Origin of the sequence: Pseudomonas asuensis (assembly GCF_014646755.1) — a bacterium.
GTDB classification, from domain to species: domain Bacteria; phylum Pseudomonadota; class Gammaproteobacteria; order Pseudomonadales; family Pseudomonadaceae; genus Chryseomonas; species Chryseomonas asuensis.
In genome coordinates this window covers 620,725-678,395 of the sequence record NZ_BMNW01000001.1, presented here as the reverse complement: position 1 = coordinate 678,395, position 57,671 = coordinate 620,725, and the positions used below count along the sequence as shown (strand labels likewise).

General features: G+C 53.5%; 40 protein-coding genes (2 of these 40 only partly in view). 29 read left to right on the top strand and 11 right to left on the bottom strand.

Annotation, left to right across the window (positions count from 1 at the left end; all coding sequences use genetic code 11):
- Positions 1–2,180: the 5' portion of a penicillin-binding protein 1A gene (locus tag IEX86_RS03065; RefSeq protein WP_188864576.1), read on the bottom strand. 244 nt of this gene lie to the left of the window's left edge; 2,180 of the gene's 2,424 nt are visible here — the first part of the coding sequence; it begins with the start codon at positions 2,178–2,180; the stop codon falls past the left edge of the window.
- A gap of 181 nt (positions 2,181–2,361) precedes the next feature.
- Here IEX86_RS03065 and IEX86_RS03060 point away from each other — a divergent pair, with 181 nt between their 5' ends.
- The 11 genes from IEX86_RS03060 to hemE all read left to right on the top strand — a co-directional run bounded on the left by IEX86_RS03060 (position 2,362) and on the right by hemE (position 17,956).
- Positions 2,362–3,426 (top strand): pilus assembly protein PilM, encoded by a 1,065-nt coding sequence (locus IEX86_RS03060; RefSeq protein ID WP_188864782.1) that lies wholly within the window; start codon positions 2,362–2,364, stop codon positions 3,424–3,426.
- Positions 3,426–4,013: a PilN domain-containing protein gene (locus tag IEX86_RS03055; RefSeq protein WP_188864575.1), complete on the top strand. Its 588-nt coding sequence runs from the start codon at positions 3,426–3,428 to the stop codon at positions 4,011–4,013. Before IEX86_RS03060 ends, IEX86_RS03055 begins: the two co-directional genes overlap by 1 nt.
- A complete protein-coding gene (pilO, locus tag IEX86_RS03050; protein ID WP_188864574.1) occupies positions 4,010–4,633 on the top strand; it encodes a type 4a pilus biogenesis protein PilO in 624 nt (207 codons plus the stop codon). The genes IEX86_RS03055 and pilO overlap by 4 nt, the downstream gene beginning before the upstream one ends.
- Positions 4,630–5,154: a type 4a pilus biogenesis lipoprotein PilP gene (gene pilP, locus IEX86_RS03045; protein ID WP_188864573.1), complete on the top strand. Its 525-nt coding sequence runs from the start codon at positions 4,630–4,632 to the stop codon at positions 5,152–5,154. Before pilO ends, pilP begins: the two co-directional genes overlap by 4 nt.
- 9 nt (positions 5,155–5,163) lie before the next feature.
- Complete coding sequence (locus IEX86_RS03040) at positions 5,164–7,290, top strand: type IV pilus secretin PilQ (protein ID WP_373290382.1); 2,127 nt, start codon at positions 5,164–5,166, stop codon at positions 7,288–7,290.
- A gap of 5 nt (positions 7,291–7,295) precedes the next feature.
- Positions 7,296–7,814 (top strand): shikimate kinase AroK, encoded by a 519-nt coding sequence (gene aroK, locus IEX86_RS03035; protein ID WP_188864780.1) that lies wholly within the window; start codon positions 7,296–7,298, stop codon positions 7,812–7,814.
- 48 nt (positions 7,815–7,862) lie between these two features.
- A complete protein-coding gene (gene aroB / locus IEX86_RS03030) occupies positions 7,863–8,966 on the top strand; it encodes a 3-dehydroquinate synthase (protein WP_188864572.1) in 1,104 nt (367 codons plus the stop codon).
- Between the two features lie 10 nt (positions 8,967–8,976).
- A complete protein-coding gene (locus IEX86_RS03025; protein ID WP_188864571.1) occupies positions 8,977–10,569 on the top strand; it encodes an AAA family ATPase in 1,593 nt (530 codons plus the stop codon).
- Positions 10,570–10,782: 213 nt separating this feature from the next.
- Positions 10,783–15,231 (top strand): glutamate synthase large subunit, encoded by a 4,449-nt coding sequence (gltB, locus tag IEX86_RS03020; protein WP_188864570.1) that lies wholly within the window; start codon positions 10,783–10,785, stop codon positions 15,229–15,231.
- Positions 15,232–15,334: 103 nt separating this feature from the next.
- Positions 15,335–16,753 carry a glutamate synthase small subunit GltD family protein gene (locus tag IEX86_RS03015; RefSeq protein ID WP_188864569.1) on the top strand — a complete coding sequence of 473 codons (1,419 nt, stop codon included), beginning with the start codon at positions 15,335–15,337 and terminating at the stop codon, positions 16,751–16,753.
- Positions 16,754–16,888: 135 nt separating this feature from the next.
- Positions 16,889–17,956, top strand: coding sequence for a uroporphyrinogen decarboxylase (gene hemE / locus IEX86_RS03010; RefSeq protein ID WP_188864568.1), 1,068 nt, complete (start codon positions 16,889–16,891; stop codon positions 17,954–17,956).
- 40 nt (positions 17,957–17,996) lie between these two features.
- Here the strand turns inward: hemE and IEX86_RS03005 are convergent, their stop codons facing one another.
- Both IEX86_RS03005 and IEX86_RS03000 read right to left on the bottom strand, forming a co-directional pair.
- On the bottom strand, positions 17,997–18,233 hold the full coding sequence (locus IEX86_RS03005) for a hypothetical protein (RefSeq protein ID WP_188864567.1): 237 nt from the start codon (positions 18,231–18,233) through the stop codon (positions 17,997–17,999).
- A 108-nt stretch (positions 18,234–18,341) separates the two neighbouring features.
- Entirely contained in the window at positions 18,342–19,661 is a 1,320-nt protein-coding gene (locus tag IEX86_RS03000; RefSeq protein WP_188864566.1) for an MFS transporter, read from the bottom strand.
- Positions 19,662–19,821: 160 nt separating this feature from the next.
- Here IEX86_RS03000 and IEX86_RS02995 point away from each other — a divergent pair, with 160 nt between their 5' ends.
- Positions 19,822–20,727, top strand: a complete 906-nt coding sequence (locus IEX86_RS02995; protein WP_188864565.1) for a LysR family transcriptional regulator — start codon at positions 19,822–19,824, stop codon at positions 20,725–20,727.
- Here IEX86_RS02995 and selO read toward each other — a convergent pair.
- The 3 genes from selO to IEX86_RS02980 form a co-directional block, all read right to left on the bottom strand.
- Entirely contained in the window at positions 20,711–22,171 is a 1,461-nt protein-coding gene (selO, locus tag IEX86_RS02990; protein WP_188864564.1) for a protein adenylyltransferase SelO, read from the bottom strand. The two genes, IEX86_RS02995 and selO, sit on opposite strands and share 17 nt — an antisense overlap.
- 54 nt (positions 22,172–22,225) lie before the next feature.
- Positions 22,226–25,549: a mechanosensitive channel MscK gene (gene mscK / locus IEX86_RS02985; RefSeq protein WP_188864563.1), complete on the bottom strand. Its 3,324-nt coding sequence runs from the start codon at positions 25,547–25,549 to the stop codon at positions 22,226–22,228.
- Positions 25,550–25,642: 93 nt separating this feature from the next.
- The gene (locus IEX86_RS02980; RefSeq protein WP_188864562.1) at positions 25,643–27,379 is read right to left on the bottom strand and encodes a potassium/proton antiporter; all 1,737 of its coding nucleotides are present in this window, start codon (positions 27,377–27,379) and stop codon (positions 25,643–25,645) included.
- 154 nt (positions 27,380–27,533) lie between these two features.
- Between IEX86_RS02980 and IEX86_RS02975 the strand changes: the two genes are divergently transcribed.
- Positions 27,534–28,379, top strand: a complete 846-nt coding sequence (locus IEX86_RS02975) for a 23S rRNA (adenine(2030)-N(6))-methyltransferase RlmJ (protein WP_188864561.1) — start codon at positions 27,534–27,536, stop codon at positions 28,377–28,379.
- A 67-nt stretch (positions 28,380–28,446) separates the two neighbouring features.
- Here the strand turns inward: IEX86_RS02975 and IEX86_RS02970 are convergent, their stop codons facing one another.
- The 3 genes from IEX86_RS02970 to aceE form a co-directional block, all read right to left on the bottom strand.
- Positions 28,447–31,137 (bottom strand): putative bifunctional diguanylate cyclase/phosphodiesterase, encoded by a 2,691-nt coding sequence (locus IEX86_RS02970; protein WP_188864560.1) that lies wholly within the window; start codon positions 31,135–31,137, stop codon positions 28,447–28,449.
- Between the two features lie 350 nt (positions 31,138–31,487).
- Positions 31,488–33,479, bottom strand: a complete 1,992-nt coding sequence (gene aceF / locus IEX86_RS02965; protein WP_188864559.1) for a dihydrolipoyllysine-residue acetyltransferase — start codon at positions 33,477–33,479, stop codon at positions 31,488–31,490.
- Positions 33,480–33,506: 27 nt separating this feature from the next.
- Positions 33,507–36,152 carry a pyruvate dehydrogenase (acetyl-transferring), homodimeric type gene (aceE, locus tag IEX86_RS02960; protein WP_188864558.1) on the bottom strand — a complete coding sequence of 882 codons (2,646 nt, stop codon included), beginning with the start codon at positions 36,150–36,152 and terminating at the stop codon, positions 33,507–33,509.
- A gap of 232 nt (positions 36,153–36,384) precedes the next feature.
- Here aceE and glnE point away from each other — a divergent pair, with 232 nt between their 5' ends.
- The 14 genes from glnE (at position 36,385) to IEX86_RS02890 (ending at position 53,375) form a co-directional block, all read left to right on the top strand.
- On the top strand, positions 36,385–39,357 hold the full coding sequence (gene glnE, locus IEX86_RS02955) for a bifunctional [glutamate--ammonia ligase]-adenylyl-L-tyrosine phosphorylase/[glutamate--ammonia-ligase] adenylyltransferase (RefSeq protein WP_188864557.1): 2,973 nt from the start codon (positions 36,385–36,387) through the stop codon (positions 39,355–39,357).
- A gap of 13 nt (positions 39,358–39,370) precedes the next feature.
- Positions 39,371–40,294: a branched-chain amino acid transaminase gene (locus IEX86_RS02950; RefSeq protein WP_188864556.1), complete on the top strand. Its 924-nt coding sequence runs from the start codon at positions 39,371–39,373 to the stop codon at positions 40,292–40,294.
- Positions 40,295–40,353: 59 nt separating this feature from the next.
- On the top strand, positions 40,354–41,388 hold the full coding sequence (waaF, locus tag IEX86_RS02945; protein WP_188864555.1) for a lipopolysaccharide heptosyltransferase II: 1,035 nt from the start codon (positions 40,354–40,356) through the stop codon (positions 41,386–41,388).
- Positions 41,389–42,456, top strand: coding sequence for a lipopolysaccharide heptosyltransferase I (waaC, locus tag IEX86_RS02940; protein ID WP_188864554.1), 1,068 nt, complete (start codon positions 41,389–41,391; stop codon positions 42,454–42,456).
- Between the two features lie 73 nt (positions 42,457–42,529).
- Entirely contained in the window at positions 42,530–43,651 is a 1,122-nt protein-coding gene (locus IEX86_RS02935; protein ID WP_188864553.1) for a glycosyltransferase family 4 protein, read from the top strand.
- Positions 43,648–44,454 carry a lipopolysaccharide core heptose(I) kinase RfaP gene (rfaP, locus tag IEX86_RS02930; protein WP_188864552.1) on the top strand — a complete coding sequence of 269 codons (807 nt, stop codon included), beginning with the start codon at positions 43,648–43,650 and terminating at the stop codon, positions 44,452–44,454. Before IEX86_RS02935 ends, rfaP begins: the two co-directional genes overlap by 4 nt.
- Entirely contained in the window at positions 44,454–45,185 is a 732-nt protein-coding gene (locus IEX86_RS02925; protein WP_188864551.1) for a lipopolysaccharide kinase InaA family protein, read from the top strand. Before rfaP ends, IEX86_RS02925 begins: the two co-directional genes overlap by 1 nt.
- Positions 45,182–45,937 (top strand): lipopolysaccharide kinase InaA family protein, encoded by a 756-nt coding sequence (locus IEX86_RS02920; RefSeq protein WP_188864550.1) that lies wholly within the window; start codon positions 45,182–45,184, stop codon positions 45,935–45,937. The genes IEX86_RS02925 and IEX86_RS02920 overlap by 4 nt, the downstream gene beginning before the upstream one ends.
- On the top strand, positions 45,934–47,385 hold the full coding sequence (locus IEX86_RS02915; RefSeq protein ID WP_188864549.1) for a lipopolysaccharide kinase InaA family protein: 1,452 nt from the start codon (positions 45,934–45,936) through the stop codon (positions 47,383–47,385). Before IEX86_RS02920 ends, IEX86_RS02915 begins: the two co-directional genes overlap by 4 nt.
- Before the next feature lie 4 nt (positions 47,386–47,389).
- A complete protein-coding gene (locus tag IEX86_RS02910) occupies positions 47,390–49,147 on the top strand; it encodes a carbamoyltransferase family protein (RefSeq protein ID WP_188864779.1) in 1,758 nt (585 codons plus the stop codon).
- Positions 49,131–50,282, top strand: a complete 1,152-nt coding sequence (locus IEX86_RS02905) for a glycosyltransferase (RefSeq protein ID WP_188864548.1) — start codon at positions 49,131–49,133, stop codon at positions 50,280–50,282. Before IEX86_RS02910 ends, IEX86_RS02905 begins: the two co-directional genes overlap by 17 nt.
- Positions 50,283–50,327: 45 nt before the next feature.
- On the top strand, positions 50,328–51,284 hold the full coding sequence (locus IEX86_RS02900; RefSeq protein WP_188864547.1) for a glycosyltransferase family protein: 957 nt from the start codon (positions 50,328–50,330) through the stop codon (positions 51,282–51,284).
- A 48-nt stretch (positions 51,285–51,332) separates the two neighbouring features.
- Positions 51,333–52,412, top strand: a complete 1,080-nt coding sequence (locus IEX86_RS02895) for a hypothetical protein (protein WP_188864546.1) — start codon at positions 51,333–51,335, stop codon at positions 52,410–52,412.
- Between the two features lie 66 nt (positions 52,413–52,478).
- Entirely contained in the window at positions 52,479–53,375 is an 897-nt protein-coding gene (locus IEX86_RS02890) for a glycosyltransferase family 2 protein (protein WP_188864545.1), read from the top strand.
- On the opposite strand, the gene IEX86_RS02885 is transcribed toward IEX86_RS02890, so the two are convergent.
- Both IEX86_RS02885 and IEX86_RS02880 read right to left on the bottom strand, forming a co-directional pair.
- Complete coding sequence (locus tag IEX86_RS02885) at positions 53,372–54,586, bottom strand: O-antigen ligase family protein (protein ID WP_188864544.1); 1,215 nt, start codon at positions 54,584–54,586, stop codon at positions 53,372–53,374. The genes IEX86_RS02890 and IEX86_RS02885 overlap by 4 nt on opposite strands.
- Positions 54,583–55,242, bottom strand: coding sequence for a BUD32 family EKC/KEOPS complex subunit (locus IEX86_RS02880; protein WP_188864543.1), 660 nt, complete (start codon positions 55,240–55,242; stop codon positions 54,583–54,585). The genes IEX86_RS02885 and IEX86_RS02880 overlap by 4 nt, the downstream gene beginning before the upstream one ends.
- A gap of 240 nt (positions 55,243–55,482) precedes the next feature.
- On the opposite strand from IEX86_RS02880, the gene msbA reads away from it, so the two are divergent.
- Together msbA and IEX86_RS02870 are read left to right on the top strand one after the other, a co-directional pair.
- A complete protein-coding gene (msbA, locus tag IEX86_RS02875; RefSeq protein WP_188864778.1) occupies positions 55,483–57,312 on the top strand; it encodes a lipid A export permease/ATP-binding protein MsbA in 1,830 nt (609 codons plus the stop codon).
- Positions 57,309–57,671, top strand: the 5' end (the start) of a protein-coding gene (locus tag IEX86_RS02870; RefSeq protein ID WP_188864542.1) for a GNAT family N-acetyltransferase. The gene runs 537 nt beyond the window's last position; the window shows 363 of its 900 coding nt (coding positions 1–363); its start codon is at positions 57,309–57,311; its stop codon lies off the right edge, out of view. The genes msbA and IEX86_RS02870 overlap by 4 nt, the downstream gene beginning before the upstream one ends.

Genomic DNA, 57,671 nt, shown 5'->3' with positions numbered 1-57,671 from the left:
CAGATAGGAAGCGCTACATTACCACCAAACTCATGGCGGCCTAAGGTGTCAGGTTGGTCAAATCCTACCCACACCGTTGTAACGTAATCCGCATTGTATCCAGAGAACCAAGTGTCCTTGGAGTCATTTGTCGTGCCCGTTTTGCCTGCCAAGTCTCCTCGTTTCAGCTCTAATGCTCGACGGCCAGTGCCGCGCTTGATCACATCTTGCAGCATGCTCGTCATGATATAGGCGTTACGCGGATCGATAATCTGCGGCGCAATGGCGGGTGTCTGGCTCAGGGTGCTATCAGGTGTGGTAACACTGGCAGGGGTTGTTTGAACATTTCCCTGCTCCGAAACGGTGCCTGGGTTTTGTGGAACGCGTGGCGGGTTGGCTTGATAAAGTAGCTGTCCGTCACGGCTCTCAACCTTCGAGATAATGTAGGAGTTTACTTTGTAGCCACCGTTGGCAAAGGCCGTCCAGCCATTGGCAACTTCCATTGGTGTCAGGCCAGGCGTGCCTAGGGCCAATGAAAGATTGCGAGGCAGAAGATCCTTTTCAAAGCCGAAGCGAGTTACATAGTTGATTGCATAATCGATCCCAATGGCCTGCAGCAGGCGAATGGATACCAAGTTTCGCGAACGATACAGCGCCTCACGTAGGCGAATAGGGCCTAGGAAGGTGTTCGTATCATTTTTAGGGCGCCAAGCCTCGTCCATGCTGCTGTCCATAAATACAATAGGCGCATCGTTAACGAGAGAGGCTGCCGTATAACCCTTATCCAGCGCAGCACTATAAATGAATGGCTTGAAGCTTGAGCCAGGCTGACGCCGAGCCTGTATTGCGCGGTTGTAATTGCTCTGCTCAAACGAAAACCCTCCGATCAGGGCCTGGATGGCTCCGTCCTGAGGGTCAAGCGAAACCAGCGCACTCTGGGCCTTGGGGACCTGAACAAAACGTAAGCTGCCATCTTCTTGACGCAGAATACGGATCAGGTCGCCTACTTTGACCACATCACTCGGCCCACTGGGCTTAGGACCCATGCTGTTGGCGCTAATATAAGGGCGAGCCCACTTCATGGTTTCCCACGCGACAGCTTCTTCCTTGTCACTGGTTGTCAGGACTAATATGCCGCTTTTTTCAGTCTGGGTAACGATTGCTGGCTCCAGGCCCCCGACAGCACGATGGGACTGTACTAGACTCAGCCACTCGCTACGCGTTTTGTTTGGATAGCGAGCCTCGACTCCGCGATAGCCATGACGCTGGTCATAGTCGATCAAGCCATTGCGAACAGCAGTATTGGCGACGTTCTGCAGGCGACTGTCGATAGTCGTCGTAACCTTATAGCCCTCTGTGTACGCATCGCTACCGTACCGTCCAACCATTTCGGCTCGAGCCATTTCGGCAACGTAGGGTGCCGCAAGCTCTGGTACGGCCACATGGTGATAGGCATCGATAGACTCAGCTACAGCCGTTTCGTAAGCCTTCTGGTCAATGTAGCCCAGCTTCAGCATACGCTCGAGAATCCAGTTGCGTCGTTCCTTGCTGCGTTCGGGGTTTACGATAGGGTTATAGCGTGACGGTGCCTTGGGCAGGCCAGCAATCATGGCCTTTTGAGCCAGAGTCAGCTCGTTGATAGGCTTACCGTAGTACACCTGCGCAGCTGCTTCGATCCCGTACGCCCGGTTACCCAGATAAATTTTGTTCACATAGAGCTGCAGAATTTCATCTTTTGTAAGCTGGCGCTCAATTTGCAAGGCCAGCAGTATCTCGGTGAATTTGCGTGAAAAGCTGCGTTCGCTAGTCAAGAAATAGTTCTTGGCTACCTGCATGGTAATGGTGCTGCCGCCGGTCTGAATGTGACCTGTTTTGACCAGTTGTGCCACGGCACGCATCAGGCTTTTAACGTCTACGCCGTAGTGGTTGGCAAAGTTGTCGTCCTCAGCTGAAAGCAGCGCGTGGATAAAATCCGGTGGAATTTCCGAAAAGCGTAGGGGCGAGCGCCGCATTTCTCCAAATTCGGCGATCAATTTGCCATCTGCACTGTAAATGCGAAGGGGGATCTGCAATTGCACGTTGCGCAGGGCATCTACCGAGGGCAGGCTCGGGCTAAGGTAGAGAAAGGCACCGCTAAGCCCAAGAAAGATGCTGCAGACGATGCCAAGGCAAGACCACCAGATAAATTTTAACAAACGCATTGGATATGGCTTTTTCAGCTATAAAGAAGTGAATCTGGCAACAAATTTGCGAGCCAAGAAGTAGGCGCATTATAGGCAGTTTTTGGGACAGATCGCTATTTGCGCTTATGTCAAGTCTGCCAGCTAATGCCGATGAATACGAATCGCCCAATGCGTGGCGAATACAGATAGGGAAACTGTTGTGCTAGGGCTATTCAAAAAGAAGACGAATACGCTACTGGGAATCGATATCAGCTCAACATCTGTCAAGTTGCTTGAGCTGAGTCGTGCTGGCGGACGGTATAGGGTTGAGGCCTATGCTGTTGAGCCATTGCCGCCGAATGCTGTGGTGGAAAAGAACATTGCTGAGCTTGAAGGGGTGGGGCAGGCCCTGGGTCGAGTGCTGACCAAGGCTCGGACTAATGCTCGAAATACAGCGGTGGCAGTAGCGGGTTCGGCTGTTATTGCAAAGACCATCGAAATGGATGCAGGTCTTTCAGATGATGAGCTCGAAAACCAGATCAAGCTTGAGGCAGATCAGTATATTCCATACCCCCTCGAGGAAGTGGCGATCGACTTTGAGGTTCAGGGACAGTCTACCCGCAACGCAGGCCGTGTTGAGGTGCTGTTGGCTGCATGCCGTAAGGAGAATGTTGAAGTCCGCGAAGCGGCTCTGGCATTAGCAGGACTTTCCGCTAAGGTCATTGATGTCGAAGCCTATGCGTTAGAGCGTGCCTATACGCTAATGGCCGGGCAGCTGGGTGGTAACGTCGATGAGTTGACGGTTGCGATTGTCGATATTGGCGCCACAATGACGACTCTTAGCGTGCTACATAATGGCCGTACCATCTATACACGTGAGCAGCTCTTTGGCGGCCGTCAGTTGACTGAAGAAATCCAGCGTCGTTATGGGTTATCCATGGAAGAGGCCGGTCTTGCTAAAAAGCAGGGTGGGCTTCCTGATGATTATCAGGCTGAGGTGCTGACGCCATTCCGGGATGCTGTCGTTCAGCAGGTAGCTCGCTCCCTGCAATTTTTCTTTGCAGCCGGACAGTACAACGATGTGGACTATATCTTGCTAGCAGGAGGAACTGCGTCAATTTCCGGCTTGGATCGCTTAATCCAGCAGAAAATTGGCACTCCGACTCTAGTAGCTAATCCGTTTGCTGATATGACGCTAAATAGCAAAGTCAATGCAAGTGCTCTGGCCAGTGACGCACCTGCGCTCATGATTGCCTGTGGTCTGGCTATGAGGAGCTTCGACTGATGGCCCATATCAACCTGTTACCTTGGCGTGAGCAGCTAAGGGAAGAACGTAAAAAACGCTTTCTGGTGGTAATCGGCGGGATGTTTGTTCTGTCGGCAGCAATCATCTTTCTAGGTGATAAGTATTTTACTGCTGCAATCGAAAACCAGGATTCACGCAACGCCTATATACAAGGTGAAATCGCTGTGCTGGATTCTCGGATCCAGGAAATTAGTGAACTGAAGACGCGCAGGCAGCAGCTCCTGGAGCGAATGAAAATCATTCAGGACCTCCAGGGCAACAGGCCGGTTATTGGCCATGTATTCGACCAGTTAGTGCGCACACTGCCAGATGGCGTTTATTTCACTGGTCTTAAAATGCAGGGTGATACGATTTCTATTGTTGGTGAGGCAGAGTCGAATAACCGTGTCTCCAATCTCATGCGTAATTTCGAAAACTCGGATTGGCTGGCTTCGCCGAACCTGACAGAAGTCAAGGCACTGACTTCGGGAGCGGTCGATCAGAACAATGCTTTCCAGATGACGGTAAAGCAGACAAAACCTGAAGTACCAGCGCCTGCGGTACCTGCACAAGGAGGTAAGTCATGAGTTTGGCCGATACTCTGGCAAGCCTTCGCAAGATCGATCTAAATGATCTTGATATGGATAACCTGGGTGCATGGCCCCCAGCAGCCAAGGTGATTACCTGCATCCTGATTGTCGCTGTGGTGCTGGCGCTAGGCTATAACTTCTATCTGAAAGACATGCAGACAGACTTGGAAAACAAGCAGGCTCAAGAGGAAACCCTCAAGCAGCAGTTTGCAACGAAAGCATTTCAGGCTGCCAACCTGGATGCTTACAAGGTTCAAATGACTGAAATGGAAGAGTCATTTGGTGCCATGTTGCGTCAGCTGCCTAGTGATACGGAAGTGCCTGCGCTACTCGAGGACATTACGCGCACCGGTCTGAAAAGCGGTCTTGAATTTGAGCAGATTCGTCTGCTTCCTGAAAACGTACAGCAGTTTTACGTTGAATTGCCTATTCAGATTACGGTGGTGGGGAGCTATCACGATCTAGCCACTTTTGTCAGCAGCGCTTCGAGCCTGCCGCGTATTGTGACCCTGCACGATTTCGATATCAGCCGTGTGTCGCCTGACAGCGGGGCGCAGCTGAGAATGAACATCCTGGCCAAGACGTATCGCTATAACGACAAGGGATTGCAACAATGAGAGCCCGAATTCTGATGTGTGGGCTTTTGCTTGCTGGGCTGTCGGGATGCGGTGGCGGAGATGATGTGTCCGACCTTCAAGGTTATATGGATGAAGTACGGACAAGGCCTAAAGGGAACATAGAGCCGCTGCCCCAGTTTCAGCCTTACGAGCCTTTTGCTTATGGTGCTGCTGATATGCGTAGCCCGTTCCAGCCACCTATTAAGGTTGATTTAACGGCTAAGCAAAGAGGATCAAAGAACATCAAGCCTGACGAAACGAGGCCAAAACAGTTCTTGGAAGGCTTCAATATCGAAACTTTTCAGATGGTGGGTACGCTTTCCAACGCTTCAGGTCGCTATGCCTTAATCAAAGGGGCTGGAGGGGTTCACCGGGTCAAGGTAGGTGACTACTTGGGCAGAAACGATGGGCGGATTATTTCCATCACTGAAAGTCAGATTGATGTGATTGAAATCGTTCCTGATGGAGAGGGCGGCTGGCTCGAAAGACCCCGTACTCTTTCGCTAATAGAGAGTTCTTAAGGACGGGGCATGATGTTGCATAAAACTATTTTACAAAGGGTCTCAGGGAAGAGTGCCCTCACGCTAGCCATACTCTTGAGCGGAATTTGTCCCTCTTTATTGTTAGCGGCGGATCTTAAGGCCATTAATGTGGCTTCTCTGCCAGGCGATAGAGTTGAGCTCAAGTTGTCGTTTGATCAACCGGTGACGGCCCCTAAGGGGTACACCATTGAACAGCCTGCGCGTATTGCTCTAGATCTGCCTGGTGTTAGCAATAAACTAGGCGTTCGCAACAAGGAACTGGGCTCTGGGAATGCCAGAAGCGTTACGGTTGTAGAAGCCGGTGACCGTACCCGTCTTATTGTGAATCTGACTGCACTGGCTCCTTACTCAACCCGAGTACAAGGCAATGATCTGTTTGTTGTGATTGGTGGAGACAAGGCCGCTCGTACCACCAGTGCGTCCGTCCCAGCACCATCGTTGCCGCGAGCAGGTGCAACGCAGGCTCCTGCTCCGGCGGCCAACGCCAGTAGTCGTGTATTTTCTAGCGTACCCATGGTTGCTGGAAAGGCTATTAGAAATATCGATTTCAAGCGAGGTGATGACGGAGAAGGTAACGTTATTATCGACCTCTCGGAGTCAGGTATCAGCCCCGATATACAAGAGCAAGGTGGAAAGATTCTCCTGAATTTCGGTAAGACGCAGCTTCCTGATGCCTTGCGTGTCCGGCTTGATGTCAAAGACTTTGCAACGCCTGTACAGTTTGTAAGTGCTTCAGGTCAGGCTGGCGATACCGTTATTACGATTGAGCCCACAGGCGTCTATGACTACTTGGCTTACCAGACGGATAACAAGCTGACCATTAGCGTCAAGCCGCTGACTGCCAAGGAAAAGGAGCAGCGTGTAGCTGACCGGTTTACGTATACCGGTGAAAAGTTGTCGTTGAATTTCCAGGATATCGACGTTCGTTCTGTCCTGCAGTTGATCGCTGACTTTACAGGCTTGAACTTGGTAGCCAGTGATACTGTTCAAGGCAATATTACGCTGCGCCTGCAAAACGTACCGTGGGATCAGGCGCTTGATCTTGTCCTGAAAACCAAAGGGCTGGATAAGCGTCAGATCGGGAATGTGCTTTTGATTGCGCCTGCTGATGAGATTGCCGCGCGTGAGCGTCAAGAGCTTGAGTCTCAAAAGCAAATTCAGGAACTGGCCCCGCTGCGTAGAGAGCTTATCCAGGTTAATTACGCCAAGGCCGCCGATATGGCCAAGCTGTTTCAGTCAGTTACTAAAGCTGACGCAGGGCAAAGTGAGCGGGGCTCGATTACTGTCGATGATCGGACCAATAGCATCATTGCTTATCAAACCCAGGATCGCCTGGATGAGTTAAGACGGATTGTCTCTCAGCTTGATATTCCGGTTCGACAAGTGATGATCGAGGCGAGAATCGTTGAGGCAAACGTTAACTACAACAAGCAACTGGGTGTTAGTTGGTCAGGATCTCGGTCAGGTAATGGCAACTTCACTATTAGTGGTGGTGCTACATCTACTAGTGGAACAACTTCACCTTTTGTAGATTTGGGTGTAAGTGGTACGTCCGGTATCGGGATTGGTTTCCTGACTGGCAGCACGACATTGGATCTTCAGTTGTCTGCCATGGAAGCTACTGGTAACGGTGAGATAGTTTCTCAGCCCAAAGTAGTAACGTCTGATAAAGAGACCGCAAAAATCTTGCGTGGTACCGAGATTCCTTATCAGGAAGCAAGTTCGAGTGGTGCGACCAGTACATCCTTCAAGGAAGCAGCGCTTTCGTTGGAGGTAACGCCTCAGATTACACCTGATAATCGAATTATCATGGAGGTTAAGGTGAACAAGGATGCACCTGACTATCAGAACCGCTTGGGTGACGATGGCCCTCCACCTATTTCCAAAAACGAAGTGAATGCCAAAGTACTAGTGGCTGATGGTGAAACTATCGTAATCGGGGGTGTTTTCTCGAATACTCAAAGCAAGTCGACGAGTAAAGTACCTTTACTCGGTGATGTTCCCTATGTCGGTCGCCTATTTAGACGTGACTCGGTCACTGATGAAAAAGTAGAGCTGCTTGTCTTCCTCACTCCGCGTATCATGAACAACCAAGCTATTGCCGTTGGTCGTTGATTGAAGTGCTGAATGTGTTTCTCGTGGGTCCGATGGGTGCTGGTAAAAGCACCATCGGACGCCTGCTCGCCAAAGAGCTCCATCTCCCGTTCAAAGACGCTGACAGAGAAATCGAGCAGCGGACCGGGGCTAATATTCCCTGGATTTTTGATGTTGAGGGGGAGCAGGGCTTTCGTGAGCGGGAACGTCTTGTTCTAGAGGATCTTTGCAACTCTTCAGGCTTGGTGCTGGCTACTGGTGGCGGCTCAGTGTTACGTGAAGACAACAGGCGTATCCTGAAGGCGAGTGGACACGTGATCTATCTGCATGCTTCTGTCGAGCAACAAATTGAAAGGACGTCTCGCGACCGAAACCGACCTCTTTTACAAACACCAGATCCCGCACAAGTCCTGCGTAATCTAATGATTATTCGCGACCCGCTCTATCGTGAGATAGCGACCACTATCATAGAAACAGACGAGCGGCCCCCTCGGTTGGTCGTCCAGCAAATACTTGATCGTTTAAAAGCACTCGCTCCTCATTAAAGGCGCTGGCGTTCTGCGTTATTCTAGCGTCCTTTCATTGGGGGATTTATGCGAACACTAAACGTCAATTTGGGCGAGCGTAGTTATCCCATCTTTATAGGTCAGGATGTGCTGTCTCAGCATGAATACATCCTGCCCTATATAAAAGGCCGAAAGGTCGCCGTCGTTACTAACGAGACGGTAGCGCCTCTTTATCTGGAAAAGCTCAAAGCCACACTGCAGGGTAAGGAAGTAACCGCTGTAGTGCTGCCTGATGGAGAGAGCTATAAGACATGGGAAGTTTTACAGAAAATCTTCGACGCGTTGCTTGAGGATAGGCATGACCGTGCTACAACCATCATTGCCCTGGGCGGGGGCGTGATAGGTGATATGGCAGGGTTTGCCGCAGCCTGTTATCAACGGGGTGTCGATTTTATTCAGGTTCCTACGACGCTGTTATCGCAAGTCGACTCCTCGGTAGGGGGGAAAACCGGGATCAATCATCCACTGGGCAAGAATATGGTCGGTGCGTTTTATCAACCCAAAGCGGTGGTAATCGATACGTCCAGTCTTGTTACGCTGCCTGAGCGCGAGTTGTCGGCTGGATTGGCCGAGGTCATCAAGTATGGATTGATCTGTGATGAGCCTTTCCTGTCATGGCTGGAAGAAAATATTGATCAGCTGCGCTTGTTGGATCAGGCCAGGCTGAGCGAGGCTATAGAGCGGTCCTGTGCGGCAAAAGCCGAGGTAGTAGGTGCCGATGAGCGTGAATCTGGCGTTCGGGCCACGCTGAATCTGGGGCATACCTTTGGACATGCAATTGAAGCTCATCAAGGGTATGGTTCATGGCTGCATGGTGAGGCTGTTGCTGCCGGTACGGCAATGGCATTGGAAATGTCTTGTCGCCTGGGCTGGTTAAGCCGCGATGATCAGGCCAGGGCGCTACGTTTGCTTAAGCGTGCAGGGCTTCCTGTTGTTCCTCCTGTTAGCATGTCGCCTGACGATTTCATGAAATACATGGCGGTTGATAAAAAGGTTCTGGATGGCCAGTTACGCCTTGTGCTGCTTAAGCGCCTGGGCGAGGCCGTGGTAACCAGTGATTTTCCTTATGACACCCTCAAGCAGACGCTAAGTGCTGATTATCAGGCATTAGCGGAACAGCTCGGAGATTGAAAGAAGTCTTATGTCCAGTCTGCATGCCGACGAGGCCTTCCTCGGCCATTACGAATTTAGCCACGATCCTTTTGCGCCGCGGGTGCCAGGATTCAAGTTCTACCCTGCCCAGCGCAAAACGGTACTCGGGCAGTTGCATCATCTTGCTCGCTATAGCCATCTCCTGCTGGCGGTAACAGGGCCTGCTGGAAGCGGGAAAACCTTGCTAAGACAAGCGCTTGTCGCCAGCACCAAAAAGGATGCTGTCCATAACGTTGTTGTGTCAGCACGCGAAGTGCAGGACAAGAACACACTGCTGCGCAAGTTAAGCCAGGGGTTGGGTACGCCTCAGGCAAGTATTGAGGCAGTATTGTCTCAGGTGGGGCAGGTGACATTGACCGGGCAGGAGGTTTACTTCCTGGTCGATGATGCTCATGAGCTTGATGATGATGCGCTGGAAACGCTGTTGGCGCTGGCTGAGGGGGATGAGAAGAATCGTCCCCACGTCTTCTTGTTTGGCGATACCGAACTGACAGGCAAGCTGGAAAGCCTTGCGCAAGGCGAAGAGCGCTATCATGCGATTGAGCTCTTGCCTTATACCGAAGAAGAAACTCAAGGCTATCTGGCGCAGCGCCTGGAAGGTGCAGGTCAAGGGATCGATATCTTTACACCAGAACAGATCGAAGCCATTCATCAGTCGTCCGGTGGATGGCCTGGAGAAATTAACGAAGCTGCACGGGATATCTTGATCAGCGGGATGCTGAGTCAACGTGGCGGCGGCAGTAAATTTAAAGGCGGTCAACAGTTACTGGCTAATTTGCCGCGTAAACACCTAATTGTTGTGGCTGTCATTGCTGTAGGTGTTTTGGCGGCATTACTCATGAAGGGTAATGATTCATCTTCCAAGATAGCCTCTAATGATGCAGAGCAGTCCCAGGGCGACACTAAGCCAGGTACTGCAATCAAGTTTGATGGTTCCTCTCAGCCCTTACCTTTGCCTCTGGTAGGCGAGGCTCAGCCCGTTATTCGTGAGCCATTGGCCCAGGCGGCGGGCCAAGAGGAGGCCGAAGGCAATAGTGTGAGCGGCTCCATACAATCAGGCGATGACGATTTCTCTTCAAACCCACCTCAAATCCCCTCTGCTCAGGCACCTGTCAGCGTAACGGCTCCGACTCGCCCCTTAGCTCCTGCGGCCGCGCCCGCTCCTGTAACTGAGCCTGCACATACGGTATCCAAGCAGGTTGTTTCTGCGCCTGTTAAGCCGGAGCCTAAACCTGCTCCAGCAAAGCCTGCGGTTCAAGAGGCACCTAAGGTTGTTCAGGGTGGCGGTGGTAGTGGTTGGTACGGCACTCAAGGTGGCACCCACTATGCGCTTCAGATCCTGGGAACCAGCTCTGAAAGCAGTGCGCAGGCGTTTATTCAGCAGCAAAGCGATAGTGCCAATTATCGTTATTTCAAAAAGCAGTACCAAGGTAAGGCGCTTTACGTGGTGACCTATGGTAGCTTCGCTAATCGTGCTGCAGCTGAGGCAGCCGTGAAGCAGTTGCCTGCCAAGGTTCAGTCAGCCAAGCCTTGGCCCCGGACATTCGCCAGTATTCAGCAAGATATCGCATCGACGCGGTAATCATCTAGAAAACGCTCATGTTGCTTATATCATTTTGCGACATGGGCGTATTTCATTTTTGGGTCTCAAAATTTCATAATAGCGACCAAAATTTTGTCTTATTGTGAAATCCGGTGTACGATGTCATCCCTTTGCCTGCCGTAAAAGTGGCGTGCTCAAGCGCCTGGCAGTGACAAATGGATTGACAAGAATAGATTGCCGGTGAGAGTTCCCATGAAAGCAGGCCTGTACAATCCTGAAACGTTCAAGGATAACTGCGGCTTCGGCCTGATTGCCCACATGCAGGGCCAGGCGAGTCACCATTTGCTGCAAACGGCCATTGAGGCCCTGACCTGCATGACGCATCGCGGCGGTATCAATGCAGACGGTAAAACCGGAGACGGTTGTGGTCTGTTGATACAAAAGCCCGACGCGTTTCTTCGTGCTGTCGCTTTAGAAACATTCGGCGTTGAGCTACCCGCTCAGTATGCCGTTGGCATGGTTTTCCTAAACCAGGACGACCAGAAAGCCGATGTGGCCAGAAACCACATGAATTCTGAATTTGCTGCTGCTGGCCTTACCGTGGTTGGGTGGCGCAAGGTTCCCGTGGATACTTCCGTCTTAGGGCCTTTGGCATTAGAGCGCCTTCCTAAGATCGAGCAGGTATTCATCAGCGGCGAAGGTCTGGATGATCAGCAGTTTGCCGTAAAGTTATTTACTTCCCGTCGTCGTTCTTCGGTACTGAACAAGAATGATGCGGAGCACTATGTCTGTAGTTTGTCCAGTAAGGTCATCATCTACAAAGGCTTGATGATGCCGGCGGACCTGGCCGCATTTTACCCTGATCTCGGTGATGAACGTCTGGCAACTGCCATTTGCGTTTTCCACCAGCGTTTTTCAACCAATACACTGCCCAAGTGGCCATTGGCTCAGCCATTCCGCTATTTGGCGCACAATGGTGAAATCAACACCATTACAGGAAACCGTAACTGGGCTCGGGCGCGACGTACCAAGTTCGTTAACGAGTTACTGCCAGATCTGGAACACCTGGGCGACTTGGTCAATACCGTAGGGTCTGACTCTTCAAGCATGGACAATATGCTTGAGTTGCTGGTAACTGGTGGGATGGACTTGTTCCGCGCGGTGCGAATGATCATTCCGCCAGCTTGGCAGAACGTGGAGACAATGGACACCGAGTTGCGGGCGTTCTATGAGTTCAACTCCATGCACATGGAGCCATGGGATGGTCCGGCAGGTGTTGTGCTGACAGATGGCCGTTATGCCGTTTGTTTGCTCGACCGTAACGGCCTGCGCCCCGCTCGTTGGGTTACGACCACAAATGGCTATATCACCCTTGCTTCTGAAGTAGGGGTCTGGAATTACGAGCCTAGTGATGTAATTGCCAAAGGGCGCGTTGGTCCGGGTCAGATCCTGGCAGTAGACACTGAAACCGGACAGGTGCTTGAGGCGAGCGATATTGATAATCGTCTGAAGTCGCGCCATCCCTATAAGCAGTGGCTACGAAAGAATGCCTTGCGCATCCAGGCTACGTTGGATGACAAGGACCACGGTTCGCCATTTTACGATGCGGATCGTCTGCGTCAGTACATGAAAATGTTCCAGGTCACGTTCGAAGAGCGTGATCAGGTGCTTCGCCCATTGGCGGAGCAAGGACAGGAAGCGGTTGGCTCCATGGGTGACGATACGCCGATGGCCGTGTTGTCCAAGCGTATCCGTTCGAACTATGACTACTTTCGTCAGCAGTTCGCACAGGTTACCAATCCACCAATCGACCCGCTGCGTGAAGCAATTGTCATGTCGCTTGAGACGTGCCTTGGTGCCGAGCGTAATGTATTCGAGGAAACGGCTGAGCATGCCAATCGTGCGATCCTGAGTTCGCCAGTCATCTCGCCAGCCAAGTGGCGGACCTTGATGACACTGGAGCGTCCCGGGTTCGATCGTTTCGTCATTGATCTCAACTATGACGAAGCCATTGGTTTGGAAGCGGCTGTACGTAACATTGCCGATCAGGCTGAAGAGGCCGTTCGCTCAGGAAAAGTCCTGATTGTTCTCTCAGACCGTGCGATTGAGGCCGGTAAGCTACCTGTGCATGCTTCCCTGGCAGTGGGGGCTGTCCATCATCGCCTAGTACACACTGGCTTGCGCACGGATTGTAATATCCTCGTCGAAACGGCAACTGCACGTGACCCTCACCACTTTGCGGTGTTAATCGGTTTTGGCGCGACTGCTGTCTATCCCTTCCTGGCTTATGAAGTGCTGGGTGATCTGATTCGTACGGGTGAAGTCCTGGGCGATCTCTACGAGGTCTTCAAGTACTACCGGAAAGGGATCACGAAAGGGCTATTGAAAATCCTGTCCAAGATGGGTATTTCCACTGTGGCTTCCTACCGTGGCGCTCAGTTGTTTGAAGCGGTTGGTCTGTCCAGTGAAGTGACCGACCTATGCTTCCCTGGCGTAACCAGCCGGATACAGGGCGCTCGCTTTGCCGACATCGAGGTTGAGCAAAAGCTTCTGGCAAATGAAGCCTGGAGCAATCGCAAGCCGATCCAGCAGGGTGGACTGCTGAAGTATGTCTATGGTGGTGAATATCACGCCTATAATCCTGATGTCGTGAATCTGCTTCAGGCGGCCGTTCAACAAGGCGATTACGCACGTTTTCGTGAATACTCGGCTTTGGTTGATCAGCGTCCTGTAGCAATGATTCGTGATCTGCTTAAGGTCAAGGTCAGTGATACACCGTTGGCGCTTGAGGAAGTCGAGCCACTGGAAAGTATTTTCAAGCGGTTCGACGCGGCTGGCATTTCCCTTGGTGCGTTGTCCCCCGAGGCTCACGAAGCATTGGCTGAGGCAATGAACCGCCTGGGTGGTCGCTCCAACTCAGGTGAGGGTGGTGAAGACCCAGCACGTTACGGCACGCTGAAAAGCTCCAAAATCAAGCAGGTCGCAACGGGTCGTTTCGGCGTTACGCCAGAATATCTGGTTAATGCTGAAGTCCTGCAAATCAAGGTGGCCCAGGGTGCCAAGCCGGGCGAAGGCGGCCAGTTGCCGGGTGGCAAGGTAAATGGCCTGATTGCCCAGCTACGTTATGCCGTACCCGGTGTAACCCTGATTTCGCCGCCACCGCATCATGATATCTACTCAATCGAAGATTTGGCTCAGCTAATCTTTGACCTCAAGCAGGTCAATCCGAAAGCTCTTGTATCGGTAAAACTGGTGTCGGAGCCCGGCGTCGGTACGGTAGCCGCCGGTGTCGCCAAGGCGTATGCCGATCTGATTACCATTTCCGGCTACGATGGCGGAACGGGCGCATCCCCGGTAACGTCCATCAAGTATGCGGGCAGTCCTTGGGAGTTAGGCCTGGCCGAGGCGCATCAGACGTTGCGCGGCAACGATCTGCGTGGAAAGGTACGTGTACAGACAGACGGTGGTCTTAAAACCGGTCTCGATGTTATCAAGGCAGCGATCCTGGGCGCAGAGAGCTTTGGCTTTGGTACCGCGCCGATGATCGCGTTAGGCTGCAAGTACCTGCGTATCTGTCATCTGAATAACTGTGCTACCGGCGTAGCAACCCAGAACGACAAGCTGCGTAAGAACCATTTCATCGGTACCGTTGAGATGGTTACCAACTTCTTCACCTTTGTGGCGGAAGAAACGCGTGAGTGGCTGGCACGTTTGGGTGTAAGAAGTCTGGGTGAGCTGATCGGCCGTACTGATCTGTTGGAAATCCTGCCGGGTGAAACTTCCAAGCAGAACAATCTGGACCTGACGCCCCTTTTGGGCAGCGACCATATTCCTGCAGACAAGCCACAGCACTGCCTTGTAGATAGAAACCCGCCTTTTGACCAAGGTCTTCTCGCAGAGGAGATGGTCCGTATGGCCCAGTCGGCTATCGAGACGAAGAGCGGTGGCGAGTTCAGTCTCAAGGTAAGTAACTGCGACCGGTCTATTGGTGCACGTATATCCGGTGAAATTGCTCGTCAGCATGGCAACCAGGGTATGACGTCGGCACCTATTACGTTCCGCTTTACAGGAACGGCGGGGCAGAGTTTTGGTGTATGGAATGCCGGGGGCTTAAATCTCTATCTGGAAGGTGATGCCAACGACTACGTGGGCAAGGGCATGACAGGCGGTAAGCTGGTCATCACGCCTCCGAAAGGTAGTGCATTCAAGAGCCAGGAATCGGCCATCATCGGTAATACCTGCCTCTACGGTGCCACAGGCGGCAAACTGTTTGCTGCAGGGACGGCAGGCGAGCGTTTTGGTGTTCGCAACTCGGGTGCCCATGCGGTAGTCGAGGGCACCGGCGATCACTGCTGTGAGTACATGACCGGTGGTTTCATCTGTGTTCTGGGCAAGACGGGCTATAACTTCGGTTCCGGTATGACAGGCGGCTTCGCCTATGTTCTGGATATGGATAACAGCTTCGTCGACCGCGTAAACCATGAGCTTGTAGAAATTCAGCGTATCAGCAGTGAGGCGATGGAGGCTTATCGTAGCCACCTGAGTCGTGTACTGGCTGAGTTCGTCGAGGAGACGGGCAGTGAGTGGGGACACTATCTGCTCGAAAACCTGGATGACTACTTCCGCAGGTTCTGGTTGGTGAAGCCCAAGGCAGCCAGCTTGGCCTCGCTGCTATCGAGCACTCGGGCAAATCCGCAGTAATGCTATAGGCGACCAGCGTCTGACTGAACATCAGGCGCTGGTTGCGACCGTGAGTTTTCCTGCAGCAGCGACACATGAGCGCTGCCGTGATGAGGTTTAGGTAATGGCTGAACGTCTGAATAACGACTTCCAGTTCATAGAGGTCGTCCGCAAGGACCCAAAGAAGAAACTCCTGCGCCAGCGCAAAAAGGAATTCGTTGAGATCTACGATCCGTTTAGGCCGCAGCAGGCATCCGAGCAGGCGCACCGTTGCCTGGGATGCGGTAATCCTTATTGCGAGTGGAAGTGCCCGGTGCACAATTACATTCCAAACTGGCTCAAGCTTGTTTCGGAAGGCAATATCCTGGCGGCGGCTGAATTGGTTCACCAGACCAATACACTGCCTGAAGTCTGTGGCCGTGTTTGCCCACAGGACCGCCTGTGCGAAGGCGCTTGCACCTTAAACGACGGTTTTGGGGCTGTTACCATTGGTTCAGTAGAGAAATATATCGCTGATACAGCCTTTGCTATGGGCTGGCGGCCGGATATGTCCAAAGTTGTGCCAACCGGAAAGCGGGTAGCCATTATTGGTGCCGGTCCCGCCGGCCTTGGCTGTGCAGACATTCTGGTACGAAATGGTGTTACGCCCGTAGTATTCGATAAGAACCCGGAAATTGGCGGTCTGGTAACGTTTGGTATTCCCGAGTTCAAACTTGAAAAAAGCGTTATGTCTCGTCGCCGCGAAGTCTTTACAGGGATGGGGATAGAGTTCCGCCTCAATACGGAAGTAGGGAAAGACATCACTGTAGAGCAGCTTCTCGACGAATACGATGCGCTCTTTATGGGTATGGGAACCTATACCTACATGAAGGGTGGCTTCCCTGGCGAAGACCTGCCAGGCGTACACGATGCGCTGGATTTTCTGGTAGCTAACGTTAACCGCAACCTGGGCTTTGAAAAGTCTGCTGACGAATTTGTCGATATGAAAGACAAGCGCGTTGTAGTTCTGGGCGGTGGCGATACCGCGATGGACTGTAACCGGACTTCGATTCGCCAGGGAGCTAAAAGTGTAACGTGCGCTTACCGCCGTGATGCCGAGAACATGCCGGGTTCGCGCCGTGAAGTGAAGAATGCCAAAGAAGAGGGCGTCAAGTTCCTCTTCAATCGGCAGCCCATCGCAATCATCGGCGAGGATAAGGTAGAGGGCGTCAAAGTTGTCGAAACTCGCCTGGGCGAGCCGGACGCCCGGGGCCGCCGCAGTCCTGAGCCTATACCGGGCTCTGAAGAGATCCTACCGGCAGACGCTGTCGTAATCGCCTTTGGTTTCCGTCCGAGCCCTGCAGATTGGTTTGAGCAGCATACTATTGCCATGGATAGCCAGGGCCGTGTGGTCGCGCCCTCTGTAGGCCAGTTCAAACACCAGACCAGCAACCCCAAGATTTTTGCGGGTGGCGATATGGTGCGAGGTTCGGATCTGGTGGTTACTGCCGTCTTCGAAGGTCGTACGGCAGCTGAAGGTATCCTTGATTACCTGGATGTTTAAGCTTCCAGCCACAAGCCGCTTTCTGGTTCAAGGGCAAAGCGGTTAAGGGCTCGATAGATAAAAGGCACGGAGAGATCCGTGCCTTTTATTTTTGTGTCTGAGAAAATGACAGTACTTTCTAGACGGATATTTTCCATGACTGCTTTGAAGAACGACCGTTTCCTCCGTGCCTTGCTTAAGCAACCCGTCGATGTGACGCCCGTCTGGATGATGCGGCAGGCCGGTCGTTACCTTCCGGAATATCGAGCTACACGTGGCCGCGCCGGTGACTTCATGAGCCTGTGCATGAACCCTGAGCTGGCCTGCGAAGTGACACTGCAGCCACTTGAGCGTTATCCACTGGACGCCGCCATCCTGTTTTCAGATATCCTGACCATTCCGGACGCGATGGGGTTAGGCCTCTATTTTGAAACAGGAGAAGGTCCTCGTTTCAAGAAGCGTATCGAGTCCGCCGCTGATGTTGATGCGTTGCAGATACCTGATCCTGAGGCAGACCTGGGCTATGTCATGAATGCGGTCCGCACCATTCGCCGCGAGCTTAATGGTCGGGTGCCCTTGATTGGCTTCTCGGGAAGCCCATGGACGTTGGCGACTTACATGGTTGAGGGAGGCTCTTCCAAGGACTTTCGTCGCAGCAAGGCGATGCTGTATGACAATCCGCAGGCCATGCACAATCTGCTCGATAAGCTGGCCCGTTCAGTAACAACGTACTTGAATGGCCAGATCCAGGCTGGCGCTCAGGCCGTACAAATCTTTGATACATGGGGAGGCAATTTGTCTTCGGCCGCCTATCAGGAGTTTTCTCTTGCATACATGCGCAAGATTGTTGACGGTCTGATTCGTGAGCGTGAAGGGCGAAAGGTTCCTGTCATCCTGTTTACCAAGAACGGCGGTCTCTGGCTGGAAAGCATGGCAGCCTCTGGTGCTGATGCATTAGGACTGGACTGGACATGTGATATTGGTGACGCCCGCAGCCGTGTAGGCGATAAAGTGGCGCTGCAAGGAAACATGGACCCGGCAGTACTTTACGCCAAGCCTGAGGCGATTCGTTCGGAAGTGGCGCGCATTCTTGCCCGCTATGGTAAAGGCTCAGGGCATGTCTTCAATTTGGGTCATGGCATTACGCCAGAAGTAGATCCGGCACATGCCGGAGCTTTCATTGAGGCTGTCCACGAGCTCTCCGCGGTTTATCACGCCAACTAAGACCATTTGTAGGCCGGGTGCCATCTTCGGCTTGCCCGGCCTAACGGCGTGTCACGTGTATATCGTGGATACCATGAGACTCTGCAAGCTGCATGATTTCTTCTGGGCTTGCATCAGCGGACGGCATGGCAAGACTATTTTCAGCACCCGCCTGATGCAATTCAATTAACCGCAAAGCCGCCTGATACACAGGCATTTCATCATCGTTGCTCGTGATCGTAATAGCTTTGGCAGCGGCTTTGTAAATGTAATGTATGTTGAATGCATAAGTGGACATTGTTTGTCTGCCTTAATGATAGGCGTGTCGCCGACGATAAGCCCTCCCATGCAAACTTATCTCGGCGACACGTTGCTCTAAAGCTTGCGAATAGAAACGTAAAGCCGCTCATCGAGCAGCGGCTTTAACATTTAAGGGCAGGGCAGGCAGACGAGCCAGGTGTAGCGCAACCGCTAGCGCACCGACCAAGAGCGTAGCAATAAATAATCCTACTCCGTTCCATCCTGCTTCATGCCAAAACACACCGCCTAAGGTCCCTGCGATACTTGAACCTACGTAATAGCAGAACAGGTAAAGAGAAGAGGCTTGCCCTTTTGCCTGCCGTGCACGACGGCCAATCCAGCTGCTGGCTACCGAGTGAGCCCCAAAAAAGCCAAATGTGAATAGCAGCATTCCTACCAGAACCAAGGGCAATGGCGTAAACAGGGTCAGTACCACTCCACCCAGCATCAGTAAAATTACGGCCCAGAATACGCGGCGGCGACCTAGCTTGTCCGCGAGAGAACCCACTTGGGCCGAGCTGTAAATTCCAGACAGGTACACGACTGACAATACCCCCACAACTGCTTGGCTAAGGTGGTATGGCTCCCCTAGGAGACGATAACCAATATAGTTGAACAGCGTGACGAAGGCGCCCATCAATAAAAAGCCTTCGAGAAAGAGCCAGGGCAAACCAGCATCACGAAAGTGCTGGGTAAACCCATTGACCAGCGTGCGAGGCCTTAAGGGTGTTGGATGGAAATGGCGAGATTCTGGCAGGCGACGCCAGAAGATGATGGCGGCGACTAATGCCAACCCACCCAGGCTAGCCAAGGCAACCCGCCAAGACACGAAGTCCACCAAGACGCCACTTATGACACGACCGCTCATCCCGCCGAGCGCATTGCCACTGATGTACAGCCCCATGGACAGGCCAATATGCTGAGGGTGGATCTCCTCAGACAGATAGGTCATGGCCACGGCCGCCAGGCCTGAGAGCGAAAGACCAACCAGCGCACGGGTGACGAGAACACCCTCCCAAGTGGGCATGATGGCGCTAAGCAGCGTAAAGATGGCCGCTGCAAATAGCGAGACCACCATGACCGGTTTGCGTCCAACAGCATCTGAAATAGGGCCTGTAATAAGCAGTCCTATCGCCATTAGTCCCGTCGATACGGAAAGTACAAGGCTGCTTTTAGCTGCCGTAATACCAAAGGCCTCAGAGAAAATAGGCATCATTGGTTGTACACAGTACAGCAGAGCAAAGGTAGCGAAACCGCCACAGAAGAGCGCAAGGGCAGTATGAATAAATTGACGAGTGCCTTTTTCGATGTAGAGGTCGGCATCCTCTAGCGCTTGGTTGGCAGCCTTACGTGCTGCCTGTATAGGCGCAGGCTCCTCTTCAGGTTTGGCATGCTCGTGACGAGCAGGTAAAGCAGACTTACTCACGTTAAACCTCAAAATCTGGACGAACGAAAGGAGGGCGCAGCGACAGCGCTGCACGATCTGAAATTTGTTATTGGTTACTAGAAGAATAAGAGCTGATCTTTATTCTTTCCAATATATTATTCGACCGGTTTGATATGTATTACATATCAATTGAGGAAGCATGGAATTAAGACATTTACGGTATTTTGTTGCCGTTGCAGATGAACTGCATTTTGGCCGTGCGGCTGAGCTGTTGGGGATTTCTCAACCGCCGCTAAGCCAGCAGATACAAGCCTTGGAAGAGGAATTAGGCGCACGATTGTTCGAACGTACGAACCGTCGTGTTGCACTAACTGAGGCCGGTCGGCTCTTTCTTGACGAGGCTCGCCAAGTATTGGCTCAGGTGGATAAGGCTACCGATGTGGCACGACGGGCACAGCGGGGAGAGCTAGGAGAGCTGCATGTCGGCTTTACCGTTTCCGCTCCCTTTATTGCCACTGTGCCACGATCCATTTTCAACTTTCGTCAGCGCTTTCCCGCTGTGCATCTGGCCTTGCAGGAAATGAGTAGCAGGGAGCAGACCGAAGCGTTGATGGATCGGAGACTTCAAGTAGGGTTGATCAGGCCAATCACGATGCCGGAGGCACTTGTGTCCGTGGAGCTGTTCCGCGAACCGCTTGTTGCAGTAATGCGAACGGACCATCCCTTGGCACTAGAAACGCACGAACGTATTGCTATAAAGCAGTTGGCCGAGGAGCCTTTTGTTTACTTTCCTCGCACCTATGGGACAGGTTTGTACGATCAGTTGATCAGCCTTTCCCGGCAAGCCGGTTTTAGTCCTCGCATCGTTCAAGAGGCACGAGAAACGACCATTATTATCGGGTTGGTGGCTGCGGGGCTTGGTGTCTCGGTTTTACCGGCAACCTATCGACGCATGCAGATCGAAGGTGTTGTCTACAGAACGCTGGTAGATGAGGGAGCCACTTCCGCGCTGTGGCTTATTCATAGACGTGATGAACGCTCGACACTCGCACGTGCGTTCATCGAGCTGCTGACCCAAGGCGCGGATCTTACGAGGAGCAGCTGATTTCCAGATGTTTGCCCCAGTCTGGTGGACGTTGAGCGAACCGATCATTTCCCGGCTGCTCCTCGAAGGGATGGGTCAAGACTTTATGAAGCTGGCGGACTTCTTCGTAATTGCCTGCTTCAGCCTGCTCGATTGCCTGTTGGGCCAGGTAATTACGCAGTACATAGAGTGGATTGACAGCATACATGCGCTTCTGGCGCTCCTCTTGACTACCGCCTTCCTGCTCAGCGCGGGCCAAGTACTGACGACTCCACTCATCAAAACCTGCCAAATCGACAAAGTCGTTTCGAAGTGACGCAATAGCCTGCTCTGGAGCTTCATTGCCTAACCGGCGGAAGAACAGTGAGTAATCAACAGAACTGCCCTGCATCAGGCTTAGCAGCCGTTCAATCAGCTCTTTATCCACTGCTTGCTCAGTTGTGAGGCCAAGCCGACGCCGCATTAGCGCCTGATAGTGTGCTTCATACAGCGGTAGAAAGAGCTCAAGCGTCCCTTTCAGGGTTTCTACTGATACCAGCGGGGTCAAGGCCTGTGCCAGTGCAGCCAGATTCCAGTGCGCAATAGGAACTTGGTTGCTGTAAGAATAGCGACCACTGTAATCGGAGTGGTTACAGATGAAATGTGCGTCAAAGTCGTCCAAAAAGGCATAGGGGCCAAAATCGAACGTAATCCCTAGAATGGACATGTTGTCCGTATTCATGACGCCGTGACAGAAGCCATAAGCCTGCCAATGCGCAATCAGCGCTGCGTTACGCTCAACGACTTCACGGAAAAAGGCAGCATAAGGGTCAGCTTGCTCCAAGCATTCTGCATAGTGTTGCTCAAGTACATGCTGGCCGAGCTTTTCCAGCAGATCGTTACGCTGGGTATAGTAAAAATACTCGAAGTGTCCAAACCGTATATGACTTTGGGCGAGGCGTAAGAGCATCGCACCCGTCTCGATTCGCTCACGCACTACTTGCGTTGTGGAGCCAGTCACGCATAAGGCACGGCTTGAGGGAATGCCTAGTGCATGAAGCGCTTCCGATGCTAGAAACTCTCGAATCGAGGAACGCAAGACGGCACGCCCATCTCCCATCCTCGAATAGGGAGTCATGCCTGCACCTTTAAGGTGAAGATCCCAATGCTCTCCCTTGCTGTTTATAACCTCACCAAGCAGAAGGCCACGTCCATCACCCAGACGTGGATTGTAGGAGCCGAATTGATGGCCTGAGTAAACCATGGCACGTGAATCGGCTGTGTCCCAGAGCTTATGCCCAGAGAAAATCTCTGTAAATTCTGGGCGGTCCGCTTCAGCTGCATCAAGATCCAGCAGTGCCATGGCCGCCTCTGAGACGACCACCAGTTTTGGATCTTCGATGGGCTTGGGTTGGATAGCCGTTGAGAAGTCATCGCCTAATCGGGCAAAGCGGTTATCAAACTCAAGCTCTTCAAGCGTTTTCACGAGACTCTCCAGACTACAAACTTATCTATCTAGACAGCGCAAAGCGCGCCTTGATCACGCCTTCTGTCCAGAGCTGGCAGAAGGGGGCATTTCATTCTTGCTCAAGGTCTGCTCAAATCCTTCCAGGTTCTTTACAGATACTTCCAACTGGCGGAACGCGATCTCTATGTTGTTTTCTCTGAACAGTTGCTCAATGCTGCGGTTGATCTCATCAGTGGCAAAGCCGCGATCGCCCAACTCACGTACGTGAACGCGTAATTCATGGTTCAACGTATTTTCACCAAACGCCTGTAGCAGCACCATTGGCTCAGGATCATGCAAAACCCTAGGGTTATCGTATGCCGCCTTGTAAAGTAGCTCGCGTACCTTTTCCAGATCGGAACCATTGGCAACGTTAACCAGTAGCGTGATACGGGTCATGGTATCTGTCAGCGTCCAGTTGATTAGCTGACTCGTCACGAATGTCTTGTTTGGCACGATGACAGATTTGTTGTCAGCGTCAGTGATATGGGTCGCGCGGATTTGAATACGCTTGACCGTGCCTGTTACGTTACCAATGGTAATCAGGTCGCCGATACGAACAGGCCGCTCGAACAGAATGATCAGGCCGGAGATGAAGTTACCGAAGATCTCCTGAAGACCAAAGCCCAAACCAACCGAGAGGGCGGCTGCCAGCCACTGGAGCTTGTCCCAGCTGACGCCTAGCGTAGAGAGTGAGCTGATAACGCCAACGCTGATGATCACATAAGACAGCAGTGTAGTGGTTGCATAGGCTGTCCCTTGTGCCAGGCTGAGGCGTGAAAGAACCACCACTTCGAGCAATCCAGGCAGATTGCGCGCCAGTGCGAAAGTGAGGCCTGCGAAAATGATTGCCTTGATAAAGTCTCGCAAGGTAATCGGCATCATTGTCGCTGACTCACCCGTACCGCTGCTGTACTGGTAAAGCGTGACGTTATCCAGGTATGAAAAAACGGCTACCACATCCACCCAGACCCAATACAGCACTCCCAGAAAGCCCAGCCATAGCGCGAGACGAATCAGTCGCAAGGACTGTTGATTGACCTGCTCCATATCCAATGCTGGCTCTTCCACGGCCTCGCCCGTCTCGCCAGCTTCTTGCATGCTCTGTCGCTTGGCCATGGCGCGATGGTAGGCAAGGCGTCTTGCGGCTACGCTGAGGCCTCGTGAGAAGGCAGCCTCAAGAATGACCCAGCAAAGCAACAGATACAGCGTATCGATAAGGCGATCAGTCAGCTTCAGCGAGGTGTAGTAATAACCCAGGCAAACAGCCAGGAACAAGCCAGCTGGAATAGCGGTAATGATCAGGCCAAAGATAAGTCGGAAGAAGGGTAGGCGTTCTCGAGCTGCCGTATTGAGCAGGGAACGGCCCAGCATCCACGACATGCTGGCATAGCAGATCAGAACGATGAGAATACCCAGTACGTCTGCAGACAGACCTGTGAGCTGACGCTGGGCAATCGCCGCCACGGCCATCAATGCCAACGCCAGTAAACCCAAACGTCTGACCAGGCGGCGCATGGAGTCCACCTGCGCGCGTGCCCAGCGGAAGTGAGTCTCTGCTACGCCGCCCCCTTCAAGCAAGCGGTACACGGTGTAGAACACCAGCCAGCCAGCAGCCATTTCCATGAGGGCTGCACCAATGGATGCGTTTACGCCTCGCTTGTCGCCTTCAAGGGCAACGCCGATCAACCCGAGCGATAGGCTGACAGGAAGGGTTAGCAGCACGGTTAAAATGATCGCAAGGGGTGTGTGCAACTGACTGTCACGCTGAAAGTGCCCAATATCCTTGTTTAAGGCGTTGAGCTTTTCGTAAAGATAGCGGCGTTTCCAAAGTAAGGTTGCAATGGCAATGATCAGTGGTAGGAACAGCCAGGGGCGCTCAGCCAGACCAGCTGATACTTCGCCTACGCTAGAGCGCCATGGGACGTTTGCAATCTGCTCAACCAGTGACTTCGGCGCGTCTTTGAGCCAGCCCCAATCCAGCGGGCGGTTGCTGGGAATCCAGAACATCTGCTCATCAAGCGTGGCTCTTAGGCTTTCGCTGGTGGATAGCAGCTGTTGCTGATTCAGTTGAAGCGTAATCGATTCGCTTAAAAGAGCACTTAGTTCAGAGCTCAGGCGATCCTGGAGATCCGCCCGTGTTCTGATAAGGTCCGATAGTTTCTTGCGTAGCTCAGGGGTCGCCTGCTCACGGGGCAGCTGAGCCATGACCTTTTCCAGATAATCCCATGGATTGGCAATCTGTGTGCGCTGCTGGCTCAGGTCGAACTGGTACAGACGTATATCGGCAATTTCGTCTGTCAGTCCTTTGCTTGCTTCGACTGTTGGCAAGGAGGCGCGCTGCTGATAGAGCAACTTAGAAAGTAGCAGGCTGCCTTTCAGGACATTAATCTGCTGCTGCATGGCATCGCCGGTCTGCTTGAGCTGGTCCAGCCGCTGCTTGATTTCGAGATTGCTACGGGTCAGCTCATTCAGGCGATCCGTAGCGCGCAACAAATAGTCGGAAAGCTTAAGGTTAAGATTGGTTTCGCTGGTGAGGATGTCGTTATTGCCCGCTGTTTTCTCTGATTCGCGAGACAATGCCGCAAAGGTTTCCTCTGATTGCTGGCGACGTTTACTGCTGATGAGGGCTTGTAGGTCAAGGCTCTCTTTTTCAAGAAGCTTTACACGTTCTGTATAGAGCTCGCGCTGGATAGTGCCAAGGTCTTGCAGAGTGCTGTTGCCAGAGAGCTCCTGCTTGCGCAGTTGAATCAACGCGTTACGTTCTGCCTGCTCGGCCAATAATTGGTTACGACGCTCGGCGGTAATGGGTTTGCCATTTTCCTTGCCGCTTTTGAGGGTGTCAGCAATGGCTTGCACACGCAGTTGTGCATTGCTGATCTCTACCTGGGCGCGCTCTGGGCGTGTCTGTGACGTAATGACCAACGTATTGGCATCATTAAGTGCATTCTGCCAATCGTTGAGCTGAGAATTGCGCTGGCTCTGAAGATTTTCAAGCTCTTGCGGGCTTGCATTCGCATAGCGCTGGGCAACCGCTGGTTTGTCCTGCTCTGTCTGGAGCTTGCCCAGGTCTCTCTGCGCATCCTTGATTAGCTGCGGCGCTTGCGTAATCTTGCGCTTTACTTCCGCCAGATCCTGCTCATGCTGATCCTTCTGCTCCAGCAGTTGTAGCGTATTCTTCAGAATATCCTGAACGGTCTGCTGATCAGATGCAGAAAGCTTTCGGTCTGCCAGCGTATCCAGGCTGTGCTGAATCTGCTTGGCGTCGGGTAGATTGGATTCTTGTGAGTAGGCAAGCGGCACGTTGAGGCAAAAGCTCAACAACACGATCTTCAATAGAATACGCAAGGCAAGCATAAGGACATCTTGGCAGCAGGAAAGGCGAGGAGGTTAAATCCCCGCCTGCCCTGGTGCAACAGCTCTTATCGGCTGAGCCGACTACCGCACGAATCAGAGGAAAAGAGCAGGTCCTGAGCGACCCTCTGGGAACTTGACTCCGATCTTTCTTACACGATTGCCTTCCAGAGCAGCGACTGTCCACGTCAGGCCACTCCACTCGATCTGATCGCCGATAACCGGCTCACCGCCAATACGTTGGGTAATAAAACTTCCCAGGCTTTGCCCTCCGTCAAGCTCGCCAAGGGTAAGGCCATACAGTGATGCCACCGCCCTAAGCTCTGCATTGGCTTCCAGGACGAAATCACCAAAGAAGCGTTGGCCTCGCTCGGGCGCCTGGCTAAACAGCTTACCTAGGGCGGGAAGATCATGCTCATGGCCGATAACGCACAAGATATCGCCTGCTTCGAGTTTGGTACTGCCGGAAGGGTGCAGGAGCTGCTCTCCACGGAAAAGCGCTGCGATACGCGTATTAGGCGGCATTTTCAATTCGCGAAGTGCTGCACCGATACACCACTTTTCCTTACCTAGCCGGTAAACGAATAACTCCCACTCGCTGGTAGCGTGCACTTGCAGACCAGAGCGCGAGAAAGGTGCTGGCTCGGGCGGTACAGTAACGCGTAGCCATTTCGCCGCAAGCGGCAGGCTTGAGCCTTGTAGCAGGAGTGAAACCAGAACGATAAAGAAGGCTACATTGAAGAAAAGCTGTGCTTGGGGGAGGCCTGCCATCATAGGAAAGACAGCCAAAATAATCGGCACTGCGCCGCGTAATCCTACCCACGAAATAAAGAACTTTTCACGGCCATGAAAGGCTTTGAAAGGAAGTAGCCCTACAAAAACTGACAAGGGACGTGCGATTACGATCATCCAGAGAGCCAAGCCAAGGGCTGGCAAGGCAACGGGAAGAAGGTTATGCGGCTCCACGAGCAGTCCCAGCACCAGGAACATGCCGATTTGTGCAAGCCAGGCCATACCATCAAGCATATGCAACATGCCATGGCGGCTACGAATGGGCCGGTTGCCCATGACGAGGCCAGCCAGATAAACCGCCAAAATGCCGCTGCCGTGAGCCGCATTGGTAATGGCGAAGATAAACAGGCCGCCACTGACAGCCAGTAGCGGATAGAGGCCATCAGCCAGCTGTATGCGGTTGATGAGCTGTAGCAGTAACCAGCCGCCACTAAGTCCGAGCAGACTGCCAATGGCGAACTCGCGAATAAAGTTCCAGAGGAGTCCCCAGCTGAATCCCGTTTGCCCACTGGCCAAAAGCTCGATTAGGGTTACGGTAAGAAAGACCGCCATAGGGTCGTTGCTGCCTGACTCGATTTCGAGGGTCGCTGTAACACGCTCATTGAGCCCGCGTCCGCCAAGCAATGAAAATACTGCTGCAGCATCGGTAGATCCCACGATGGCGCCAATCAGCAAACCCTGCAAAAGACTCAGGTCGAGAAGCCATGCAGCCATGGCGCCTGTCAATCCGGCGGTAATCATTACGCCTACGGTTGCCAGGGACAGCGCTGGCCACAAGGCCACCCGGAAACTGGATACGCGCGTGCGCATACCGCCGTCCAGGAGAATAATGGCTAAGGCAAGGTTGCCTACCAGGTAGGCAAGCGGATAGTTATTGAAGTTGATCTGGCCGGGACCATCCACGCCAGCCAGCATGCCAACGGCAAGAAAGATCACCAAAATGGGAATGCCGAGGCGAGAGGAAAGTGAGCTGACTAGAATGGACAGGCCGACCAGAACCGCGCCAATCAAAAATAGGCTATTGATTGTGACGGCATCCAAATCGGAACTCCTGCATAGTGGGTAGGCGCGATGCGCTTGATTCTTGATTTAACCTGTTGATTCGGCAAGCTGTCAAAATTAATGCCAGATTCTCTTGAGCCATACGACGAACTGAAGACTTCCAGTACACTGCGCGCCTTCATAGGAGCGAATCATGAATTATCGACACGCCTTCCATGCCGGAAATCATGCCGATGTGCTGAAGCATTTTGTGCTGTCTCGTCTGTTGATGCTGTTGGGACGCAAGGAAACACCTTACGCCTATCTGGACACCCATTCGGGCATAGGGCTTTACGATCTGCTGGGTGATCAGGCAAGCCGTACAGGTGAATGGCAAAGTGGAATAGGTCGGCTATGGGAAGCGAAAGACCTTCCTGAGCCGCTTGTTCCCTATATGGACGCTGTTGCGGCCCTCAACAACGGCGAGGCGTTGCGTTTTTATCCTGGGTCACCCGAAGTCGCCCGGCGCTTTTCTCGATCTCAGGATCGTTTGTATTTGAACGAGTTGCATCCTGAAGACGCTGTGCTTCTCAAGGATAACATGGGGCAGGAGAGGCGGGTTGCGGTTCATCATCGAGATGGCTGGTTGTTGCCCAAGGCGCTGCTGCCTGTTCAGGAAAAGCGAGCGCTGCTCCTGATCGATCCACCGTTTGAGCAGGCTGACGAGTTCGAGCGATGCGCAATAGCCTTGAAGGACAGTATTGCCCGGATGCGTCAGATTGTGACCACTATCTGGTATCCGATTAAGGATCAACGACAGCTCAAACGGTTTTATCAGGACTTACAGAAAAGCAATGCTCCCAAACTTCTCAGAGCTGAGCTTTGGGTGCATCCCGTTGATAATCCGGTAGGGCTTAACGGCTCCGGTATGGTGATCTCGAATCCGCCATGGGGGCTTGAAGAGGAGCTGAGAAGTGTTTTGCCCTGGCTTGCTAAACAGTTAGGTCAGAGCCAGGCGGGTTGGAAGCTGGACTGGCTGATCGAAGAAAAAAGTAAGTGACGGGCCGGCTGGGACTACAGCTCCACGTCCTAAGTATTGAAGCGAATCACTCTGAAAAGTGAGCTGTTTAAATCTTGTTAAGGTTTAGATATCGACGAAGGCTGTCGATCAGCTCACTGCCTGGAATTGGGCGATCAAACAAATAGCCTTGGCCTACATCGCAATGATGGTGACGTAAAAAATTTAATTGCTGTGTCGTTTCGATGCCTTCAGCCACTACCTTGAGGCGCAGGTTGTGAGCCATGGCCACTACGGCTGAAGTGATCTCCATGTCGTCCTGATTGTCAGGAATATCCTTTATAAAGCTCCGGTCAATCTTGATGACGTCGATTGGGAATTTTTTCAGGTAGCTGAGCGAGGAGTAACCCGTACCGAAATCGTCCATGGCCAGCGTGAGTCCGATTTGCTTCATCTCTTCAAGTTGTTGGCGCGTTTCATCCGTTGCGTCCAACAGCAGGCTTTCGGTCAGCTCAAGCTCAAGACGATGAGGGGGCAGGCGCTCTTCAATGAGGATGCTTCTGATCGAGCTGACAAGCTCCTGATCAGTGAACTGCTTGGGGGAAAGATTGATCGCCATCTGCAAATGACCCAGACCGGCTGCATCCAGTATCTTTATCTGCCTGCAGGCCTCCCGGATTACCCATTTACCAATCGGAATAATCAGACCTGTCTCTTCCGCCACGCTGATAAACTGATCGGGCCGTATCATGCCCCGTTCGGGGTGACGCCAGCGCAGTAACGCCTCAAGCCCTAAAAGCTGAGCGCTTTTAAGGCAGACCTTGGGCTGGTAATAGACTTCCAGCTCATTGAGTTCAAGGGCGCGTCGTAGGTTGTTTTGCATGAACAGCTTGTGACTGGCCTCCGTCACAAGTGATTGTGTATAAACCTGTACCCGATTTCCGCCACTGGCTTTAGCTTTGTGCAACGCCAGGCCCGCATGCTTCATAAGCGTCTGCGAGTCTTTACCGTGATCGGGTGTCACTGTCAGGCCAACCGAGCAGCTGACCAGCGTCGGCTGGCTCTCAACATAGATGGGTTTTTCCAGCATGCTTAGCAGCGCGCTCGCCACCTCCAGGCCTTCCTGAGCATCCATCTGCTCAAGCAGCACGGCAAACTCATTACTGGCGATGCGCGCGATTAATGTGCTTTGCCCTAAGGAGCTTTGCAGCCGTCTGGCCAGACTGACCAGCAAGTTATCACCTGCCTCATGGCCCAGGCTGTCATTGATGCGTTTGAAGTGATCAATGTCGATCAGCATCAAGCAGTTATGAATATCTTCTCGTCCTGCCAGGCGCTTTTCCAGGCGATCAATGAAGTAATGACGGTTAGTCAATCCTGTCAGGCTATCCCGATAGGCCAGTTTCTCCATGTTCTGTTGGGTTAACTTGGCCTGGGTGATGTCTTCGAAAATGCCAATGTAATGGGTCAGCTCACCTTTATCTGAGTAGACTTTGGAGAGCGAGAGATGGCCCCAGTAGGAGATTTGGTCTTTGCGCTGGCAGCGAAGCTCGCCTTGCCAGCTGTTCTGCTTTTCCAGCGCCGCATAAGCGTCTGGCAAGAGTTCTGACCAGTTGGTAAGCGCAGGTAGCTGGCTGATAGGCTGACCACAAACTTCTTCAGCGGTGTACTGGGTAATAGTGGTAAAGCTGGGGTTAATGTATTCGATAACCCCTTTGCGATTGACCAGCAGGAACGCATTGGCGCTCTGCTCAACTGCTCGTTGGAAGAGATGAAGGGCATGGGTGGCGCTACGGCGCTCCTGACTACCCAGCACCTTTGCATATTGATCAGCCAGCTCGCAGGCAAAGGCAATCTCGTCGTTTTGCCAGATTCTGGTTTGACCCGTCTGTTCAAGGCGAAGCACCCCTAGCATTCTGCCGTCTACACATATGCAGGCATCCAAAAGTGAGTGGATGTCATGAGCTAGTAGGTAGGGCTTGGTCCATTCGCGTGTACGTAAGTCGTGTTGAGCATCTTGCGCATCGATTGAGCGGCCGTTATGAAGCGCCTCAAAATAGACAGGAAACTCATCCAGTGACCATGAGGAGGCGGGCTGCGTGCCCGTAGAGTCCTCACTGTGAACATAGACGGGGCACAAATGGCTACCGCTCAACTGCCATATGCTGGCTCGCTTCACGCCATAGGTTTCACTGGCCGCATGGGTAATAAGCTGGGCGGCTTCTCGGAGGGGATCATTTGAGCTGTAAACATGCTGTGCCAGCTCAAGCAGGAGATTGCGGCGCGCTTTTACATGTTCGATTCGGGCCTGCTCCTGTGAACAGGTCTGCTCGAAAAGATCCAGTGAGGCTCTAAGGTCGCTGTTCTGTACCATGAGCTCCGCTACCAGTCGTTCGGCTTCAGAGGCTTGTTCTACCGGAAGCAGATAACCATGCAGGATTTCACGGCCATGACGAGAGATAGCTTCGCCGACTTCGATCATTGAAGTGGCCCCTACCGGAGCATGCAGGGTGTAGCGAATGACGTAATGGCGACGCTTTAATAACTGCTGCTGAATATCGTCGTGCAAATAATAGCGGGCCGCGGGCTCCATAAGACTGGCGTAAGGCGACTCAAGAAGCGAGCAGAGCTCATGAGCAGGCAGACCTAAGCTTTTCTCGCATGCCTGATCAAGATCCAGCAGCGCCCAATTAGGCTCGTTGAGCCGCTCGAAGCGCAACATCCCCAGCTGTGCAGGCACAGGCGGCTGCGTTGCAACCTCGACCAACGGGAGACTAGCAGCATCAGGATGAATCTTCATGCGGCGGTTCGCTTCCAACGGGCCTTGATAAAAGGCGCGTACTTATGGGTTATGCCAAGTCGACTAACGAATTGGCATACAGTATGCCAATTCGGTTCTATTTGCAGTGACTGTCTTCTGGATTCAAACAGAACTAGGCACCCATAACTCCTTTTGAGGGAAGCAAGGGTGCATCAAGCCCATTATGCTGACAAGCGTCTTGATAAACCGGACAACAGCTTTTTACTGAGAAGCTTTATCGATCCAGCAAGTCAAATTCTTTAAAAAAAACCCTGCCGGAGAGGCAGGGTTTCAGATGACCGAACATTTTGTCGGCCAGACGGTTGCCGGCAAACGCCGGCATCGTCCATTTACAGCAGCAAGCCGCGAATTTCAGCCAGCAAATCACCTAGACGTTTGGTGAAGCGAGCTGCGGCTGCGCCATTGATCACTCGGTGATCATAGGAGAGCGAAAGCGGCAGCATCAGGCGCGGCTGGAAGGCCTTGCCGTCCCATACGGGTTGCATTGTAGCTTTGGACACACCCAGAATTGCCACTTCCGGCGCGTTGACGATCGGCGTGAAGCCGGTGCCGCCAATGTGGCCGAGACTGGAAATCGTGAAGCAAGCACCCTGCATATCATCGCCAGAAAGCTTCTTGTTACGTGCCTTTTCAGCCAGCTGAGCCGCTTCGGCCGCCAGTTGTAGAAGACTCTTCTGGTCAACATTGCGGATTACAGGTACCAACAGACCATCCGGCGTATCCACGGCAAAGCCGATGTGTACGTACTTCTTACGAATGATGGCCTTGCCACTCGGTGCGAGCGAGGCATTGAAGTCTGGCAGTTCCTTGAGCACACGGGCACAGGCCTTGAGCAGGAACGGCAGGACAGTCAATTTCACGCCAGCCTTTTCAGCGACCGCTTTCTGCGAGACGCGGAAGGCTTCCAGTTCTGTAACATCGGACTGATCGAACTGGGTCACGTGAGGCACGTTCAGCCAGCTGCGATGCAGATTGGCAGCACCTACCTGCATCAGGCGAGTCATCGGGACTTCTTCGATTTCGCCAAACTTGCTGAAGTCTATGGTCGGGATCGGAGGAATCCCGGCGCCGCCAGTGGCTGCTGCTGCAGCTGGAGCAGACTTGCTCTTTTGCAGCTGATCCTTCACATACGACTGGATGTCTTCCTTGAGAATGCGTCCCTTCGGGCCAGTTGGCGTCACCTCGCTCAGCTCAACGCCAAGTTCACGCGCCAGCATACGTACCGCAGGGCCGGCGTGAACTTTCTTGCCAGGTTGCCCTGTAGGTGTAGCCGCTTGCGGTGCTTTAGCAGGCGCTGGGCTGGCAGACTTCTGCGCGGGCGCTGCGCTTGGCTGTGCAGCTGCAGGCTTATCAGCTTTTTTCTTAGGCGCTGCGCCTTGGACTTTCAGGGTCAGAATCAGATCGCCGGTTTTGGCCTGATCGCCTACCTTGATGGAAACGCTTTCCACTACGCCTGCTTTAGGCGCTGGGATTTCCATGCTGGCCTTGTCGGATTCCAAAGTAATCAGCGATTGATCCGCTTCTACCGTGTCACCCGCTTTGATCATCACTTCGATCACATTGGCGCTGCCGGTCGAACCGATATCGGGCACCTTGATTTCTTCAGTGCTTTCTCCGGCCGGCTCTTCGTCTGCAGCTTCATGCAGTTCAGGCTCGGCTGCCTGTACGGCTGGTTTTTCACTGGTGGATTGAGCTGGCGCGGAGGAGGCGGTATTTCCGCTCCCCTTGAGCACCAGAATCAAGTCACCGGTTCCGACCTCGTCACCTACTTTGACTGCGATACTTTCGATCACGCCCGCAGCAGGCGATGGGATTTCCATGCTGGCCTTGTCGGACTCCAACGTGATCAGCGTCTGCTCGGCTTCAATGCGATCACCGACCTTGACTGGAAGCTCGATGATGTTGGCCTTGCCGCTCGTGCCGATATCCGGCACATGAATTTCCTGGGCAGTACCTGTATCGGCCTGAGCTTCTTCCTTGGCAGACGCGGACGGGTCCTCATCACCAGGAGGTGTCGGCATTTCGACTTCATCGTCAGCAGCACCGGCCGCAACAGCCATGGGCTCGGCTGCATCGGTTTCACCCGATGCGCCATCTTCCATGTCCAGTAGCAGGTCGCCCGTTTTTAGCGTGTCGCCCAGCTTGACGTGCAGTGCAGAAATCTTGCCGGCTTTGGGCGCAGGAATCTCCATGCTGGCCTTGTCGGACTCGAGCACTACAAGGCTTTGCTCAGCCTCGACGGTGTCGCCTACCTTGACCAGAATTTCGATGATCTCGCCTTCGCTGCTGCCGATATCGGGTACGCGAATGGTTTCACTCACAATAATTTCTCCTTTTCACCGTCGGCATCAGCAATCAAGCGGGTTGCGCTTGAGTGGGTCGATACCGAACTTGGTGATGGCATCCGCTACGACCTGACGCTCGATAGCCCCACGATCGGCCAAGGCTTGCAGAGCAGCCAGGGCGACCCAGTGACGATCCACTTCGAAGAAGTGACGCAGCTTCTTTCGTGAGTCGCTGCGGCCAAAGCCGTCGGTACCCAGTACCTGGTATTCCTTGGAGGGAACCCACTGACGAACCTGATCGGCGAATAGCTTCATGTAGTCGGTAGAGGCAATGACCGGACCTTCACGGCCTTCCAGACACTGCTGGATATAGGCCTTGCGCGGCTCTTCCAGTGGGTGCAGACGGTTCCAGTGGTCAACTGCCAGGCCATCACGACGCAGCTCGTTAAAGCTGGTGACGCTCCAGATATCAGCGCCGATTCCCAGCTCGCGCAGAAGGGCTTTCGCTTCGCGAACTTCGCGCAGGATGGTGCCCGAGCCCAGAAGCTGAACGCGATGCTTGAAGTCACCGGTTTCTTCTTCCAGGAGATACATACCTTTGATGATGCCTTCCTCGGCACCTTCAGGCAGCGCAGGTTGCTGGTAGTTCTCGTTCATGACCGTGATGTAGAAGAACACGTTCTTCTGCTCTTCGGTCATCTGGCGAATACCTTCGCGAATGATCACTGCCAGCTCATACGCATAAGTGGGATCATACGTACGGCAGTTCGGGATGGTTGCTGCCAGGATATGGCTGTGACCATCTTCGTGCTGCAGGCCTTCGCCGTTCAACGTGGTACGACCGGCAGTACCGCCAATCAGGAAACCACGCACCTGGCTATCGCCAGCGGCCCAGGCCAAATCGCCGATACGCTGGAAGCCGAACATCGAGTAGTAGATGTAGAACGGCAGCATGGGCTGGTTGTACGTGCTGTAAGACGTACCCGCCGCAATGAAGGAGCTCATCGCACCCGCTTCGTTGATGCCTTCCTCAAGGATCTGACCTTTCTTGTCCTCGCGGTAGAACATCACCTGATCCTTATCGACAGGCTCATAGAGCTGACCGACAGAGGAGTAGATGCCAAGCTGACGGAACATGCCTTCCATACCAAAGGTACGGGCTTCGTCCGGGATGATCGGAACGATGCGGCTGCCCAGATCCTTGTCCTTGACCAGCTGGGACAGGATGCGCACAAAGGCCATGGTGGTGGAGATCTCGCGATCGCCGGAGCCGTCCAGAATAGCCTTTAAGGTGTCCAGCGGTGGCGTCGGGATGCTGATGCTGGTGGTACGACGCTGTGGTACCGAGCCACCCAGCGCTTCGCGGCGCTTGCGCAGGTACTTCATCTCCGGGCTGTCTTCGGCAGGACGGAAGAAGGGCAGATCGGCCAGCTGGCTGTCGTTCAGCGGAATGTCGAAGCGATCGCGGAATTTCTTCAGACTCTCCACGTCGATCTTCTTGGTGTTGTGGGCGATGTTCTTCGCCTCACCTGCACCGGTGCCGTAACCTTTGATGGTCTTCGCCAGAATGACTGTTGGCTGACCTTTGTGGTTGACCGCCTGGTGGTAGGCTGCATACACCTTGTACGGATCGTGACCACCGCGGTTGAGCTTCCAGATGTCCTCGTCGGACATGTCTTCAACCATCTTCAGCAGCTCAGGGTTGGCACCGAAGAAGTGCTTGCGGACGAATGCGCCGTCTTTAGCCTTGTAATTCTGGTATTCACCGTCAATGGCTTCGTCCATGCGCTGCTGCATGATGCCATTTTCGTCGCGGGCGAACAGAGGATCCCAGAGGCGACCCCAGATGACCTTGTTCACGTTCCACTGGGCACCGCGGAAGACGCCTTCCAGTTCCTGGATAATTTTTGCGTTACCACGAACCGGGCCATCGAGGCGCTGCAGGTTGCAGTTGATCACAAAGATCAGGTTATCCAGTTTTTCACGGCCAGCCAAGGAGATGGCGCCAAGGGTTTCTGGCTCATCCGTCTCGCCGTCACCGATAAAGCACCAGACTTTCTGCTTGCCGGCCGGAATGAATCCACGGTCTTCCAGGTACTTCATGAAGCGTGCCTGGTAGATTGCCGTGATGGGACCCAGACCCATGGATACCGTCGGGAACTGCCAGAAATCAGGCATCAGGTGTGGGTGGGGGTAGCTCGACAGGCCGTTACCATCCACTTCCTGACGGAAGTTGTTCATCTGGTCTTCGGTCAGGCGACCTTCAAGGAAGGCACGTGCGTAAACGCCAGGAGAGGCATGGCCCTGGTAATACACCAGATCGCCACCATGCTCTTCGGTGGGTGCTTTGAAGAAGTAGTTAAAACCAATGTCGTATAGCGTAGCGGACGAAGCAAAGGTTGAAATGTGACCGCCAAGGTCAGGATCGCGCAGGTTAGTGCGGACCACCATGGCCAACGCATTCCAGCGCACCAGCGAGCGAATTCGCCGCTCCATGAAGAGATCGCCCGGCATCTGGACTTCTTTGGTAACCGGGATCGTGTTGCGATACGGGGTGGTGATTGCGTAGGGAAGTTGTGTACCTGTCCGAGTGGCCAGCTCACCCATACGGGTCAGCAGATAATGAGCTCGGTCTTCACCTTCGCAGTCTAATACGGACTCCAGGGCGTCCAGCCATTCCTGGGTTTCGACGGGATCAAGGTCTTGCATGGCTTGCTCCAGGGCGGAAAGGCTTCCAGAATCGGTTGCCTCGGTATCGCCGCCATCCTCTTGGGGGCAGCGTGAATTCTTGGATTATGACCGGGTGGTTCCCGGCCGGCGTGTAGTTTTACTACAAAACGGCGGTCGTTTCAGCTGCTCAGGTCAATGTCCGTTATAAAACAACGACAAATTGTCGCACGGTTTGACCTTCTCTTCAGCCGTTGACTCAACAGGATAGACCATGAGCCTGCCTTCTCTCACTGCTATTCCTGATTCACTCGCCGACGTTGTACGGTGCGCGGAAGCTCGTCTCGTCGAGGCATTGAACATGCAGCCTGAACGGTTGCGACATTTTTCGGCATGGCCACCGCAGCGGCGTAGCGATCTTTTGCGCGTGATAGCGGCCAGTGAATTTGTGGCCGAGCAGATTCAGCGCGATCCGGTGTTGATACTGGATCTGGCAGAAGAGGGCGTGTTGGATCGCTCATTGCCAGCCGGCACTATTCACCAAGAACTGACCGACTGTCTAGCCGGATGTTCGAATGAAAACCAACTCGGGCAGCGTTTACGTCAGTTTCGGCTGCGACATCAGGTCCGCATAATCTGGCGAGACCTGACCCGCCAGGCCGACCTGCTCGAGACCTGCCGTGACTTGACTGAGCTGGCTGACGCCTGCATCGACGAGGCCTATCAGTGGTTGTATAGGGACCAGTGCGTTCAGTCCGGCACCCCAACGGGGCATCGAAGCGGTGAACCGCAGCACATGGTTATTCTAGGGATGGGCAAGCTCGGTGCAGGCGAGCTTAACCTTTCGTCCGATATTGATCTGATCTTTGCCTATCCTGAGGGCGGCGAGACAGTGGGTACGCGCCGGGCGTTAGATAATCAGCAGTTCTTTATTCGCCTCGGCCAGCGGCTTATCAAGGCCCTCGATACGATTACTGTAGACGGCTTTGTCTTCAGGGTTGATATGCGCTTGCGCCCTTATGGAGCCTCCGGTGCACTGGCGCTGAGCTTTTCGGCCATGGAGCAGTACTACCAGGACCAGGGTCGGGATTGGGAGCGGTATGCGATGATCAAGGCGCGCGTTGTAGGCGGCGATCAGCAAGCCGGAGCGCAGTTGCTCGAGATGCTGCGGCCTTTCGTCTATCGGCGTTACCTGGATTTTTCGGCAATTGAAGCCTTGCGCAATATGAAGCAGCTGATCCAGCAAGAAGTCAGACGTCGCGAGATGGATGACAACATCAAGCTGGGCGCAGGTGGCATTCGGGAGGTGGAGTTCATTGCGCAGGCCTATCAGTTGATTCATGGCGGACGGGAGCTGAGTTTGCAGCAGCGGCCATTACTGGTAATCCTGAACGCTCTGAAGGACCTGGGCTACCTTCCCGCCGAAGCGGCGGAAGAAATGCGTGAAGCGTATTGCTTTCTGCGTTACGTAGAACATGCACTGCAGGCGATCGGGGATAGGCAGACACAAAAGCTGCCTGATAGTGAGCTTGATCGTGCCCGGGTCGCCTTTATGATGGGGTTTGATAGCTGGCCTGCTTTTCTAAGCCGCCTGACTCACTGGCGTGAACGCATCAACTGGCATTTTCAGCAGGTCATTGCGGACCCGGACGAGGGAGTGGAAAGCCAGTCTGAGGCGGTTGGTCAGGAGTGGCTACTCCTATGGGAGGGCAGCCTTGAGGATGCTGATGCGGTCCAGCAGTTCAAGGAAGCAGGCTTTAGCAGTCCCGAGTCAGCCTGGTCGCGGCTGGGTGCGCTACGTAATAGCAGTCAGGTTCGGACCATGCAGCGGATGGGGCGGGAAAGACTGGACGCTTTCATGCCTCGTCTATTGACTCAAATCGCCTCTTGTGGCGAGCCGGACCAAGCGCTCGACCGCGTTTTGCCTTTGATCGAGGCAGTTGCCAGACGCTCGGCTTATCTGGTGCTTTTGACTGAAAATCCGGGCGCATTGGAGCGCTTGCTGGAGCTGTGTAGCGCCAGCGTCTGGATAGCAGAGCAGATCACACGGTTCCCCGCCTTGCTGGATGAATTGCTCAATGAGGGGCGTCTGTATCACCCCCCACAGAAGCCGGAACTGGTAGCCGAACTACGAGAGCGGATGGCACGCATACCAGAGGATGATCTGGAGCAGCAGATGGAAATGCTTCGGCATTTCAAGCGCGCCCATGGGCTGCGAGTGGCGGCGTCCGAAATTGCTGGCACGCTGGCGCTGATGAAGGTGAGCGATTACCTGACCTGGATGGCCGAGGCTATTCTCGATCAGGTGCTTGAGCTGGCTTGGCGACAAATGGTCCAGCGCCATGGCAGACCGCAACGTGCCGATGGTTCGCCATGCGATCCCGACTTCGTCATTGTGGGCTACGGCAAGGTTGGCGGTATCGAATTAGGGCATGGGTCTGATCTGGACCTGGTCTTTATCCATGACGGTGATCCACTGGCGGAGACAGACGGCGGCAAGCCTATCGATGGCGCCCAGTTCTACACACGGCTCGGGCAGCGCATCATTCATTTTCTGACCACGTCGACCACGGCCGGAACGCTGTATGAAGTCGACATGCGACTAAGGCCTTCCGGGGCCGCCGGGCTTCTGGTCAGTACAATCAAAGCCTTTGAACACTACCAACAGAACGAAGCCTGGACCTGGGAGCATCAGGCACTGGTGCGCGCCCGGGTCTTGGCAGGCTGCCCGGTCGTCACGGCACGTTTTGAGGCTGTCAGGGCGGCAGTCCTGAGCCGCCATCGCGATGAGGCTACACTGCGCCGTGAGGTCGGTGAGATGCGGGTGAAGATGCGGGAAAACCTTGGAACCAAGGCTACATCAGGCGGATTGTCGCCTATTGCCTTCGAGGCTGGCAGGACGTTCGATCTCAAGCAGGATGCAGGCGGTATCGTCGATATCGAATTTATGGTGCAATATGCGGTTCTTGTCTGGTCCTGGCAGCATCCTGATCTGCTGCGCTTCACCGACAATATCCGCATTCTGGAAGAACTGGAGCGGGCTGGATTGATCGCGAGTCCAGATGTCCATCTGTTGCAAGAGGCTTACAAAGCCTATCGCGCTGCCGCACATCGCCAGGCCCTGCAAAAGCAGGCCGGGGTCGTGGACGGCAGCCTCTTCCATGACGAGCGACACGGCGTCATGCGGATCTGGAAATCGCTTGCGCTCGACCCACTCGCTGCGCAGCAGTACGAATCGAATTCTTGAGGAGCTGCAAATTATGTCGATGTCCGATCGTGACGGTGTGATCTGGTATGACGGTGAAATGGTACCGTGGCGCGATGCAACCACCCATGTCCTGACCCATACGCTGCATTACGGGATGGGTGTATTTGAAGGCGTTCGCGCTTACAACACCCCTCAGGGCACCGCTATCTTCCGCCTTCAGGCACATACGGATCGTTTGTTCGACTCCGCACATATCATGGGCATGAAGATGCCTTTCGCCAAGGACGAGATCAACGAAGCGCACCGCGCGGTGATTCGTGACAATAACCTTGAAAGCGCCTACCTGCGCCCGATGGTGTTTTACGGATCAGAAGGTATGGGGTTGCGTGCAACCGGTCTGAAGGTGCATGTAATCGTCGCTGCCTGGCACTGGGGTGCCTACATGGGTGAAGAGGCGCTGGAGCAGGGTATTAAGGTACGCACCAGCTCCTATACCCGTCACCATGTGAACATCTCCATGACGCGTGCGAAGGCCAACGGGCATTACATCAACTCAATGCTGGCCCTGCAGGAAGCCATTTCCGGCGGCGCAGATGAAGCCTTGCTGCTGGATCCGGAAGGCTATGTGGCCGAAGGTTCGGGCGAGAACATCTTTATCATCAAGGACAACGTTATCTACACGCCAGAGGTCACGGCTTGCCTTAATGGCATTACCCGCAACACCGTGCTGACGCTGGCCAAAGAGCATGGCTATGCGTTGGTTGAAAAGCGTATTACGCGTGACGAAGTCTACATCGCTGACGAAGCATTCTTCACCGGTACGGCCGCTGAAGTAACGCCTATTCGTGAAGTGGATGGTCGCACCATTGGCGCGGGCCGCCGTGGTCCGGTCACCGAAACGCTGCAAAAAGCCTACTTCGACCTGGTCACTGGCAAAACCGATGCCCATGCCGAGTGGCGTACAGCAGTTAAATAAGCCGCACGTACCGGGCTCATGGTAGATACTATGAGCCTTGTACGTTGTAGCGTGAGCCTATGAGAATTCTGATAATCGGTCCTTCCTGGGTCGGCGACATGGTGATGGCGCAGACGCTGTTCAAGAGTCTGCAAGTGCTTCATCCCGGCTGTGCCATTGATGTATTGGCACCCGATTGGAGCCGTCCTCTGCTTGAACGGATGCCTGAAGTACGTTCGGCGTTGAGTTTTCCGCTTGGGCATGGTGCCCTGGAGCTTGCAACGCGCCGTCGTATTGGTCGCAGCCTGCGCGGTCAGTACGATCAGGCTATTCTGCTGCCGAACTCACTCAAGTCTGCCCTGGTCCCTTATTTCGCGGGTATTCCCAAGCGTACAGGCTGGCGCGGCGAGATGCGTTTCGGCTTGCTCAATGATATTCGGACGTTGGATAAAGAGCGTTATCCGCTGATGATCGAGCGCTTTATTGCGTTGGCGTATTCGCCGGATGCTCAGTTGCCTACGCCTTACCCCCATCCCCAACTGCAAATTGAGTCTGCCAATCGCGAGGCTGCCTTGAGCAAGTTTGGACTCGAATTGGACCGACCGGTATTGGCGCTATGTCCTGGCGCCGAGTTTGGCGAGTCCAAGCGCTGGCCGGCCGCTCATTATGCCGAAGTGGCCGACGTGAAGATCAGGGCCGGATGGCAGGTCTGGTTGTTCGGCTCGCAAAAGGATAATGCGGGCTGCGAGGAGATCCGCGAGCGGTTGATTCCCGGGCTGCGCGAAGAGGTCACCAATCTGGCAGGCCAGACAGCGTTGGCCGAGGCCATTGATCTCATGTCCTGTGCTTCCGCTGTAGTCAGTAACGACTCTGGCCTCATGCATGTTGCAGCGGCGCTGGACCGTCCATTGGTGGCGGTCTATGGGTCGACATCCCCAGGCTTTACACCGCCCTTGGCCGAAGAGGTTGAAGTGGTGCGGTTGGGTATCGAGTGCAGCCCTTGTTTTGACCGAACCTGCCGATTCGGGCACTACAACTGTATGCGCCTCCTCGAGCCTGCTGCAGTGCTGCGTGCGCTGGATCAATTGGTTGCCGACCCGGTCGAGGTGGAATAAGTGCGGGTGCTTTTGATCAAGACATCGTCACTGGGCGATGTGATCCATACATTACCGGCCCTTACTGATGCCAGTCGTGCATTTCCAGGAATTCGCTTCGACTGGGTTGTTGAGGAGGGGTTTGCTGAGATTCCCTCCTGGCATCCGGCTGTTTCCCAAGTTATTCCAGTAGCGATCCGCCGTTGGCGCAAGAATCTATTGACCACGCTGAAAAGCGGAGAGTGGTCGCGCTTCAAGGAGCGCCTGCGAGACACTCACTATGATGTAGTCATCGATGCCCAGGGATTGTTGAAAAGCGCCTGGTTGACGCGTTACGTCAAAGCGCCAGTAGTGGGTCTCTCCCGTGAGTCGATTCGTGAGCCTCTGGCAAGCCGGTTCTATGATCGCACCTGCCAGGTGCCGTGGGGGCAGCATGCCGTAGAGCGTCTCAGGCAGCTGTTTGCCCAGGCCTTAAGTTATCCCTTGCCCGAGTTGACGGGTGACTACGGGCTGGATCGTACGCGTCTTGCCGAGCCTCAGCCTGGTGGTCCTTACGTATTGTTTCTACATGGGACGACCTGGGCGACCAAGCACTGGCCGGAGCGTTATTGGCGTGAGCTGGCGGAAGCTGTCCAGCAACTTGGCATGCTGGTGTATCTACCGTGGGGCAATGATGCCGAGCGTGAGAGAGCAGAACGTATCGCCTCGGGACTTGAACATGTCTCTGTTCTCCCCAAGATGTCATTGGCTGGGGTTTCCCGTGTGCTGGCCGGTGCCCGTGCCTGCGTAGCAGTCGATACGGGATTAGGGCATCTGGCTGCTGCGCTGGATGTACCAACGCTGTCGTTGTTTGGACCGACAGATGCCAAGCTAACGGGCGCTTATGGCCGCTCCCAAGTGCATCTCTCTAGTGATTGGGTCTGTGCACCGTGTCTGCAAAAGCAGTGTACCTACGCTCCCTCAGAAGAGGATCGAGCGTTGTTTAATGTTTCGGAGGAGCAGCCCCTGTGCTTCTCCCGTGTCAACCCGGCACGGGTCTTCGCCTCCCTGGAGGCAATGCTGTCCAGCAAAGGGCAGCGTTTGTGCTGAGTTATCATGGTTTGACAGGTCTGATTGTCGTCACCCTTCACGGTGATCCGTTATTTTTTATGGGCATATGTTGATGCGTCTTGCTTTTGTTCTCTACAAGTACTTTCCCTTCGGGGGGCTTCAGCGTGACTTCATGCGCATTGCCCAGGAGTGCCAGCGCCGCGGCCACTCCATTCGTGTCTATACGTTAATCTGGGAAGGTCCTGTCCCTGAAGGATTTGACGTGCGCATTGGGTCCGCCAGAGCGCTGTTCAATCACAAGCGCAACGAAAAGTTTACGGCCTGGTTCCAAAGCGATCTGGCCAAGGACCCGGTAGACCGTATTGTGGGTTTCAATAAAATGCCCGGCCTGGACGTGTACTACGCGGCCGATCCGTGCTTTGAGGAAAAGGCGCAGACACTGCGTAACCCCTTATATCGCAAGTGGAGTCGCTATCGTCATTTCGCCGAGTACGAGCGAGCGGTATTTGCACTTGAGTCCAAAACTCAGGTCTTGATGATTTCGGAGGTTCAGCAGCCCTTCTTTGTCAAACACTACGGGACGCCAGCCAGTCGCTTTCATTTGCTCCCCCCTGGCATTGCAGCGGACCGCCGGGCACCGCCAAATGCCCAAGACATACGCGCCGACTTTCGTCGGGAGTTCAGTTTGGATGAAGGCTCACTGCTGGTTGTACAGATTGGCTCGGGCTTCAAGACAAAAGGATTGGATCGCTCCCTAAGGGCTGTTGCCTCGCTCCCCAGAGCGCTCAAGAAGCGGGTGCGTCTGATTGTTATCGGACAGGACGACCCCAAGCCATTCCTGTTACAGACTAAGGCGCTGGGTATTTCTGATCAGGTGGATATTCTCAAGGGGCGCAGCGATATCCCCCGTTTCCTATTGGGGGCAGATCTCTTGATTCATCCTGCTTACAACGAAAACACCGGAACGGTATTGTTGGAAGCGTTAGTGGCCGGTCTGCCTGGGCTGGTGACTGACGTCTGTGGCTATGCTCATTACATTAGCGACGCTGACTGCGGCCGGGTAGTGCCTAGCCCATTCGAGCAGGAGCAGCTCAATACCCTGTTGGCTGACATGCTCAGCGATGACTCGCAACGCCTTACGTGGTCCCGCAATGCCTTGGCTTATGCGGATACCGCTGATCTGTACAGCATGCCCGAGCGTGCTGCGGATGTGATTCTGGAGCCGCGCCTGTGAAGCTTATGCTTGAAGAGCCGTTCCGGTCCCTCTGGGCCGATCGCGATGCCTTTGAGGCAGTGGAAGCGCTGCAAGGCGAGGTGTTTCGTGAGCTGGAAGGGCGACGTACGCTGCGTACCGAAGTCAATGGCAAAGGGTATTTCGTCAAGATCCACCGCGGGATTGGCTGGGGGGAGATTGCTAAAAATCTTCTGCAGCTAAAACAGCCTGTATTGGGCGCAGGTCAGGAGTGGCAGGCTTTGCAGCGTCTTCATGAGGCTGGAGTGCCTACCATGAATGCAGTGGCGTTTGGCGAGCGGGGGGGTAACCCTGCCGAACAGCATTCCTTCATCATCACAGAGGAGCTGGCACCTACCGTAAGCCTTGAAGACTACACGCTGACCTGGGCCGCCAACCCTCCTGTAGCGCGTACGAAGTGGGCCTTGATCAATGAAGTGGCCACAATGACAGGCACCATGCATCGCGCAGGGGTCAACCATCGTGACTGTTACATCTGCCACTTCTTACTGCATACCGATCGACCGGTTGAGCCAGGCAAGCTGAAGTTATCACTCATTGATCTACATCGGGCACATACGCGCGACCAAGTGCCCAGGCGTTGGCGTGATAAGGATTTGGCAGGGCTGTACTTTTCTGCATTGGGTATCGGACTAACCCGGCGGGATTTTCTACGATTCCTTCGCGTTTACTTTCAGCGCCCCCTGCGACAGATCCTCCGTGAAGAGGCTGCGCTGCTGCAACGCCTGCGACGTAAGGCTGAAAGACTTTATGAGCGCAAGCAGCGTTACGGAGACAAGCTCTGATGGCCGAATGGCGCACTGATGCCTCTGTAGCGCATATAGAGGAATTTGCCAGCCTTGAGCAGGTGTTCGCCCTGCAAGGCGAACACTTGACCAGCGATCCGCTGTCTGAAGTTGTACGTGTCACCTATGACGGCATTCGTTATTACGTGAAACGCTATAGCGGAGCAGGCAAGGGGCTGCGTCGCTATATGGGCCGCCCACGCGTCAAGTCTGAATGGCAAAATCTCAAGCGTTTTGCCAAGTGGGGCATCCCGACAGCGCCTGTAGTGGCCTGGGGGCTTGAGCGTATGGGAGGACAATTCGCACGGGGTGCCATGATTACCCGGGAGATTCCCCATACAGATGACTTGGCCGTTATGGCTCAGCACGATGATCCGCGTCTGCGTGATCCAGCCTGGGTTGATCAATTGAGCCTGCAACTGGCACGGGCTACGCGTGCGATGCACGACCATCATTTCGCTCATAATGATTTGAAGTGGCGTAACCTGCTGGTCGATCAGGCAGGTACCCTGTATTTCATTGACTGCCCGGCAGGTGCCTTCTGGTTCGGCTCCTGGCTTAGGCGGCGCATCATTAAGGATCTGGCCTGCCTGGATAAGGTGGCTAAATACAAGCTTTCACGTACACAACGGCTGCGGTTCTACCTTCGTTACAAGGGTCGCCAGCGACTAAAAGACTCCGACAAGGAGCGAATCGTACACGTGTTGAATTATTTCAAGGGGCGCGAATGAGCGATTTCCTGGCTGCCGAGGATGCCGCCATACTGGAGCGGCATCAACTTGCAAGCTTTGAGGCGCTCTGGTCGCTTCAATTGGAGGCGGTCGATGAGCCCAACACAGGGCGTGGCGGCTGGAGTACAGTCTTCCGGCTCGATCTCGACGAGGCCTCTTACTTTCTCAAGCGTCAAAGCAATTACCTGACCCATGATCTGCTCCATCCTCTAGGGGAGCCTACCTTTGCTCGGGAGTTTCGTAATATCCAGCGCTACAGCGCGCTGGGTATTCCAGCACTGGAGGCCGCGTTCTATGGTGAGCGTAAGGTAGGACGTGAACGGCAGGCCATTCTGCTGACACGAGCACTGGATGAGTGGCAGGACCTGGATAGTTGGCTAGCCCAATGGCCTGAACTCCCTGAGCGAACACGCCATGCCATCCTGGCAGCCATAGGCGTTCTTGCCAGGACTCTACATGCGACAGGTCGCATCCATGGCTGTTTTTATCCCAAACACATCTTTCTTCAAGAAAAGGAAGGCGGTTTTGTAACGCGGCTGATCGATCTTGAAAAAACACGCATGGTGTTATTGGGGCGCAAGGATAAGATCAAGGATCTGGAACCCCTTCTAAGGCGGGCACCGGTCTGGAGTGAGGCGGAAGTCCGGCTATTCCTGGCGGCCTATCTGCAAGCAGAGCCTGAGGGTAACGAAGTTAATGCCTGGCTGCGTAAGCTCAGTGTTCGTCGCCGCAATAAGGAAACGCGGTCATGAGGCTGAGTGAGCTGGCCCAGGCTGGGCGGGCACCGGCGCTACCTGCACAGATTGAGTTACCCGAAGGAGTGCTAACGCTGGTGTCACTGCTGCGCGTGCTGCCCGGGCAGCGCTACGTAGGAGAGGCGCGATGGAAGGGGCGGCCGGTGCTGGCCAAGTTGTTTGTGGGCACTCGTTCTGAACGACACTACACGCGTGAGTGTGAAGGTTGTCGCTTACTGCTTGATAACCAACTAACAACACCGGCCATTCTAGCTGAGGGCTTCGTACAAGGGCAGGGTGGCTGGCTGCTATTCGAGTTTCTGGCTGAGGCGGTGAGTCTTGAGTCCTTATGGCGAGAGGTTAGCCAAGAGCCTTCTCTTTCAGAAGGACAGCAAAAAGTATTGGAAGCATCCCTGGCAACCATTGGTGAGCTCCACGCCAAGGGTCTCTGGCAGGATGATCTGCATCTAGACAACCTGCTTCAAAAAGGCGAGAGCATCTATCTAATCGATGGGGCAGATATCCGGGCCGAATCACAAGGAAGACCACTTTCCCAAAAGCAGGCCATGCAAAACCTGGGTGTTTTCTTCGGTCAATTGCCTGCCCGGTTTGATGCTTATATCGAAGAGCTCCTGGTGGCTTACTTGTTAACCAACAGTGAGCACGCGCTGACGCCGGAAACGATACAGCAGGAAGCAGCACGTATTCGTACGTGGCGCTTAAAGGATTTCCTGGAAAAGGCAGGGCGAGACTGCAGCCTGTTCAAGGTCAGCCGCTCCGGTGAAGGCATTGTAGCTATCCGGCGTGATAGCGTGCCTATAGTAGAAGCGCTGCTGGCAGATCCTGATCGTTTTATTGCTCAAGGGCATCGTTACAAGGATGGTGGTGCAGCCACGGTGGCGCGTGTGGAGCACGCTGGCAATACCTATATCCTAAAGCGCTATAACATCAAAAGTCTCGGGCATTGGCTGACCCGCTTCTGGCGACCCAGTCGTGCCTGGCATAGCTGGATCCAGGGAAATCGCCTTCGCTTTCTAGGCATCGATACCCCTAAACCATTGGGCGTAATGGAAAAGCGTTGGCTGGGGCTACGCCGTCGTGCCTACCTGATTACCGATTATGCATCAGGGCAGGATATACTGGCGCGCTTTGAGCCGTACCGAGATAGCGCACCGCCTGAGCAAGACTTGGCCGCGCTGGATGTTCTGTTTGAAGGGTTGGTTCGTGAGCGAATCAGCCATGGTGATCTGAAAGGGAACAATGTGCTTTGGAATGGTAATCACTGGTCGTTGATCGACCTGGATGCCATGACTCAGCACACGAGCCAGCAGCAGTTTGAGAAAGCTTTTGCACGAGACCGTGAGCGCTTTCTACGTAACTGGCCTAAGGACAGTGCCCTGTACCGGCTGCTTGATGAACGCATTCCGTCCCTGCCTAGGCGCGGGGATGACTACTCTAGAGGTTGAACCTGTGGCATTGACGATTCTGGGCCTGTCCGGCGCCCTGAGCCATGATCCTTCCGCTGCACTTTATATCGACGGTAAGTTGATTGCAGCGGCTGAAGAAGAGCGCTTCGTGCGTGACAAGCATGCCAAGAACCGCATGCCCTACGAGTCAGCCAAGTTCTGCCTGGAGCAGGCTGGGATCAAGCCTCAGGACGTGGATGTTGTGGCCATTCCCTTTGCGCCGATCAGTCTGTTTGGTGAAGCCCGCTGGCACTATGCCAAGCGCTATGCCTATGCGCCTGACCGCGCGCTGGATGCCATTCTGTTTGGCAACCGCCGCTACAAGCGTTATCACAAGCGTATCCAATGGTGCCTGCAGCAATTGGGCTTTGACCTGAAGAAGATCAGGGTCGAACCGGTCGAGCATCATCTGGCTCACGCTTCAAGCGCTTACCATTGCTCTGGTTTTACTGAAAAGACTGCCATTCTGGGTATCGATGGCAAGGGCGAATATGCCACGACCTTTTTTGGCTATGGCGAGAATGGCAAGATCCATAAGATCAAAGAATTCTACGACCCGGACTCTCTGGGCGGACTCTATGGCGCCATTACTGAATTCCTTGGCTTCGAGATGCTTGACGGCGAATTCAAGGTCATGGGCATGGCGCCCTATGGCGACGCCAGCAAGTACGATTTCTCCAGATTGGCAAAATTCGAGAACGGCGAGCTGATCATTAATACCGATTACGCCAACGTAATCGGCTTCCGACGCTATAAGGAAAAGGGCAAGGGCTATTATTTTTCGCCCAAGCTGATCGAGTGGCTTGGTCCAAAGCGGGAAGGGGATATTGCCGATGATCCCTATATTCATTATGCAGCCAGCATGCAGGCACTCTTTGAAAAGCTTGCGCTGGAGATGATGGATTACTACCTGGGCGATATCATCAAGGAAACCGGCAAGATCGCTTTTGCGGGCGGTTGTGCTTTAAACGTCAAGCTCAACCAGAAAATTATTGCGCGCCCCGAGGTCAAGGAGCTGTTCGTTCAGCCTGCGTCCGGTGATGCAGGAACGGCAGTCGGTGCCGCAGCCTACGTATCGCATCAGCGCGGCGTGCCGGTCGAGAAGATGGAGCACGTCTACCTCGGGCCGTCTTATAGTAACGAAGACGTAATCGCTGCCTGTGCGCGTCACCCCAATGCACCTAAATGGCGCAAGCTTGAGGACGTTCCCCAGCGTATCGCCAAAATCATGGTGGACGGTAATCCAGTAGCCTGGTTCCAGGGCCGTATGGAGTTTGGCCCGCGTGCATTGGGCGGTCGTTCCATCATTGGCTGCCCGAGCGTTCCGGGCGTGGCCGACCGTATCAATGAGCAGATCAAGTTTCGCGAACGGTGGAGACCTTTCTGCCCCTCAATGCTCGACACAGTTGCTCACGAGATGCTCAAGGTCGATCATCCGTCTCCCTTCATGACGTTCACGTTCGAAGTGAATGACGAGTGGAAGAACCGAGTCGGTGAGGTTGTGCATGAGGATGGTACGTCTCGCGCTCAGGTATTGGAGCGTCGACATAATCCGCGTTGGTACGACTTGATGAAGGAGTTGGAAAACCTGACTGGCAATGGTGTTTCGTTGAACACCTCCCTGAACCGTCGTGGCGAACCAATGATTTGCTCGCCTACTGACGCGCTCAACATGTTCTATGGATCGGATTTGCAATACTTGATCATGGAAGACATCCTCGTAGTCAAAGACGGTGCGGATGCCTATGACTCGATCAGCTGAGCCAAGAGTTCTACAGTTCTGTCATGGTTATGATGGTCCGTTCCTGGACTGTGCCCGGCAGTATGCAAGCCTGTTCAAAGGAACAGGCTATCGGGTTACGACTGTCTTTCTGACGGGCGCTGCCGATGCCGAGGTGGCTGCTCAATGCGCCTCGGATGAGGTGCTGTTCATGGAATACAGCTCTAAAGATATCCGTGGGCTGAAGCTTGGTGCCATCCGTGCGTTGCGCGAGATCGTCCGCTCCAGAGGCATACGGTTTATCATTGCGCACCGTTTCAAGCCTATCTGGATTGCCTGTCTGGCTACCAATCTACCGGTTATTGGTGTGCATCATGCCTTTGGGGATTATGACCGCCTAGGGCGACGGCTATTTGCCAATGCCATGAGCAAGCGACTGAGCCTTCTGGCGGTTTCCGATGCTGTTCGGGATGAGATACGGCTGCGTCTACCCAAGTGGCCGGCCGAGCAAATCGAAACGTTATATAACCGCATTGACGTTGCTGCCATACAGGGCCAGCTGCTGCATGGCGAACAGGCTCGTGAAGTTTTAAAGCTACCTCAAGATGCCTGGGTTATAGGAAACGTAGGGCGTCTGCATCCCGACAAGGATCAGGCTACGCTTCTCAGGGGCTTTGCCCAAGCACTACCTTCACTTCCTGCACAGGCCTTGCTGGCCATTGTAGGCAAGGGTCGCCTAGAGGAGGACCTCAAGGACCTGGCGCGTGAGCTGGCTATCGCTGATCGTGTCGTATTCTTGGGGCAGGTTGCCGATGCGCGATGCTACTTCAAGGCATTCGATGCGTTTGCACTGAGCTCTGATCATGAGCCTTTCGGAATGGTGCTGTTGGAGGCCATGGCAGCAGGTGTGCCCATTATTGCTACTGCCTGTGGCGGCGCGCGCGAGATTATCGATGGTGTCGGCCTGCTGTTTCCTCTGCGTGATACCGAGGCGCTGAGTAATGGCCTGATGCATTTGTCCCGGCTAAGCCCCAGCCAGCAGCGGGCTTGCATCCAGCATATGCGAGAGCGGCTGGATGACCGCTTCAGTGACGAGGCAGCCAGAGCCGCTTTCTGGCGTTTGCCTGTGATAAGGCAGCTTTTAAAAGATACGGAACTGCCTACGATACGCTCATGATGCATTTTCTGTTTATCGCCCCCTGTCATTGAGCGGCGCTTTAGTATGAAGGTATTACTGCTGGTACAAAAAGAACAGCGTGTCATTCTGGATGCGCTGTATCAAGCCATAGCCGAACAGTGTGATTGCGACCTGCGGTGGCTGGACGATGACGAACAAGCCAATCTCAAACGCTACTTCCGTGAGCATGTCGAGTTAGCTCGCTATGAGCGAATCGTTCTGTTTTTACGCTTCAAAAAGCAACTCAAGCAAGTAGGCTTCATTCGGACGCTGCCGAATCTTGTCGAGTTGGAACACGATGCTTATCAGAACTATATTCCCTGCAAATACACTGGGAAGTTCAGTGCTTATTACCAAAGGATGCCTTGGGTCAGGGTACTTTGCTCGGGCGCTGAGGTGACTCGACGCTTGCAACAGGAAAACATCGACGCTGTCTTTGCCCCCAAAGGGTATGACGCAGCGGGTCTCTGGAATACAGGGGCAGCCCGAGACATTGAGTTAGGCTTTGTTGGAAGCCTTAAAAGCGTTGCTTATAGCGGGCGTAAACAGTTTTTGGAGGAGCTGGGCAAAGTTGAGTCGCTCACGGTGACGCGTACTGAGTCAGGAGACGAGTACCGGGAGATGCTAAACCGCATCAGGTTCTTCGTAAGCGCTGACGTCGGTATGGGCGAATATATGATCAAAAATTTCGAAGCCATGGCCTGCGGGTGCGTTCTGTTCGCTTACGATCAGGGAAGCATAGAAAACCAGGCGCTTGGCTTCATTGATATGCAGAACATTGTCCTTTACTCCTCAATCGATGAGCTTAGGCAAAAACTTGCCCTGCTTAGACAGAACTCCGGGCTTGCTGAGCGTATTGCTTTAGAAGGCCAGACTCTCGCGCAGACGCGTTACAGCTTTCAAGCCCTGGGCAGACATATCGTCAAAGCCCTGGAAGCTCCGTTGCGCCAACGAAAGCCTGTCGACTGGCGTGACCGCTGGTTGGGTTGGTTTCAGCACTGATCCGGCGTTCTGTTTCTAGACTTGCGGGTACAGTGATTGGAGCCCCTTATGTCTTTATCTTCCGCGCCCAACCGCCTTGTGTACTTGGCGTTCGGCTCAGAAACCTATCATCAAGAAGCGTTTTTCAGCATTGTCAGTGCTTTGGCTCGCCTTGAGAAAACGACCTCGCCAACAATCTCCATTCACGTGTTTAGTGATCGTGAACATATTTATGATGAGTTGCCGGTTACCGTTCATATCATTTCAGCAGAGCAGCTGTCTGAGTGGGCGCGCCCGATCGATTACCATTTTCGTGCCAAGCACGTGCTATTGAGGCATGTGCTGGGCACATGTGAAAAAGCAGTTTTAATCGATACGGATACCTTTTTTCGAAAGTCACCAAAGGCACTGTTCGAGCGCGTCGCGCCTGGAACATTGTTATGTAATGCCATTGGCCCCTGCTTTGGTGAGGATCGCTCAGGACTCTTGTACGAGACCTTGGCAGGTCCATTGCAAAGGGAAGGGCTGGCCGGCAATGACATGCGGATGACTAACTCGGGAGTCATAGGCCTCTGCCATTCGGAAGCAGATTTGTTAGAGCACTCAATTGCCCTAATGGACAATTATCGGGCCTTGTCTCCTAAAGCATATACGTTGGAAGAGTTCATGCTGGCGGTTGCTGCGCATAAAAAAGGGCTTCGACTGTCTGACTGTACGGATGTTATTCATCACTATTGGAGTCGAAAGCGGCTTTTTCGCGCCAAGGTTTGTGCCTGGTACGCTAAACATAAGGAGGAGCCGCTTGGTCAGGCAGCGCTAGCAGACATTGATAGTGTTTCGGATAAATTGCCCCGGCCACCAAGTTTTCAGCGATTGATTTATAAATTCAAAACTCGGTCCTTAATGCCAGAGCAGCGGCAATTTGCACGTGAATTACTATACGGCTGCTATTCTTACCCTAATGAATTTGACCGTGCCTGCGGATCTGCATGGTGGGAAAAGGCGTTTGAAAATGCGTATGAACGTTCTCTGTCGGGTGTGCCTCAGGCTACGATATTAAAGTGGCTTGATGAACCTGCTTTGCGTAAAGCTCTTGGCGAAAAAAACGTAGCAAAGGTCAAGAAACACCTTGGTACGGTAAACAAATAAACAATGCGCTTTCTCGGCTTTGAGGGAAGCTTAGAAAACAATGCGCTTGAATACGGAGCTTTCGCTATGAGTAACCAGGAAGAGCTATTGAAGGACTGCCCGCTGGTGACAGTCATTATTGCTTCCTACAACCATGCCCCTTATATAGAGGCAAGTATTCTTAGCGTACTTGAACAGAGCTATAGCCATATTGAGCTTTTGGTAATTGATGATGGCTCTAATGACGATAGCGTTTCACGAATTCTGCGCTTGCAGGAAGAATATGGATTTGACTTTAAGCAACAGCAAAATATAGGGCTTAGTCGTACGCTAAACGGAGCAATTGAACGTGCTTCTGGTAGCCTGATCGTTCCGTTTGGATCGGATGATATTATGCTGCCTCAGCGTATTGAGCGGCAGGTCGCTTATATTAAGGGCAAGCCTGAGGTTGGGATTTGTGCCGCTAATATTGATCTGATAGACGCACAGGGACAGCTTTACCCTGAAAAGCAGCAAAAGCATCGGGATTTACCGTTCAGACGCCTTAATTTTGAGGATCTTTTTCTAGACCTTAAACCCGGACCCATGGCTGCTACGCTCATGTTTCGTCGTGAAGCATTGATAAAGGTAGGATGCTTCGATCCTGCTATTCGGCTTGAGGACCTCTATATCACGCTTCGCATTGCGCAGGCGGGATACTACATTGATGTCCTGGGCGAAGTTCTTGCGCTCTATCGAAAGCATGAAAGTAATACGTACAAGAATCTGTCGTTCATGGTCGAAAATGTATTAAAAACCTACGAGCGATTTAGTGATCACCCTGCCTATGAGCAGGTTAGAACACGATTCTTGAATTCCATGTTTCTTAAAGCATCCAATCGGAATAAGCCGCTTGCCAGGGCCCTGCTACGGGATATCCCTATTCAGGCATGGACCCGTAAGACAGTGCGTGGTCTGTTGCGTCTTATGACGCCTATCCACTAACCAGTGCTAGTGATCGCCGTCTGATGCTCTCGGACGGCGATCCGGTAGGTAACGGCTACATTCAGTAGAGCCAGTGGGATCCACACGAGAAACCAGTGCTCCTTGGGTCGAGAAAGAAACGAGCTTCCTTCTGTCATTCCTGCAGCCAGGCCAAACACTACCAACGTACCGGTAATCAGTACAGCAGGGTCATGGCGCAAGCGCCAGCCTTGTATTAACGCCGTCAGATAAAGCAGTGCCCATAGTATCAGGCCAGTCAGACCTGTCTGGTACATGACACCAAGACTCAGGTTATGGGGGTCCGCCAAGGTATGACCAACCTCTGGCAGATCAATACGCATGGCTGCGTCGAAGCCATGGCCAAACCAGAAGTCTTGTCGGATTTGCTGCCAGGCGTCTGCCCATATGGCTGGCCGGAAAGAGGCACCGCGTTGGGTAAGCAAGGTGGGATCAATTAATATCAGGCCAACGAAGCCGACAAATACGCTGCCAACGATAAACAGGGTTCGCCGGTTAGGGCGTGCAAGGGTAAGCCAAAGCATACTCATTGCAAGTGCAAATAGAGGCGTACGCGAGCCTGTGCAAAGAATAAGTAAAAGGACTATTGCAAGGGCAGGTAGCGTGATCCAGGGACTTATGCGTACCTTCGAGCACCAGGCTGCTAGCCAAAAGGCAGCGTAAAAGCCATAGATATGAGTGGTCAGAAGCGGGTTATAAAGTGCTCCATAGCCTTCAAGGCGACCTTGCGCACCCTGTTTGAGGTACCAAGCCAGTGTCACCAAGGCGCTTAATGATGCTATCCCCGCACTCAGAAGCGTAGTTTTTATAATCAGGTTTGGATAGTGCCTCGCCATCAATGCAGCGGCAAAGAGCATCATGAGAACATAAAGGGGATACTTGATTAGTGACAGCTCGCCTCGCTCAGGCGACCAAGCCAAACTGAGCGATACATAAAGTGCGAAGAGTACATAGGTGCGCAGTAGTAAGCTTTGGAACAATTGACGCAACTGCAAAGGTGACAGTAACACTGCCAATAACGTTGGGAAGGCTAGAAAAGCATAAAACAGCTTATGGTAAAGCGAGCGATCGCCGATCCAGAACATACCTGTCAATAGGGCCAGCCAGCCCAGCGGAAGCATGAAACGGATAACCCAAAGGGAGTATTTTTCAGTACGGGGCAGCGGCAAGCTCCCTGAGACATGAGTAGTCACTGAAAGAATTCTCTAGGCAGATTTAATTGATGTCTAAGGGTTTTGCGCTCAAAGACAACGGATGAATGATCCAAGTAAGCCTTGAAAAATGCTTGCCCATTGTCAGTCATCAGCCAAGCTCTGTCGTTTTCATAACGCAAGAGGTGATTGAAGTTGCGCAGGCGTAGACGTTGCGATAACGGGCGAGACTGACAACGTAGATCCGCTATATCGATCAGACCCAATTCAGCTGTTGGTGTTTGAACGATGTTGCCTAGATGGAGTGAACGAAAGTAAACACCTCGCTCGTGTAGCAAGGCCACAAAACCGCCCAGTTTAGCTTTAAGCACTCCCGTCTCATTACTGTCGAACAGCTGGCGAATCGTCTGTCCGGGTAATGGGGCGTAGTGAACAATATCCCGCTCAATTGCAGCGACGCGATAAACCCCAATGATGACAGGTGTTTGGATCTGTCGTTTCTGTAGATGGCCAGCATTGTCTGCAAACCGTTGCGCATAGGGGTAAAAAGCAGCTGATGTCAGTAGCCGCTTGCGTCGGAAAAGCTTGAGGAAGCTGCCATCAGTCAATCGCAACACCTTGTCACCATACTGGTCCGCTTCTACGACGTGTGCTGCCTCGCGGAGGTTCAGGTAGTCTGTTTCTTCAAGCGGTTGCATGTTGCTTCCGTTAGATCTGGGGCCGGTATTTTAACTTATCTTCCGATGATGCCTAGCCGCAATGGATCAAGAAGGTTATGCCTGATAAATAACGGTAACGCTTTAAATAAACATCACCGTTATTTGGGTTGATTCTATTAGGTCTCAATGGGCTCGCTCCGAGCGCGACTATGTTCGGTTCTGATATGCATGATCGGACGTGATAATATCGGTGGTTTACTTAAGACAGTCATTTCAATCATGCAGACGACTTCTACGTCCCCGCGTGCAGAACATTCAAGTCTCAAAATCTATCTGCGCCTTTTGGGCTATGTGCGTCCTTATATCGGACAGTTTGCTCTCAGTATCGTAGGCTTTCTAATATTTGCCTCGACCCAGCCCATGCTGGCTGGCATCCTCAAGTACTTCGTCGATGGTCTGAATAACCCTAATGCCTCGATGTTTCCTGGTTGGCCTGTTATCGGTGAGCTTCATCTATTACAGGCCGTTCCGCTTCTCATCATCCTGATTGCGGTCTGGCAGGGTGTTGGTTCATTCCTGGGCAATTACTTTATTGCAAAGGTCTCGCTAGGGCTGGTTCATGACCTTCGCGTGGCACTGTTCAATCATCTACTCGTCTTACCCAACCGGTATTTTGATGCCAATAACTCAGGCCATCTGATCTCCCGCATTACCTTCAACGTCACCATGGTGACTGGCGCGGCGACTGACGCGATCAAGGTAGTGTTTCGCGAAGGCATGACGGTGATTTTCCTGTTTGCTTCCCTGCTCTGGATGAACTGGAAGCTAACGTTGGTGATGATAGCCATTCTGCCCATTATTGCCATGATGGTGACGTCGGCCAGCCGCAAGTTTCGTAAGCAGAGCAAGAAGATCCAGACAGCCATGGGCGATGTTACTCATGTAACGTCCGAGGCGATTCAGGGCTACCGTGTTGTACGCAGCTTTGGTGGTGAGGAATACGAGCGTAAACGGTTCTGTGAAGCCAGCGAAAGTAACACTCAGAAGCAGCTCAACATGAACAAAACCGGTGCGGTCTACACACCAATGTTGCAATTGCTGATTTACACGGCCATGGCCGCCTTGATGTTCCTGGTGCTCTATCTTCGTGGTGACTCATCGGCCGGTGACCTTGTGGCCTACATAACGATGGCAGGTTTGTTGCCCAAGCCTATTCGTCAACTATCCGAGGTGAGCTCGACCATCCAGCGTGGTGTCGCAGGTGCTGAAAGTATCTTTGAGCAGCTGGATGCAGTTCCGGAAGTGGACGAAGGAACCGAAGAGCGAGCCCGAGCCCAAGGCCGACTAGAGGTTCGGCATTTGAACTTTACCTATCCCGGCACCGAAAAGCCGGTTCTAGAAGATATCTCCTTTGTAGCTGAACCTGGGCAGATGGTAGCGCTGGTAGGGCGCTCGGGTAGCGGTAAGTCAACGCTAGCTAACCTGATCCCTCGTTTCTATCAGCATACACAGGGCCAAATCCTGCTGGATGATCTGGATATCCAGCGTTATCGTCTACCTAATCTGCGTCGCCATATTGCCTTGGTCACACAGCAGGTCACGCTGTTCAACGATACAGTCACCAACAATATCGCCTACGGTGATCTGGCTGGCGCACCGTTTGAAGAAGTGCTGGAAGCGTCCAAGGCCGCTTATGCCGACGAATTCATCCAGCGTTTGCCTGAAGGCTACGAAACGCTGGTGGGTGAGAATGGTGTATTGCTTTCAGGCGGTCAGCGTCAGCGTCTGGCCATTGCACGAGCCCTTTTAAAGAACGCGCCGCTGCTGATTCTGGATGAAGCCACGTCAGCATTGGATACCGAGTCCGAGCGGCACATTCAGGCTGCTCTGGATAGGGTTATGACTGGCCGAACTACCCTGGTGATTGCGCATCGCCTGAGTACCATTGAAAAGGCTGATCTCATTCTAGTAATGGATCAGGGGCGGATCGTCGAGCGTGGCACGCATGCCGAACTTTTATCACAAAATGGCTACTACGCACGCCTGCATAACAGTCAGGTCGAAAAGGGCGCAACGACACTTGATGAAGAAGGCACACACGTTTCATGATGGGGTTGTTTAGAGCGTGGCGTGAGCGGGGCTGGGTAGAGATTGATGCACCTGCCTATGCCCGGGCGTGGCAAACGTGGGGAGGTAGTGTCGCCACTCATCCAGAAGTTGTAGCGCGTTTGTCTAACCTGGTTGGCCTTCCGGTTCGCTATCTGGGGTGGCCCTCGGCGGGTGAGCTACAGATGGCTGTCCCATGCTGGGATGGGCATATCGCGCTTTCCCGAGACGTACTCAAGCGCAAGGGTAAGCGTGACTACTTTGACCTGGGTAATGCTGAGGTCATCCTGCCTGCTCAAGAGGGCGTTCAAGCTCCGTTGCGTCAGCAGGTCCGCTATTTGTCCTCGCTGAGTGCCGCGCAT

What these genes read in the sequence shown, in the direction of transcription:
- IEX86_RS03055 (WP_188864575.1), top strand. Translation starts at nt 3,426, where the DNA reads ATGGCCCATATCAACCTGTTACCTTGGCGTGAGCAGCTAAGGGAAGAA.
- pilO (WP_188864574.1), top strand. Translation starts at nt 4,010, where the DNA reads ATGAGTTTGGCCGATACTCTGGCAAGCCTTCGCAAGATCGATCTAAAT.
- pilP (WP_188864573.1), top strand. Translation starts at nt 4,630, where the DNA reads ATGAGAGCCCGAATTCTGATGTGTGGGCTTTTGCTTGCTGGGCTGTCG.
- IEX86_RS03040 (WP_373290382.1), top strand. Translation starts at nt 5,164, where the DNA reads ATGATGTTGCATAAAACTATTTTACAAAGGGTCTCAGGGAAGAGTGCC.
- aroB (WP_188864572.1), top strand. Translation starts at nt 7,863, where the DNA reads ATGCGAACACTAAACGTCAATTTGGGCGAGCGTAGTTATCCCATCTTT.
- IEX86_RS03025 (WP_188864571.1), top strand. Translation starts at nt 8,977, where the DNA reads ATGTCCAGTCTGCATGCCGACGAGGCCTTCCTCGGCCATTACGAATTT.
- gltB (WP_188864570.1), top strand. Translation starts at nt 10,783, where the DNA reads ATGAAAGCAGGCCTGTACAATCCTGAAACGTTCAAGGATAACTGCGGC.
- IEX86_RS03015 (WP_188864569.1), top strand. Translation starts at nt 15,335, where the DNA reads ATGGCTGAACGTCTGAATAACGACTTCCAGTTCATAGAGGTCGTCCGC.
- hemE (WP_188864568.1), top strand. Translation starts at nt 16,889, where the DNA reads ATGACTGCTTTGAAGAACGACCGTTTCCTCCGTGCCTTGCTTAAGCAA.
- IEX86_RS03005 (WP_188864567.1), bottom strand. Translation starts at nt 18,233, where the DNA reads ATGTCCACTTATGCATTCAACATACATTACATTTACAAAGCCGCTGCC.
- IEX86_RS02995 (WP_188864565.1), top strand. Translation starts at nt 19,822, where the DNA reads ATGGAATTAAGACATTTACGGTATTTTGTTGCCGTTGCAGATGAACTG.
- mscK (WP_188864563.1), bottom strand. Translation starts at nt 25,549, where the DNA reads ATGCTTGCCTTGCGTATTCTATTGAAGATCGTGTTGTTGAGCTTTTGC.
- IEX86_RS02975 (WP_188864561.1), top strand. Translation starts at nt 27,534, where the DNA reads ATGAATTATCGACACGCCTTCCATGCCGGAAATCATGCCGATGTGCTG.
- IEX86_RS02970 (WP_188864560.1), bottom strand. Translation starts at nt 31,137, where the DNA reads ATGAAGATTCATCCTGATGCTGCTAGTCTCCCGTTGGTCGAGGTTGCA.
- aceE (WP_188864558.1), bottom strand. Translation starts at nt 36,152, where the DNA reads ATGCAAGACCTTGATCCCGTCGAAACCCAGGAATGGCTGGACGCCCTG.
- glnE (WP_188864557.1), top strand. Translation starts at nt 36,385, where the DNA reads ATGAGCCTGCCTTCTCTCACTGCTATTCCTGATTCACTCGCCGACGTT.
- IEX86_RS02950 (WP_188864556.1), top strand. Translation starts at nt 39,371, where the DNA reads ATGTCGATGTCCGATCGTGACGGTGTGATCTGGTATGACGGTGAAATG.
- waaF (WP_188864555.1), top strand. Translation starts at nt 40,354, where the DNA reads ATGAGAATTCTGATAATCGGTCCTTCCTGGGTCGGCGACATGGTGATG.
- IEX86_RS02935 (WP_188864553.1), top strand. Translation starts at nt 42,530, where the DNA reads ATGCGTCTTGCTTTTGTTCTCTACAAGTACTTTCCCTTCGGGGGGCTT.
- IEX86_RS02925 (WP_188864551.1), top strand. Translation starts at nt 44,454, where the DNA reads ATGGCCGAATGGCGCACTGATGCCTCTGTAGCGCATATAGAGGAATTT.
- IEX86_RS02920 (WP_188864550.1), top strand. Translation starts at nt 45,182, where the DNA reads ATGAGCGATTTCCTGGCTGCCGAGGATGCCGCCATACTGGAGCGGCAT.
- IEX86_RS02915 (WP_188864549.1), top strand. Translation starts at nt 45,934, where the DNA reads ATGAGGCTGAGTGAGCTGGCCCAGGCTGGGCGGGCACCGGCGCTACCT.
- IEX86_RS02905 (WP_188864548.1), top strand. Translation starts at nt 49,131, where the DNA reads ATGACTCGATCAGCTGAGCCAAGAGTTCTACAGTTCTGTCATGGTTAT.
- IEX86_RS02900 (WP_188864547.1), top strand. Translation starts at nt 50,328, where the DNA reads ATGAAGGTATTACTGCTGGTACAAAAAGAACAGCGTGTCATTCTGGAT.
- IEX86_RS02895 (WP_188864546.1), top strand. Translation starts at nt 51,333, where the DNA reads ATGTCTTTATCTTCCGCGCCCAACCGCCTTGTGTACTTGGCGTTCGGC.
- IEX86_RS02890 (WP_188864545.1), top strand. Translation starts at nt 52,479, where the DNA reads ATGAGTAACCAGGAAGAGCTATTGAAGGACTGCCCGCTGGTGACAGTC.
- IEX86_RS02880 (WP_188864543.1), bottom strand. Translation starts at nt 55,242, where the DNA reads ATGCAACCGCTTGAAGAAACAGACTACCTGAACCTCCGCGAGGCAGCA.
- msbA (WP_188864778.1), top strand. Translation starts at nt 55,483, where the DNA reads ATGCAGACGACTTCTACGTCCCCGCGTGCAGAACATTCAAGTCTCAAA.